The 51,954-nt window shown below is 57.6% G+C and carries 47 protein-coding genes and 1 tRNA gene; 22 read left to right on the forward strand and 26 right to left on the reverse strand.

The window, feature by feature from the left end:
* The 3 genes from VGP75_RS03895 to VGP75_RS03905 form a co-directional block, all read left to right on the forward strand.
* Positions 1-548: helix-hairpin-helix domain-containing protein (locus VGP75_RS03895; protein WP_327542409.1), on the forward strand; the 548-nt coding region annotated here is incomplete at its 5' end.
* Complete coding sequence (recG, locus tag VGP75_RS03900) at positions 545-2,635, forward strand: ATP-dependent DNA helicase RecG (protein WP_327542410.1); 2,091 nt, start codon at positions 545-547, stop codon at positions 2,633-2,635. The genes VGP75_RS03895 and recG, both read left to right, overlap by 4 nt.
* 103 nt (positions 2,636-2,738) lie before the next feature.
* Positions 2,739-2,861: a hypothetical protein gene (locus VGP75_RS03905; protein ID WP_278247265.1), complete on the forward strand. Its 123-nt coding sequence runs from the start codon at positions 2,739-2,741 to the stop codon at positions 2,859-2,861.
* 180 nt (positions 2,862-3,041) lie between these two features.
* Here VGP75_RS03905 and VGP75_RS03910 read toward each other — a convergent pair whose 3' ends face one another.
* The gene (locus VGP75_RS03910) at positions 3,042-3,488 is read right to left on the reverse strand and encodes an iron-sulfur cluster assembly scaffold protein (protein ID WP_327542411.1); all 447 of its coding nucleotides are present in this window, start codon (positions 3,486-3,488) and stop codon (positions 3,042-3,044) included.
* A 66-nt stretch (positions 3,489-3,554) separates the two neighbouring features.
* Here VGP75_RS03910 and hisI point away from each other — a divergent pair, with 66 nt between their 5' ends.
* Positions 3,555-3,899, forward strand: coding sequence for a phosphoribosyl-AMP cyclohydrolase (gene hisI / locus VGP75_RS03915; protein ID WP_327542412.1), 345 nt, complete (start codon positions 3,555-3,557; stop codon positions 3,897-3,899).
* On the opposite strand, the gene gluQRS is transcribed toward hisI, so the two are convergent.
* From gluQRS to gyrA, 3 genes are all read right to left on the reverse strand, one after another.
* Positions 3,896-4,726 carry a tRNA glutamyl-Q(34) synthetase GluQRS gene (gene gluQRS, locus VGP75_RS03920; protein ID WP_327542413.1) on the reverse strand — a complete coding sequence of 277 codons (831 nt, stop codon included), beginning with the start codon at positions 4,724-4,726 and terminating at the stop codon, positions 3,896-3,898. The genes hisI and gluQRS overlap by 4 nt on opposite strands.
* A gap of 1 nt (position 4,727) precedes the next feature.
* Entirely contained in the window at positions 4,728-6,086 is a 1,359-nt protein-coding gene (gene trmFO, locus VGP75_RS03925) for a methylenetetrahydrofolate--tRNA-(uracil(54)-C(5))-methyltransferase (FADH(2)-oxidizing) TrmFO (RefSeq protein WP_327542414.1), read from the reverse strand.
* A gap of 64 nt (positions 6,087-6,150) precedes the next feature.
* Positions 6,151-8,895: a DNA gyrase subunit A gene (gene gyrA / locus VGP75_RS03930; protein ID WP_327542415.1), complete on the reverse strand. Its 2,745-nt coding sequence runs from the start codon at positions 8,893-8,895 to the stop codon at positions 6,151-6,153.
* A 195-nt stretch (positions 8,896-9,090) separates the two neighbouring features.
* Here gyrA and VGP75_RS03935 point away from each other — a divergent pair, with 195 nt between their 5' ends.
* Positions 9,091-9,357, forward strand: a complete 267-nt coding sequence (locus VGP75_RS03935; protein ID WP_327542416.1) for an usg protein — start codon at positions 9,091-9,093, stop codon at positions 9,355-9,357.
* A gap of 208 nt (positions 9,358-9,565) precedes the next feature.
* Here VGP75_RS03935 and ocd read toward each other — a convergent pair whose 3' ends face one another.
* Positions 9,566-10,612 carry an ornithine cyclodeaminase gene (gene ocd / locus VGP75_RS03940; RefSeq protein ID WP_327542417.1) on the reverse strand — a complete coding sequence of 349 codons (1,047 nt, stop codon included), beginning with the start codon at positions 10,610-10,612 and terminating at the stop codon, positions 9,566-9,568.
* A complete protein-coding gene (gene rocF / locus VGP75_RS03945) occupies positions 10,609-11,538 on the reverse strand; it encodes an arginase (protein WP_327542418.1) in 930 nt (309 codons plus the stop codon). The genes ocd and rocF overlap by 4 nt, the downstream gene beginning before the upstream one ends.
* Before the next feature lie 86 nt (positions 11,539-11,624).
* On the opposite strand from rocF, the gene VGP75_RS03950 reads away from it, so the two are divergent.
* A complete protein-coding gene (locus VGP75_RS03950) occupies positions 11,625-12,044 on the forward strand; it encodes an Lrp/AsnC family transcriptional regulator (RefSeq protein ID WP_327542419.1) in 420 nt (139 codons plus the stop codon).
* Here the strand turns inward: VGP75_RS03950 and VGP75_RS03955 are convergent.
* Entirely contained in the window at positions 12,001-12,492 is a 492-nt protein-coding gene (locus VGP75_RS03955) for a disulfide bond formation protein B (protein WP_327542420.1), read from the reverse strand. The genes VGP75_RS03950 and VGP75_RS03955 overlap by 44 nt on opposite strands.
* Positions 12,489-13,067 carry a YqaA family protein gene (locus VGP75_RS03960; protein ID WP_327542421.1) on the reverse strand — a complete coding sequence of 193 codons (579 nt, stop codon included), beginning with the start codon at positions 13,065-13,067 and terminating at the stop codon, positions 12,489-12,491. Before VGP75_RS03960 ends, VGP75_RS03955 begins: the two co-directional genes overlap by 4 nt.
* Before the next feature lie 249 nt (positions 13,068-13,316).
* Here VGP75_RS03960 and VGP75_RS03965 point away from each other — a divergent pair.
* Together VGP75_RS03965 and VGP75_RS03970 are read left to right on the forward strand one after the other, a co-directional pair.
* A tRNA-Leu gene (locus tag VGP75_RS03965) sits at positions 13,317-13,402 on the forward strand.
* A gap of 392 nt (positions 13,403-13,794) precedes the next feature.
* On the forward strand, positions 13,795-14,481 hold the full coding sequence (locus VGP75_RS03970; protein ID WP_327542422.1) for a Hint domain-containing protein: 687 nt from the start codon (positions 13,795-13,797) through the stop codon (positions 14,479-14,481).
* On the opposite strand, the gene VGP75_RS03975 is transcribed toward VGP75_RS03970, so the two are convergent.
* Positions 14,471-15,067: a nucleotidyltransferase family protein gene (locus tag VGP75_RS03975; protein ID WP_327542423.1), complete on the reverse strand. Its 597-nt coding sequence runs from the start codon at positions 15,065-15,067 to the stop codon at positions 14,471-14,473. The genes VGP75_RS03970 and VGP75_RS03975 overlap by 11 nt on opposite strands.
* 147 nt (positions 15,068-15,214) lie before the next feature.
* Between VGP75_RS03975 and VGP75_RS03980 the strand changes: the two genes are divergently transcribed.
* Positions 15,215-17,626, forward strand: a complete 2,412-nt coding sequence (locus tag VGP75_RS03980; protein WP_327542424.1) for a GcvT family protein — start codon at positions 15,215-15,217, stop codon at positions 17,624-17,626.
* Here the strand turns inward: VGP75_RS03980 and VGP75_RS03985 are convergent.
* Together VGP75_RS03985 and hemB are read right to left on the reverse strand one after the other, a co-directional pair.
* On the reverse strand, positions 17,623-18,180 hold the full coding sequence (locus tag VGP75_RS03985) for a lipid-binding SYLF domain-containing protein (RefSeq protein ID WP_327542425.1): 558 nt from the start codon (positions 18,178-18,180) through the stop codon (positions 17,623-17,625). The genes VGP75_RS03980 and VGP75_RS03985 overlap by 4 nt on opposite strands.
* 158 nt (positions 18,181-18,338) lie before the next feature.
* Positions 18,339-19,337, reverse strand: coding sequence for a porphobilinogen synthase (gene hemB / locus VGP75_RS03990; RefSeq protein ID WP_327542426.1), 999 nt, complete (start codon positions 19,335-19,337; stop codon positions 18,339-18,341).
* A 124-nt stretch (positions 19,338-19,461) separates the two neighbouring features.
* On the opposite strand from hemB, the gene VGP75_RS03995 reads away from it, so the two are divergent.
* Both VGP75_RS03995 and mfd read left to right on the forward strand, forming a co-directional pair.
* Positions 19,462-19,986, forward strand: a complete 525-nt coding sequence (locus VGP75_RS03995; protein WP_327542427.1) for a hypothetical protein — start codon at positions 19,462-19,464, stop codon at positions 19,984-19,986.
* Positions 19,987-20,024: 38 nt separating this feature from the next.
* Positions 20,025-23,477, forward strand: coding sequence for a transcription-repair coupling factor (gene mfd / locus VGP75_RS04000; RefSeq protein ID WP_327542428.1), 3,453 nt, complete (start codon positions 20,025-20,027; stop codon positions 23,475-23,477).
* A gap of 47 nt (positions 23,478-23,524) precedes the next feature.
* On the opposite strand, the gene VGP75_RS04005 is transcribed toward mfd, so the two are convergent.
* Genes VGP75_RS04005 through VGP75_RS04015 form a run of 3 tightly spaced genes read right to left on the reverse strand, consistent with a single transcriptional unit; the run spans position 23,525 to position 26,863 of the window.
* Complete coding sequence (locus VGP75_RS04005) at positions 23,525-24,739, reverse strand: multidrug effflux MFS transporter (RefSeq protein WP_327542429.1); 1,215 nt, start codon at positions 24,737-24,739, stop codon at positions 23,525-23,527.
* On the reverse strand, positions 24,736-25,380 hold the full coding sequence (locus tag VGP75_RS04010; protein ID WP_327542430.1) for a DsbA family oxidoreductase: 645 nt from the start codon (positions 25,378-25,380) through the stop codon (positions 24,736-24,738). The genes VGP75_RS04005 and VGP75_RS04010 overlap by 4 nt, the downstream gene beginning before the upstream one ends.
* Positions 25,367-26,863, reverse strand: a complete 1,497-nt coding sequence (locus VGP75_RS04015) for a class I adenylate-forming enzyme family protein (protein ID WP_414727766.1) — start codon at positions 26,861-26,863, stop codon at positions 25,367-25,369. The genes VGP75_RS04010 and VGP75_RS04015 overlap by 14 nt, the downstream gene beginning before the upstream one ends.
* Positions 26,864-26,928: 65 nt before the next feature.
* On the opposite strand from VGP75_RS04015, the gene VGP75_RS04020 reads away from it, so the two are divergent.
* Positions 26,929-27,552, forward strand: a complete 624-nt coding sequence (locus VGP75_RS04020; protein ID WP_327542432.1) for a helix-turn-helix domain-containing protein — start codon at positions 26,929-26,931, stop codon at positions 27,550-27,552.
* 85 nt (positions 27,553-27,637) lie between these two features.
* On the opposite strand, the gene VGP75_RS04025 is transcribed toward VGP75_RS04020, so the two are convergent.
* On the reverse strand, positions 27,638-29,452 hold the full coding sequence (locus VGP75_RS04025; protein WP_414727767.1) for an extracellular solute-binding protein: 1,815 nt from the start codon (positions 29,450-29,452) through the stop codon (positions 27,638-27,640).
* 271 nt (positions 29,453-29,723) lie between these two features.
* On the opposite strand from VGP75_RS04025, the gene VGP75_RS04030 reads away from it, so the two are divergent.
* Both VGP75_RS04030 and VGP75_RS04035 read left to right on the forward strand, forming a co-directional pair.
* Positions 29,724-30,497 carry a 3-hydroxybutyrate dehydrogenase gene (locus tag VGP75_RS04030; protein ID WP_327542433.1) on the forward strand — a complete coding sequence of 258 codons (774 nt, stop codon included), beginning with the start codon at positions 29,724-29,726 and terminating at the stop codon, positions 30,495-30,497.
* A complete protein-coding gene (locus VGP75_RS04035) occupies positions 30,494-31,525 on the forward strand; it encodes a patatin-like phospholipase family protein (RefSeq protein WP_327542434.1) in 1,032 nt (343 codons plus the stop codon). Before VGP75_RS04030 ends, VGP75_RS04035 begins: the two co-directional genes overlap by 4 nt.
* Here VGP75_RS04035 and VGP75_RS04040 read toward each other — a convergent pair.
* From VGP75_RS04040 to VGP75_RS04060, 5 genes are all read right to left on the reverse strand, one after another.
* The gene (locus tag VGP75_RS04040) at positions 31,518-32,120 is read right to left on the reverse strand and encodes a LysE/ArgO family amino acid transporter (RefSeq protein WP_327542435.1); all 603 of its coding nucleotides are present in this window, start codon (positions 32,118-32,120) and stop codon (positions 31,518-31,520) included. The two genes, VGP75_RS04035 and VGP75_RS04040, sit on opposite strands and share 8 nt — an antisense overlap.
* 3 nt (positions 32,121-32,123) lie before the next feature.
* Positions 32,124-32,849 (reverse strand): DUF502 domain-containing protein, encoded by a 726-nt coding sequence (locus VGP75_RS04045; protein WP_327542436.1) that lies wholly within the window; start codon positions 32,847-32,849, stop codon positions 32,124-32,126.
* 80 nt (positions 32,850-32,929) lie between these two features.
* Positions 32,930-33,835 carry a pseudouridine-5'-phosphate glycosidase gene (locus VGP75_RS04050; protein ID WP_327542437.1) on the reverse strand — a complete coding sequence of 302 codons (906 nt, stop codon included), beginning with the start codon at positions 33,833-33,835 and terminating at the stop codon, positions 32,930-32,932.
* Positions 33,832-34,725 (reverse strand): PfkB family carbohydrate kinase, encoded by an 894-nt coding sequence (locus tag VGP75_RS04055; RefSeq protein ID WP_327542438.1) that lies wholly within the window; start codon positions 34,723-34,725, stop codon positions 33,832-33,834. The genes VGP75_RS04050 and VGP75_RS04055 overlap by 4 nt, the downstream gene beginning before the upstream one ends.
* A gap of 38 nt (positions 34,726-34,763) precedes the next feature.
* Entirely contained in the window at positions 34,764-35,564 is an 801-nt protein-coding gene (locus VGP75_RS04060; RefSeq protein ID WP_327542439.1) for a DUF4198 domain-containing protein, read from the reverse strand.
* Between the two features lie 103 nt (positions 35,565-35,667).
* Between VGP75_RS04060 and VGP75_RS04065 the strand changes: the two genes are divergently transcribed.
* The 3 genes from VGP75_RS04065 (at position 35,668) to tsf (ending at position 38,907) form a co-directional block, all read left to right on the forward strand.
* Positions 35,668-36,975: a HupE/UreJ family protein gene (locus tag VGP75_RS04065; protein WP_327542440.1), complete on the forward strand. Its 1,308-nt coding sequence runs from the start codon at positions 35,668-35,670 to the stop codon at positions 36,973-36,975.
* Positions 36,976-37,177: 202 nt separating this feature from the next.
* Entirely contained in the window at positions 37,178-37,960 is a 783-nt protein-coding gene (gene rpsB / locus VGP75_RS04070; protein WP_327542441.1) for a 30S ribosomal protein S2, read from the forward strand.
* A gap of 74 nt (positions 37,961-38,034) precedes the next feature.
* Positions 38,035-38,907, forward strand: coding sequence for a translation elongation factor Ts (gene tsf, locus VGP75_RS04075; protein WP_327542442.1), 873 nt, complete (start codon positions 38,035-38,037; stop codon positions 38,905-38,907).
* Positions 38,908-39,290: 383 nt separating this feature from the next.
* On the opposite strand, the gene VGP75_RS04080 is transcribed toward tsf, so the two are convergent.
* Positions 39,291-40,055, reverse strand: a complete 765-nt coding sequence (locus VGP75_RS04080) for a helix-turn-helix transcriptional regulator (protein WP_327542443.1) — start codon at positions 40,053-40,055, stop codon at positions 39,291-39,293.
* Positions 40,052-40,498: a type II 3-dehydroquinate dehydratase gene (gene aroQ, locus VGP75_RS04085; RefSeq protein WP_327542444.1), complete on the reverse strand. Its 447-nt coding sequence runs from the start codon at positions 40,496-40,498 to the stop codon at positions 40,052-40,054. Before aroQ ends, VGP75_RS04080 begins: the two co-directional genes overlap by 4 nt.
* A gap of 226 nt (positions 40,499-40,724) precedes the next feature.
* On the opposite strand from aroQ, the gene VGP75_RS04090 reads away from it, so the two are divergent.
* Both VGP75_RS04090 and VGP75_RS04095 read left to right on the forward strand, forming a co-directional pair.
* Positions 40,725-41,492, forward strand: a complete 768-nt coding sequence (locus tag VGP75_RS04090; protein WP_327542445.1) for an FkbM family methyltransferase — start codon at positions 40,725-40,727, stop codon at positions 41,490-41,492.
* Positions 41,493-41,600: 108 nt separating this feature from the next.
* Positions 41,601-43,247, forward strand: coding sequence for a glycosyltransferase family protein (locus VGP75_RS04095; RefSeq protein ID WP_327542446.1), 1,647 nt, complete (start codon positions 41,601-41,603; stop codon positions 43,245-43,247).
* A 69-nt stretch (positions 43,248-43,316) separates the two neighbouring features.
* Here VGP75_RS04095 and VGP75_RS04100 read toward each other — a convergent pair whose 3' ends face one another.
* The 3 genes from VGP75_RS04100 to VGP75_RS04110 form a co-directional block, all read right to left on the reverse strand.
* Entirely contained in the window at positions 43,317-44,312 is a 996-nt protein-coding gene (locus VGP75_RS04100; protein ID WP_327542447.1) for a glycosyltransferase family 2 protein, read from the reverse strand.
* A 66-nt stretch (positions 44,313-44,378) separates the two neighbouring features.
* The gene (locus tag VGP75_RS04105) at positions 44,379-45,413 is read right to left on the reverse strand and encodes a glycosyltransferase family 2 protein (RefSeq protein ID WP_327542448.1); all 1,035 of its coding nucleotides are present in this window, start codon (positions 45,411-45,413) and stop codon (positions 44,379-44,381) included.
* Positions 45,410-47,296 (reverse strand): glycosyltransferase family protein, encoded by a 1,887-nt coding sequence (locus VGP75_RS04110; protein WP_327542449.1) that lies wholly within the window; start codon positions 47,294-47,296, stop codon positions 45,410-45,412. The genes VGP75_RS04105 and VGP75_RS04110 overlap by 4 nt, the downstream gene beginning before the upstream one ends.
* Before the next feature lie 154 nt (positions 47,297-47,450).
* Between VGP75_RS04110 and VGP75_RS04115 the strand changes: the two genes are divergently transcribed.
* The 3 genes from VGP75_RS04115 (at position 47,451) to VGP75_RS04125 (ending at position 51,454) form a co-directional block, all read left to right on the forward strand.
* Complete coding sequence (locus VGP75_RS04115; protein WP_327542450.1) at positions 47,451-49,400, forward strand: tetratricopeptide repeat protein; 1,950 nt, start codon at positions 47,451-47,453, stop codon at positions 49,398-49,400.
* 135 nt (positions 49,401-49,535) lie between these two features.
* Entirely contained in the window at positions 49,536-50,522 is a 987-nt protein-coding gene (locus tag VGP75_RS04120) for a hypothetical protein (protein WP_327542451.1), read from the forward strand.
* On the forward strand, positions 50,522-51,454 hold the full coding sequence (locus VGP75_RS04125; RefSeq protein WP_327542452.1) for a hypothetical protein: 933 nt from the start codon (positions 50,522-50,524) through the stop codon (positions 51,452-51,454). The genes VGP75_RS04120 and VGP75_RS04125 overlap by 1 nt, the downstream gene beginning before the upstream one ends.
* 106 nt (positions 51,455-51,560) lie before the next feature.
* Here VGP75_RS04125 and VGP75_RS04130 read toward each other — a convergent pair.
* Positions 51,561-51,954, reverse strand: a 394-nt coding sequence (locus VGP75_RS04130) for a class II fructose-bisphosphate aldolase (RefSeq protein WP_327542453.1), incomplete at its 5' end; no start/stop codon positions are given.

Here is a 51,954-nt window from a genome sequence, read left to right on the forward strand (position 1 = left end):
TTGATGCCATTGACGAGAAACGCGAAATTCCGCTCGCGCGCGTGATCTTCTCGCTCGGGATCCGCCATGTGGGCGAAAACAGCGCGGCCCTTTTGGCCAACCACTACGCGTCTTGGGATGCGTTCGAGCAGGCCATGACCACTGCGGAAATCGGCGCGGGCGCTGCCTGGGAAGACCTGATCGGGATCGACGGCGTGGGCACTGTGATGGCCACATCGCTGGTGACGACCATGCAACAAGAGGCCGAGCGCGCATCAATTGACCGCCTGATCGCAGAGCTTTCCGTGCAGGATGCCGAAGCGCGGGCCACCGACAGCCCTGTTGCGGGCAAGACTGTGGTCTTCACAGGCACGCTCGAACGCATGACGCGGGCCGAGGCAAAAGCACGCGCCGAAAGCCTTGGCGCCAAAGTTTCGGGGTCGGTCAGCGCGAAAACAGACATCCTGATCGCGGGCCCTGGTGCGGGTTCAAAGGCCAAGAAAGCGGCCGATCTTGGGGTTGAGACGATGGACGAAGACGCCTGGCTTGCCCTGATCGGCGACGCATGAGCGGGCGGCCCGAAATCCTTTTTCCGCTTTTTGCAGAGCTGACGAAGCTTGACGGGATCGGCCCGAAATCGGCGCAAATCCTTGAGGCTGTGGGCATCGCCAAGCCGCTTGATATCCTGATGACATTGCCCGCCTCAGGCGTGGACCGCCACAGACGGGCCAGCATCCGTGAGGTTGTGCCGCCCGCTGTCGCCACTGTCGAGGTGACGGTGGGTGAGCACCATCCGCCGCGCACGCGCGGGCGGCCTTACCGTGTGCATGTTGAAGATGCGGAAACCTCGTTTCAACTGGTCTTTTTCCATGCGCGCGGTGACTATCTGCAGCGGCTGTTGCCGACGGGCCAAAGGCGGGTCGTGTCCGGCAAGGTCGAGATTTTTGACAACATCGCGCAGATCGTCCATCCCGATCACGTGCTGCCCGTGGCCGAGGCGGCCGATATTCCGGCATTCGAACCGGTCTATCCGCTGCACGCCGGTATTACGCAAAAAGCGATGTGGAAGGCGACACGGTCGGCGCTTTCCTTGCTGCCGGACCTGCCGGAATGGATTGATCCGGCTTTGAAGGCGCGTGAGAGCTGGCCGGATTGGGCGGCGGCGATGCGGGCCGCACATAGCCCGCAATCGACGTCCGACCTGTCGCCCCATGCGCTGGCGCGGGAACGACTGGCCTATGATGAGCTTTTCGCGCACCAGTTGACGCTGGCTTTGGCGCGGGCGGCCACACGGCGGGCCAAAGGGCGCGCGTCGCAGGCAACAGGCGTGCTGAGCACAAAGGTTCTTGAGGCTTTGCCGTACAAACCAACCGGTGCACAAAGCCATGCCATTGCTGAAATCGTCGCAGATCTGGCCACGCCTTTGCGGATGAACCGGCTTCTTCAGGGCGACGTCGGGTCGGGCAAGACGCTCGTTGCGCTGATGGCATTGCTGGCTGTGGTCGAAGCAGGCGGGCAGGGCGTGATGATGGCGCCGACCGAGATTCTGGCACGCCAGCATCTGGACGGGTTGCGGCCTTTGGCGGAATCTGCCGGTGTAACTTTGGATATCCTGACAGGGCGCGACAAGGGTGCCGTCCGTGCGGCCAAGCTTGACGCCCTCGCAAAGGGAGAGATCGACATCCTTGTCGGGACCCACGCGGTGTTTCAAAAAGATATCGCCTTCAATGACTTGCGCCTTGCCGTGATTGATGAACAGCACCGTTTCGGGGTGGCCCAGCGGATGCAGTTGGGCGCAAAGGGGCAGGCGGTTGATGTGCTGGTGATGACGGCCACGCCCATTCCGCGTTCGCTCGCGCTCGCGCAATATGGGGATATGGATGTGTCTGTGCTTGATGAAAAACCGCCCGGGCGGTCGCCTGTGCAGACGGCGCTGGTATCGGTTGCGCGGATGGACGAGGTGGTGGAAAAGCTCCGGCATGCGGTGGCGCAAGGGCGGCAAGCCTATTGGGTGTGTCCCTTGGTCGAAGAGAGCGAAGTCGTTGACATGACCGCCGCCGAAGAGCGGTTCAAGCGATTGCGCGCGGCATTGGGCGAGGGGGTTGTGGGGCTGGTTCATGGCCAGATGCCACCATCGGAAAAAGACGCGGCTATGGCACGGTTTGTGGCAGGCGACACCAAGGTGCTTGTCGCAACTACAGTGATCGAGGTGGGCGTCAACGTGCCCAACGCCTCGATCATGATGATTGAACATGCAGACCGCTTTGGTCTTGCGCAATTGCACCAACTGCGGGGCAGGGTCGGGCGGGGGTCTGCGGCATCGACCTGTTTGTTGCTCTATCAGGCGCCATTAAGCGAAAGCGGGCGACGCCGGCTTGAGATATTGCGCGAAACCGAAGACGGTTTCCGGATTTCTGAAGAAGATCTGGCTATGCGCGGTGCAGGCGATGTGATTGGTACCGCCCAGTCGGGCATTCCACGGTTCAGGATTGCCGATCTTGAACGGCAGGCAGGCCAGATGGCAGTGGCCCAAACCGACGCACGCAAACTGCTCAATGACGACCCGAAACTGGAAACACCCCGCGGCAAGGCCGCCAGAACGCTCCTTTGGCTGATGGAGCAGGACAAAGCGATCCGTTTAATATCAGTGGGTTAACCTCATTAATCACAAAATGTTCTCAAATGTTCTATAAAAGTTCTTTACAGGTGGTTAATGATGTGAGAACAAAGTAGCAACAGAACATGAGGAGAACACACCAATGGCTGAAGAGATCAAATCCGTTATTGCACGCTCCCGCGACACGATTGTTGCAGATGCTTTGGGTGTTGCCGCCCTCATGGTCATGTTGATTGTTGGATTGGCCTTGCCCGGGCTGATCTGACCTGCCGAGACGTGCGCGACCCGGTCTGTCACATTGCCCTGTCCCAAGAATGCAATGCTGGATGACCTGCCTGTCTGATATCCAAAGCGGGGGTTTTGCCTCTCCCCATGGAATACTGGACCGAGTTGTGTACGTTTTCAAACCTGCCGCCGCCATCTGCCCGGATGTGCGGCGGTTTTTTTATGCGCTGGCCTGTTGGCTGTGCAGGGCGTCCAGAGTGGCATCAAAGGCCAACATGATCGACGCGTGACGGTTCTTATAGTCCTTAGCGGGTTGGAGAACCTCAAGATCGCCAAAGGGGGCAGCAGGTACGGGGCCATCTGATTTGAGCATCTCATAAAGCGCATCACGACCAGCTTGTACCTGATCGAGGGTGAGGCCCACGATATGCGCGCCAACCACAGCTGCCGCGGCCTGACCCAAAGCGCAGGCTTTCACATCCTGCCCGTAGTCCGTAATCACACCATCGGTCAGTTCCAGATCCACGGTCACTGTTGAGCCGCACAAAGGGGCCCGCTTTTTCGCGGTCGCTGTCGGATGGTCCAGACGCGTGGTGCGCGGCATATCCGCCGCCAGCGCCAGAATACGCCCCGAGTAGAGTTTGATCAGATCGTTTTCCGCCGACATCGCGTTGCCCTTTTTCTTACACCCCATTAGATAGTGCGGGCCGCCCCGCTTGCAAAGGTTTTTGATATGCCCTTCGATCCCGCAACCCTGCTTTATAACGACGCAGGCCTGATCCCTGCGATTGCGCAAGATGCTGCAACAGGTGAGGTGCTGATGATGGCATGGATGAACGCCGATGCCGTGGCGCAGACGCTTGAGACAGGGCGCGTCACCTATTGGTCGCGTTCACGTCAGGAATTCTGGATAAAGGGCGCGACCAGTGGAAACACGCAAGAACTGGTGGACTTCCGCGTAGATTGTGACCGTGATTGCCTCTTGGTGCGGGTGAACCAGACGGGGCCGGCCTGTCACACAGGCGCGCGCAGTTGCTTTTTCACTGTTGTACGTGACGGCGAAGAGGTCACCGACTAATCCCGCCAGCCGATCATGTTCTTGATATCTGCGGGCGTAGCACCTTCGGCACGGTAACGGGCCAGCGCCTTCGAATGATCAATCTTTGCCAGCCGCTTGCCAGCCGCGTCCGTAATCAGCGCGTGGTGATGATAGACGGGTGTCGGATAGCCCAAAAGCGCCTGCATCAGCACATGCAGCGGCGTCAGATCATAAAGGTCCATCCCGCGCACCACATGCGTAATCCCTTGCAGTGCATCATCGACGACGCAGGCAAGGTGGTAGGCCGGATCGCCCGTGTCCTTGCGCCGCAGGATCTGGTCACCGATGGTATTGATCAGGGTATCTTTGGTGATCTTGATCAACGCGGGCGCGTCGGTCCCGATTTCAAGATACTGCAGCGGGCCATCAACCCGCTCTAAAACCTTGCCAATATCCAACCGCAGCCCATCGCTTGCCTGTGCATCACCCACTGTGCGGTGGCGACAGGTGCCAGGATAAACCAACCCGTCGGCCCCCGGCACGGCACCCGCATCTGCAATCTGGCGGCGTGTGCAACTGCACGGATAGATCAGACCCGCTTTGCCAAGCCGGTCCAGAACGGCGTTGTAATCCGCGTAGTGGTCGGACTGCCGACGCACCGGTGTCGGCCATGACAGCCCGAGCCATGCCAGATCTTCGTATATGCCCGCCTCATGTGCGGGACGCACGCGCGTGCTGTCGGTATCTTCGATCCGCAGTAAGGCGGTGCCACCCATGTCACGCGCAACCTGCCAGACTGTCAGCGCCGAATAGGCGTGTCCAAGATGCAAAGGACCGGTGGGTGAGGGGGCAAACCGCGTCAGCACGCTATTCGGCGGCGTCCAGCATCGTCTGGCCCAGCCATGCCTGCCAGTCGATCTTGGCGCGGTCGGTATAGGCTTTGTAGCGCTCTTTGCGGCCACGGCGGCCGCTTTTGACGCCATCCAACGGTGGGAACAGCCCGAAATTGACGTTCATCGGCTGAAACGTCTTTGCCTCGGCCCCGCCGGTGATATGCGTGACAAGCGCACCCATTGCGGTGGTGTTTGGCACCGGCGCAAGGCTGCGTCCCGTCATTTCGGCAACTGCCATACGCCCCGCCAAAAGGCCCATGGCAGCACTTTCGACATAGCCTTCGACGCCAGTGATTTGCCCTGCAAAGCGGATATTGGGTCGGCTGCGCAGGCGCATTTGATCGTCAAGCAAGGTAGGCGAGTTGATGAATGTGTTGCGGTGGATCCCGCCCAGCCGCGCAAATTCCGCATCTTCAAGGCCGGGAATCATTTTGAAAACAGCTTTTTGCGCGCCGTACTTCATCTTGGTCTGAAAACCGACGATATTGTAAAGCGTGCCCAAGGCATTATCGCGGCGCAATTGTACCACCGCATAGGGCTTGTTTTGCGGATCATGGGCGTTGGTCAGGCCGACGGGTTTCATCGGCCCAAAGCGCAGGGTTTCGCGCCCGCGTTCGGCCATCACCTCGATCGGCAGGCAGCCGTCAAAGTAGCCAGCGGTCTCGCCTTCCTTGAATTCGGTCTTTTCGGCGTCCAAGAGCGCATCAACAAACGCCTCATACTGCGCCTTCGTCATCGGGCAATTCAGGTATGCGGTCTGCTCCGCCTCGGTTTCGCCTTTGTCATAGCGCGACTGCATCCATGCCACATCCATGTTGATGCTCTCGTGATAGACAATCGGTGCAATCGCATCGAAGAAGGCAAGCGCCTCGGCGCTGGTTTCGGCCTGAATCGCTTCGGCCAAAGCGCCCGACGTCAGGGGACCTGTCGCGACGATCCAGTTCCCACTTTCAGGGAGTGCCTTAATCTCTTCATAAGACACAGAAATATTTGGATGGGCCTTGAGCGCCGCTGTCACGCTTTCGGCGAAAGGATCGCGGTCCACCGCCAGCGCGCCGCCCGCAGGCAGGCGGTGTTTATGGGCGGTGTGCATGATCAGCCCGTCAGCCTGCATCATTTCCCAGTGAAGCAGGCCTACAGCATTCTGTTCATGGTCATCCGACCGGAACGAATTGGAACACACCATTTCGCCAAGGTTGCCTGTACGATGCGCAAAGGTTGCGACCTTGGGGCGCATTTCGTGAATGACAACTTTCAGGCCCGCGTTCGCCGCCTGCCAGGCTGCCTCTGATCCGGCCATGCCGCCGCCGATGATATTGAGTGTTTTATCCATATGCGTGATCTAATCCGCAGCCCCGCAAAAGAAAAGGCCCGCGACAATCTGCGGGCCTTTTGGTTTATTCTGTCATGGGCGTTTCGTCCTCTTCACCCTGATCGGCAATCCAGGCGACGCTGACCACCGTTTCGCCCTTTCCGGTGTCGAACACCTTGACGCCACCAGCCCCACGCGAGCGGAAGGAAATCCCTTCAACCGGCACGCGGATCGACTGGCCCGTAGATGTGACCAGCATGATCTGGTCGGACATTTCAACAGGGAAGGACGTGACCAAAGGCCCGCCGCGCATCGCCTTGTCCATCGCGGCAACACCCATGCCGCCGCGCCCGCGCACAGGGTAGTCATGGCTTGAAGACAGCTTGCCCGATCCTTTGGCCGTGATCGTCAGGATCAGGTTTTCGGCTGCAGACATTTCCGCATAGCGTTCGGGGCTGATCGCACCGGCCACGGCCTCTTCCTCGTCATCGACTTCGGCATCATCGGCCAGACCCGCCATCGCGCGGCGCATCTTCAGATAGGCCGCGCGCTCTTCCGCCTCGGCTTTGAAGTGACGGATGATAGACATGGACACGACTTTGTCGTCGCCTTGCAGACGGATGCCGCGCACACCCACCGAACTGCGCGAGTTGAAGACGCGCACGTCGGTTGCGGGGAAACGGATGGCGCGTCCGCTATCGGTGATCAGCATCACATCATCTTCATTAGATGCAATGCGTGCGTTGATGAGCGTCGTGTCTGCATGCTCATCTTCAAATTTCATCGCAATCTTGCCGTTGCGCATGACATTGGTGAAATCCGACAGCTTGTTGCGGCGCACAGTGCCCGCAGAGGTCGCAAAGACCACTTGCAGGTCGTCCCATTCTTCCTCGGGGCGGTCCACAGGCATGATTGCGGCAATGGAAACACCGGGCGGAATTGGCAGGATATTGACGATCGCCTTGCCCTTGGCGGTGCGGCTGCCAAGCGGCAAACGCCATGTTTTCAGCTTGTAGACCATGCCATCGGTCGTGAAGAACAAAAGCTGAGTGTGCGTATTGGCCACGAAGAGGGTGGTGACCACATCCTCTTCTTTGGTTGCCATGGACGACAGACCCTTACCGCCACGTCGTTGCGCACGGAAATCGGCCAAGGCGGTGCGTTTGATATAGCCGCCCGAGGTCACAGTGACGACCATGTCCTCTTTCTCGATCAGGTCTTCGTCTTCCATGTCGCCTGACCAGTCGACGATTTCGGTGCGGCGCGGCACGGCGAACAGATCGCGCACCTCGGTAAGCTCATCACGGATGATCTGCATGATCCGTTCGCGTGAGCCCAGAATTTCAAGGTATTCACGGATCTTGCCAGCCAGTTCCTGCAGCTCGTCGGTGACTTCTTTCACACCGATTTGTGTCAGGCGTTGCAGACGCAACTCAAGGATTGCGCGCGCTTGCGCTTCGGACAGATTATAGGTGCCATCCTCGTTTGCGGGATGGGTCGGATCATCAATCAGCTTGATATATTCAAGGATCGCTTCCGCAGGCCAACGGCGTGTCATCAGCTTTTCGCGCGCTGTCGCGGCATCGGCGGACGAGCGAATGGTCGCCACAACCTCATCAATATTGGTAACGGCAACGGCCAGACCGCAAAGCAGGTGCGAGCGTTCACGCGCCTTGCGCAATTCAAACGCCGTCCGGCGCGCGACCACTTCTTCGCGGAAATCCACAAAAGCGGTCAAAAAGGCACGCAGGGTCAGTTGCTCAGGCTTGCCGCCATTCAGCGCAAGCATGTTGCAGCCAAAGTAGGTTTGCATCGGTGTAAAGCGGAAGAGCTGGTTCAGGACGACCTCGGCGGTGGCATCACGCTTGAGTTCGACCACCACGCGCACGCCATTGCGGTCGGATTCGTCCTGCACATGGGCAATGCCTTCGATCTTCTTGTCGCGCGCAGCCTCGGCGATCCGGTCAATCATTGAGGCTTTGTTCACTTGATAGGGAATCTCATTGATCACAATGGCATAGCGGTCTTTGCGAATTTCCTCGACCACGGTTTTGGCACGGACAATTACAGACCCGCGGCCTTCCAGATAGGCCTTGCGCGCACCCGCACGGCCCAGAATGATCCCGCCGGTGGGGAAATCGGGGGCAGGGATGTAGTCGATCAACTCCTCTGACGTCATGTCAGGGTTGTCGATCAGCGCGAGCGTCGCGTCGATGACTTCACCCAGGTTATGCGGCGGAATATTCGTGGCCATCCCCACGGCAATACCGCCCGCGCCATTGACCAGCATATTGGGATAGCGGGCAGGCAGAACCGTCGGCTCACGGTCCTTGCCATCATAGTTGTCCTGAAAATCAACGGTGTCCTTGTCAATATCGGCCAGCAGATAAACCGCCGGCTGGTCCATCCGCACCTCGGTATAGCGATAGGCCGCCGCGCGGTCGCCATCCATGGAGCCAAAGTTGCCCTGACCATCCAAAAGCACCAGCGACATCGAGAAATCCTGCGCCATCCGCACCAGCGCGTCATAGATCGCACTGTCACCGTGGGGGTGGTATTTACCCATTGTCTCGGCCACAGGGCGCGAAGATTTCCGGTAAGGTTTGTCCGGTGTGTTGCCCGTGCCGTGCATCGCATAGAGGATACGGCGGTGCACCGGTTTCAGACCATCGCGCAAATCCGGGATCGCGCGCGACACGATGACGCTCATGGCGTAATCCAGATAGCTGGTCTTCAGCTCATGCTCGATCGTGACAGAAGGCCCCTCATACGCAGGACGCATGGGCGGGTTTTCTTCATCGTTTTCAGGTGTTTCTGGGGTATCGTTCACGTGATCCGCCTGTTGGTTTTTGGACTGCTACATCTGGTTGCAGCCACTCTATCAGACACTTGATATGGGGTGCAATGATGGATGCAATCAGGCGTTAGCAGCCACGGACACATGCTGCTAATATATTGTTTTTGTTGACATAAATTTATCCGGTGGAATCATGGACTTGAGGTTCACCTGAGCAGAGGAAAAAACATGTCATCCGAAACCGAATTGATGCTGAAAGGCTACGGGCTGACCACAGCCGAGATGTTCTATCACATGCCGGATTACCCGCATGTTCTGAACACCTTTGTATGGCAGGACTATGATCTGGCACCCGACCACAACAAGCTTTTGAATTTCATCAGCTTTTGGCGCGAAGAGCTGGAAGGTCCGCTGCATTCCGTGCGGTTTGTCCACCGCAAGATGATCAGCCCGGGTGAATGGCGCCATGTGACGGGCGAATTTACCTATCACTAAGCGTTAGAATTGTCCCGGCGTCGGTTGTGGAACAAGCGGAATATCACGGGCAGGCGTACTGCAGGCCGCGAGTGTGAGAAGGCCAATGAGTGCGGTCAGGGCAAGGGTGCGTTTGTGCATGAAGAAATACCTTTTTCGTTCTTTGCCTACCCTTAATCGCAGCTAATTCTTTCGAAAAGATAGATAATGCGTCTTTACAGAAAACCGCCTATCCCGCGCGTTTGATCATCCCGAAAAGATCACGCGGATCATCAGGATCCGCGATCAGGTCCAGATCAAGATAGAAAGGCGTATCCTGGATCTTGCGGTGGACGTAGCGCAGTGCGCTGAAATCCTCGATGGCAAAGCCGACACCGTCAAAAAGCGTCACTTCACCGGCTGATTTGCGCCCAGTCTGCGCGCCGGTGATCACTTGCCAAAGCTCGGTTACAGGGTGATCTTCCGGCATCTGCTGGATTTCACCTTCAATCCGCGTTTGCGGCGGGTATTCCACGAAAATAGAAGACCGCGCGACGATATCGCGGTGCAATTCCGTCTTGCCGGGGCAATCGCCGCCAATGGCATTAATATGCACGCCAGCCCCCACCATATTATCGGTGAGGATCGTTTGCATGTCCTTGTCGGCGGTGGCGACAGTGATCACATCGGCACCTTCAATCGCCTCTTCCGGCGTTGCGCAGGGGGTAATGTGAAAACCCAGTCCAGCAAGGTTTTTCATACATTTTTCGGTTGCGGCACTGTCGATGTCGTATAGGCGGATATTGTCGATCCCGCAGACGGCCTTGATTGCGAGGCACTGGAATTCCGACTGCGCGCCATTGCCGATCATCGCCATGGTCTTGGCGTCTTTGGATGCAAGGTGCTTTGTTGCCACGGCCGACATAGCACCAGTGCGCAGCGCGGTCAGGATCGTCATTTCGGAAAACAGCACCGGATAACCGCTATAGACGTCCGAGAGAACACCAAAGGCGGTGACCGTTTGTAGACCTTCTTTCATGTTCTTGGGGTGGCCGTTGACATATTTGAAGCCGTAGAATTCACCATCAGACGTTGGCATCAACTCGATGACACCAACATCCGAATGGCTGCCCACACGGGGCGTTTTGTCAAACAACTCCCAACGGGCGAAATCCGATTCGATCTCACTTGCGAGATCGGCAAGAAATGCCTCGATCCCGATGTGATGCACGAGGCGCATCATGTTATCGACGCTGACGAAGGGCACCATGGCCCGCTGCGATGCTTTCAAGCTCATTTTTTGTCTCGTGTTGGGCGGTCAAAGACGCGACGGCCAAGAAGCGATGCGGTCAGATCGACCATCAGGTTTGCGGTGGTGCCGCGGTCATCAAGGAAGGGGTTCAACTCGACAAGGTCGAGCGATGTGACGAGTTCACTGTCCGAGAGAATTTCCATCACCAGATGCCCTTCGCGCACGGTCGCACCGCCTGGCACGGTGGTACCGACGGCAGGGGCAACGGAAGGATCAAGGAAATCGACGTCCAGCGATACGTGCAGCATCCCATCCACGGCCGCGACACGCTCAAGAAAGGCTTTCAGCGGGGTGCTGATTCCTTCCTCGTCAATCCGGCGCATATCGACCAGTTCGACATCACCGCCCGCCAGTACCGCATGTTCCGCCTCATCGACAGAACGCAGGCCGATCATGCAAATGTTTTGCGTTTCGACCTTGGCGGGCAAGGGCGGGAAGGCGTCAAATCCATCACGACCTGTCACGTAACCCACGGGTGTGCCGTGCAAATTGCCGCTGTCGGTGGTGTCGGGCGTATGAATATCACTGTGGGCATCCAACCAAAGCGCAAAGAAGGGACGTCCCATCTTTTGCGCATGGGCGGCCATGCCTGCGACGGTGCCCGCGGCCAAAGCGTGATCGCCCCCCAAGAAGATCGGCATCCCGCGGGGGGCTGCCTCTTGTGCGGCGGCCATCAGGGTCTGCGCCCAACCGACGTTTTCCGCCAGCTTATGCACGAGCGGGTTTTTCGGCGCGGCGACGGTGACGTCGGCAGGTGCCAAATTGCCCATATCCTCAACCGTATGGCCAAGTTTTCTGATCGCCTCTGCGATGCCGGCCGTGCGGTAAGCGTCGGGGCCCATCAGGCAACCTTGGCGGCGTTTGCCACAGTCCACAGGGGCCCCAATCAATATGCAGTGTTTTTTTGTCATGGTCAGAGTTTTGCTCAAAACAGGGGATGGGTTAAGCCAACAAATTGTGCAAAATGGTCATGGATTAGACAATTTGGATGGTTGCAATGGACGAATTGGACGCTCACCTGATCGCGGCCTTGAAACGCAATGGGCGCGCGTCGCTGTCCGAGCTTGCCGATCAGCTTGGCGTCACCCGCAGCACGGTGCGCGTGCGTCTTGACCGGCTAGTCCAAGGGGGCGAGATCGCGGGGTTTACGGTGCTGACGCGGTCAGACGTGCGGCCTGATCCCGTGCGCGGTCTGATGATGTTGGAAATCGCAGGGCGCGGGGCTGAAAAGGTGATGAAGCAACTGCAACGGATGCCCGAGGTGCAGGCGGTCCATTCCACGAACGGCACATGGGATCTGATCGCCGAGATCGGGACCGATACGCTGGAAAAATTCGATCAGGCCCTGTTTGCGATCCGGCGTCTGGATGGCGTTACGCGCTCCGAGACGAATCTTTTGCTGTCGACGCGGCGCTAAGACGGAATGCAATGATCCAACCGATCACCAGAACAAGCGACAAAATCGCGTTCCAGCTGGCCATGGAGAGCGAAAAGAGCTCCCAGCTGACCTCATCGCACATTACAACGCGCGGGCCTGTAATGGTCAGAAGGTCCGCGCCGGTCAGCCCCTCCAAACCGCGCCCGCCAGAGCAGCTGCTCGGGCCTTCCCACCAGTCCCGTTCCACGCCGGTGTGAAAGACGCCAATGGCTGCGGTCGTTGCGGCGGCAATGGCGCCAAGCAAAGGCAGTACACGGCCCGGAAACCGCAATGCCAGTACACCGATCAGGATTGCGGCCGCATGGGGCCAGCGTTGCCACAGACACATCGCGCAGGGCGGATAGCCCAAGGCCTGAAACAGAAAAGCACCTGCCAACAACGCAGCAGATCCACCTGCAGACAACAAGATCATCAGGTTTCTGGTCATAACAGCCCGATCATAGCGAATCCCCCGATGAGGAGCACGCAAAATACGATGAACACCAATCCGAGCCGACGTTCGATAAAGTCGCGGATGGGTGCGCCGAATTTCCACAAAAGTGCTGCGACAAGGAAGAACCTCAGCGCGCGCGCAAAAATGGAAGACACGATGAAGACCGACAAGGGCAGGCCGGTGACGCCCGAGGCGATGGTGATCACCTTGAATGGCAGGAAGGTCACACCCGCTACCACCACAGCCCATGCGCCATATTCATTAAACACCGCCGACATCTCGGCAAAACTGGCGTCCTTGCCATAAAGCTCGAGGATCGGCTGGCCGATCGTCTCCATCAGCACAGCGCCGATGTAGTAGCCGAACAAACCACCGGCAACAGAAGCGGCGGTGGCAATAGCGGCAATCAGAAAGGCCCGCGAAGGCCGCGCAATGATCATGGGGATCATCAGCACATCGGGCGGGATGGGGAAAAACGAGGATTCAATAAAGGACACGAACGCCAGCACCCACAGGGCGTAGGGCGATCTCGCGCTTGAAATGGTCCAGTTATAAAGCCTGCGTAACATCGTCTGCCCGGTGATTTTCTGCCTTAGGCCATGAAGTGTCTCGCTCGTCAAGCTTGTGTTGACATGGTGGCATCTGGACGGTTTCCAAAACCACCACGAGCAGGGGGCTGATTGTCGGCGCCATGCCGCAGATAAGAAAGCGACCCGAGAACACTGGCAACCTTGTGGATTGCGACACATTTTCAAGGGAGCAATTGGCGCAAATCGCGATTGACGCGCCCTGGCTTGCATATTAGGAGAAGCGCTGTTGCCGATGTGGCGGAATGGTAGACGCAGGGGATTCAAAATCCCCCGATAGCAATATCGTGAGAGTTCGAGTCTCTCCATCGGCACCACTGGTCCTACTTGCATGACCAGTGCGCATACTTCTACCAGTGGTTGTGACTTTCTACAGGAAAGACACAACATGAGCATAATTTAGCCAAATTTGTCATGTTTTAGCGGCAGGGGTCTTTCCTTTAACGGCGTATCTATGTCTTTCTGCTCAGATTGTATTTTAGCTGTCGGGATACCCATCAAAGTGAGACTGTGGCGCGCGTAAAATAGACAAACGGCACGGGAGAAAAATCGGATTGTCGGCCTCGTGTCGAAGGGTCCGTAACGGCCTGTTGGTGGGCTTGGTTTAAGAGTTGAATTTGCGCGGGCCCGACGTGGGGTTTCGCAGAAATGTTGAGAAGAGTGGTCAGATGCCTGCGGATATTGAGGCTGGTTTGAAATGACGAGAGATATGCAAAACGCGCTGTCAACCGACATTGACGGCGACAACACGGATGCAGGGGCAGGCCCCGATTTCGTCAACAACTTTCCCGAAATTGAGCGCGTGGTGCCTTGCTTTACCCCGGGGACGATGATCGCGACCCCAAGGGGTGAGGTCGCAGTTGAGAGGCTGAAGGCAGGCGACCGTATTCTGACCCGTGATAATGGGATTCAAACCATCAACTGGGTCGGTCAAAAGCGGCTCGATTTTATGGAGCTGAAGAAAGCACCGCAACTTCGCCCGATCCTCATCGCTGCCGGCGCGCTTGGTGACGGGATGCCGGAACGGGATATGATGGTGTCGCCGACGCATCGGATGCTGATCACGTCGCACAAGGCCGAGCTCTATTTTGGCCAGTCAGAGATTCTGGTACCCGCCAAGTATATGCTGGCTATAGATGGGGTCTCGGTCTCGGATCAGCCCTATGTCACCTATATCCACATGATGTGCGACAACCACGAGATTGTGCTGGCAGACGGGGCATGGAGCGAGAGCTTCCAGCCCGGTGACCATACACTCAAGGGCTTTGACGAGGATCAGCGCGAAGAACTCTTTACGCTGTTCCCCGAGCTGGCAACCGAAGAGGGGCTTGCCGCCTATCGCGCAGCACGGCGGACATTGGGCAAGCGTGAAGCGGCGCTTTTGTTCACGTCCTAGTCAATCGCCAGGCGTCCCAGTCTTCTGGCGTATCAAGATCGAACCGCGCGCGTGCATCCGGCAGTGCGACCAGATGCGTATTGCTGGCGTAGCGTTGAACGAGTGTATCCGCGCCTTTGTCACCTGCAAGATCAGCAAAAGCGGGCCTGAGGGACGCATCGAATAGAATAGGATGCCCCGGTTTTCCGTCAGCGGTCGTGCCCCGCCAGATCAAGGCATCAGGGGCTGAATCGCGCGCATCCAGAACCGCAACAAGATCTGCGGTCTCAAGTGCCACCAGATCGCCCAGCATGACCAGAAAGGCTGGTGCATCAGGCAATTGCGCCACGCCACTGCGCAGACTGGCCGAGAGTCCTTCGTCAGCATCAGCACTGATCAAGGGTGTTGCTTTGCTTTCGTCAATGATCGCCCGTCGGGCCATGGCATCGGGGGGTACGGCCACAAAAACCTGCTGACCCGTGCCCTTTGCCATCTCGATCTGGCGACGCAGCAAGGGCACGCCGCCGACATCTTCCAACAGCTTGTCACGCCCGCGCATCCGGCGGGACTGGCCAGCCGCAAGGATCAGGATCGGGATCATGGCCATCTCGGGCACTCCTCATTGCGGCATCATAAAGATCGCGCTGAAAAACCGCTGACGGTTCGGAAAACGACAAAAGGTGTCGGTGCGCGGCTATCGCTTGTCCCTACCATTGCAGACGGTGGTCATGTCATCAAACGAAAGGTTTCGCCGATGCGCACCCATGCCCAAGCCGTTGTCATCGGAGGCGGTGTGATCGGTTGTTCCATTCTTTACCATCTCGCCAAGCTGGGCTGGACTGATGTGGTGCTCTTGGAACGCGACGAGCTGACATCCGGTTCCACATGGCATGCGGCGGCGAATATCCACGGGTTGCATGACAGCACCAATATCAGCCGGATCCAGCATTATACGATGAACCTTTATAATGCGCTGGAAGAGGAAACAGGCCAGTCCTGCGGCGTGTTCCAGCCCGGATCGCTCTATCTGGCGCAAACCGAAGCGCGCGAACACCAATTGCGATTGCAGGCTGCGAAGGCCAGATTTTACGGGATGAATTTTCACGAAGTTGACCGCGCCGAGGCCGAACGCCTGCACCCGCTGGTCGATTTTGATGGCATTCGCTGCATCATGTTCGAACCTGATGGCGGCAATGTCGACCCTTCGGGTGTGACCAACGCTTATGCCATCGGCGCGCGCCAGCGGGGTGCCGAAATTCATCGCTTTACGCCGGTGACGGCGACTGTGCCGCAACCGGATGGCACATGGATCGTTGAGACGCCTAAAGGCAACATCCACACCGAATGGGTCATCAACGCAGCGGGGCTTTGGGGGCGCGAAGTCGCCCAACTGGCAGGCATCACCTTGCCGCTTTTGCCGACCGAGCATCAGTATTTTGTCACCGAAACGATCCCCCAGATTGCCGCGCTGGACCGGCGCTTGCCTTCGGTCGCGGACCGTGACGGAGAATATTATCTGCGTCAGGAAGGGCAGGGCCTTTTGGTCGGGGCCTATGAAAAAGACGTGCGCTTCTGGGCTGAAGATGGCACACCGCAGGGCTTTGGCCATGAGTTATTTGCCGATGATCTGGAACGGATCGAAGACAATATGATGCGCGCCATCGCCCGCGTACCGGCTGTGGGCGAGGCGGGTATCAAGCGCGTCATTAACGGGCCGATGATCTGGTCACCTGACAGCAATGTCCTTTACGGTCCGCATCCTGATTTGCGCAACTACTTCTGCTGCAACGGCATTATCCCGGGATTTAGCCAATCGGGTGGCATGGGCCTGATGGCCGCGCAGTGGATGATCAACGGCGAAAGCGACTATGACATGTTCGCGTGGGATGTGGCGCGTTTCGGGCCTTGGGCGGATGCGAAATTCACCAAGGCCCGCGTGGGCGACCAATACGCCAAACGTTTCGCGATCCACTTTCCCAATGAGGAACGCAGTGCAGGACGGCCTGTGCGAACACGCCCTGCCTATGACATGCAAAAGGCCATGGGCGGGGTCTTTGGGCTCAACTATGGGTGGGAACATCCGCTGTGGTTCGCGGATAGGCCTGATGTCGCCGAAACCAATGGTTTCACCCGTCAAAACTGGTTCGCACCTGTGGGCCGTGAGGCGCGGATGCTGCGCCAAACCGCCGGGATCATTGATATATCGAACTTCGCCAAATACTTTGTCAAAGGCCCCGGCGCGGCGGATTGGTTGAACGCCGTTTTTGCCAATCATATGCCCAAAGCGGTCGGACGGTCGTGCCTGACGCCGCTTATTGGCGTGAAAGGCGGTATTGCAGGGGATTTCACGGTCACGCGGCTCGCCGATGATGCATTCATGATCATCGGTGGCGGGGCGGCAGAGCGCTATCACCAGCGGTTCTGGAACGCGGTGCCGCTGCCTGCCGGGACAACATTCGAAAGCCGCACCGATAATATGTGCGGTTTCAATGTGGCGGGGCCACAATCACGCGCTTTGCTGGCCAAACTGACCGACGCGGACCTCAGCAACGACGCATTCCCTTTTTTGCGTTCGCAACAGATCACGGTCGCTGGCGTCGATGTCGTCGCGTTGCGGGTGTCCTTTACCGGCGATCTGGGCTGGGAACTGCATTGTGCGCAAGCGGATCAGTTGCAGCTCTATGAGGCGCTGCTCGCGGCAGGGCGTGATCTGGGCGCAGGGCCGGTGGGATCGCGGGCACTGATGTCGCTCCGGATCGAGAAAGGCTATGGCAGTTGGGGCCGTGAATATTCGCCGGAATACTGGCCGCAAGAGGTAGGGCTGGAACGGTTGATCAAGCTTGAAAAAGATTTTCGCAATAAAAGCAGTTATTTGAAGATCAAAGACAATGCGCCGCGCGAACTTTTGCAGGTCATCGAGGTGACTGACGTGACTGATGCCGACGCGTCCGGTGGTGAGCCGATCTTTTTGCCAGACGGGACACCCGTCGGGCGTGTCACATCGGGAACCTACGGCTATAGCGTGGAGAAATCACTCGCCTTGGGGTATCTCAAAAACGTGCCGGCAGGCACCGTTGTTGACGTCATGATCCTTGGCAGGCCGCACCGCGGTGTGGTTCTGGCGGAGCCACCGTTTGACCCCGCCGGAAAGCGGTTGCGCGCTTAAGGAATGATGCGCGTATATTTAGTGCCTTCCAGTGTCGCACCGACGCGCAGACCTGTTTGCGCAAAGACCACGGCAATAACAGGGGCCAGTGACGTGGTCGTCTCTGCGCGGATCATCTCGCTCTGGTCGCGGAACGCATATTCCATGTCCGCACCTGCGGCCCAACCGGGGCCTTGGCGGAATTCCATCAGCGCCTCTGATGTCATGAAAAACAGCACGTGGCTGAACTGTTGTGCGCCAATCTGGAAACCCGCACTGCCGGATGTGGCCGAATAATAATCAACCGTCGACCCGCCTACGCGCAAAGCGCCACGTCCGAATGAACCACCCAGACCGAGGCCCACTTCGGTCACCAATGGCATCACCAAAAGCCCCGAAGCCCGCGATGCAAGTTCGCGCGTGCCGGGATACTGCTGGAACATCCCGTTCAGCGTGCTGTCCACGCGTGCATCAATCGTGGCACCACCGGGACTGCCGATGCCGTTGCTGCATGCTGCCAGAGTTGACGCTGCCAATGTCCCCAACGCAAAGCTGCGCCTTGTCAAATTGCTCATGATATATCCGCCTATTGCCTGTGATGGAGCCGTTTTTCGGCCCTTATAGCCATGTTTATAGGGCAGGACCACGGCGGTGTCACCCTTCAAGGTGCCACGCGTGCCAAAGTTCGCCATTGAACCGGTGCGGGAAAGAGCGGGCGCGGGGACGAATATAGTTAACCGTTCAGGACTTTTGCCGCCGCAGGTGCAAAATAAGTCAAGATCCCGTCACATCCGGCACGTTTGAAGGCAAGCAGGCTTTCCATCATGACCTTTTCACCGTCAAGCCATCCGTTCTGGGCCGCGGCCTGCAACATCGCGTATTCGCCGCTGACCTGATAGGCATAGGTCGGCACGCCGAAACTGTCCTTCACACGGCGGCAGATATCCAAGTAAGGCATGCCCGGCTTGACCATGACCATATCGGCCCCTTCGGCCAGATCACGGGCCACAAGGCGCAAGGCCTCGTCACTGTTGCCGGGGTCCATCTGATAGGTTTTCTTGTCACCCGTGAGCGCAGAAGACGCGCCCACCGCATCACGGAAAGGGCCATAAAAGGCCGAGGCATATTTGGCGGTATAGCTCAGGATCGTCACATTGTGGTGCCCTTCGGATTCTAAAGCCGTACGGATCGCAGCGATCCGTCCGTCCATCATATCTGACGGCCCAAGAATATCCGCACCTGACGCGGCCTGCGCCAGCGCCATTTTGACCAGAGCCTCAACAGTGCGGTCATTCACGATCTCGCCGTTCTCGACGAAACCGTCGTGGCCGTTGATGTTGTAGGGATCAAGCGCGATATCGGTCATAACCGCGATATCGGGGGCCGCATCCTTGATCGCGCGGATTGCCTGATTGGTCAGGTTATCGGGGTCCCATGCCATGGCACAGTCCTCGGTCCGCGCCGCCATGCCTGTATAGGGGAAAATACAAATCGCTGGAATGCCAAGGGCTTGCGCCTCTTTTGCGGCCAGTGCGACGCGGTCCACCGTGCGCCGCACTACACCAGGCATTGACGCAACCGGCGTTTCTTCATCCTTGCCATCCATTACGAATACGGGCCAGATCAGATCATCCACCGTCAGCGTGTTCTGGCGGGACAAGGCGCGCAATGCAGGGCTCTGGCGCATCCGGCGCAGACGTGTGGCAGGAAAAGGTGCAACGATCGGTTTCATAGTCTGTGGCCTCAAATGACGTGAATTTCTTGGTGCCACGGATTTTGCGCCATCACAAGGCTGGGCAAGTGCTGTCTCGGGCGCTAGGTTCCGCCAGATACGCAAAGACAGATGGATAAGACGCTTGGAATCGACGATTGCGCTGCTCCGGTTACTTGATTTTCAAACATTTGACAGCCTTTGGTACTGGATGGCCGTGATGGTCACTTTTGCCGTGGCCAGCAATTGGTTACTTGGCGTGCCCTTCGATGTGCTTTTTCGTGCGCGCAAACTGGACGCCCCGCATCTGGCCGATCTGGAAGCGCTTGTAGACGTGAACGTCCGGCGGATCGTCGAGATCAACGCATATCTTGGTGTCGCCATTACGATCATGGTCGCCTTCAGCCTGAGTGTTCTTGTGGTCCTGAGCATCTTCTACCGTGTAGAACTCGCGCAGGGGCTTTTGGCACTGGCCGCACCGCTGACGTTGATCATGGTGATGAACATGCGTCTGGCACATCAGTTGAACGCGGTACCGCTGCATGGGCGTGACTTGGTGCAAAGGCTGTTTCGCGTGCGGCTCTGGACACAGGTGGTCAGTATGATCGCGCTTTTCTTTACGGCGATGTACGGCATGTATGCGGTAATTTCCGCGCAGTATTCCTTCTAAGCAGTTGACACTGCAGGCGCGCGGGGTAGGTCAGCGGAATGTCTGATCCCAATCATATTACAGTCAGTGGCGCACCCGAAGGGTATGACGCCCAGTTGATCCTTGCCGAACTTGGCAAGGGTGCTCCCGTTCTGCACGTCGCGCGCGATGACAAGCGGCTTGCCGCCATGCAGGCCGCTTTGGCGTTCTTCGCGCCCGATATGCCTGTTTTCGTCTTTCCTGCATGGGATTGTCTGCCATACGACCGGGTCTCGCCCAACACCGATATTTCTGCGGCACGCATGGCAACGCTGGCGGCCCTTGTGCATGGGATGCCGCAGCAGTTCATCATCCTGACAACCCTTTCGGCGGCCATGCAGCGGGTACCGGCGCGCAGCCTGCTGCGCGAGGCGGCGTTCAAGGCCACTGTCGGCAACCGTATGGACGAAGAGGCGCTGCGCCATTTCCTTGTGCGCATGGGGTTCACCCAAAGCCCCACGGTCATGGAGCCGGGGGATTACGCCATTCGCGGCGGGATCATCGACATTTATCCACCCGGTCAATCGGGGCCTGTGCGCCTTGATCTCTTTGGCGATGTGCTTGACGGCGCACGCCGTTTTGATCCGGCGACACAGCGCACCACGGAAAAGCTGAACGAAGTTGAACTCGCGCCCGTATCCGAAGTCATCCTCGAGGAGGCCGCGATCACCCGTTTTCGCCAGAACTACCGGCTTGAATTCGGGGCCGCCGGTACGGACGACCCGCTTTACGAGGCGGTTTCGGCAGGGCGCAAACACGCAGGCGTGGAACATTGGCTGGGCTTCTTTCAGGACGATCTGGAAACGCTGTTCGATTACCTGCCCAAGGCAACCGTTACACTGGATGACCAGATGACCCCGATGCGTCTGGCCCGCTGGGACAGTATCGCCGACCAATACGGCACACGGATGCACGCGCTGAGCCAAAAGGGGCGCATGGATAGCGTCTATAAACCCGCACCACCGCAACTGCTCTACCTTGATGAGGTCGCGTGGGACAAGGCAGTGACCAACCGCCGCGTGATGCAGTTTTCACCGCTGAAGCAGGCCACGGGGCTTGGCGTGATTGATGCAGGCGGGCGGATCGGGCGGAACTTTTTGCCAGAGCGTCAGCAGGAACAGATCAGCCTTTTCAGTGCCTTGGCGGTCCATATTAAGGCGAAATTGAACGACGGTCCTGTCGTGATCGCGTCATATTCCGAGGGCGCGCGCGAGCGACTGGAAGGGCTGATCGAGGACGAAGGGATCGGTGAAACGATCACGGTCTCCGATTTCAGCCGTGTCGGGAAACGTGGTGTGCATCTGGCGGTCTGGCCGCTGGATCACGGGTTTGAAACACCGGACCTGACCGTGATCTCCGAGCAGGATGTGCTGGGCGACCGGCTGATCCGGCAGACCAAGCGCAAACGCCGCGCCGAGAATTTTCTGTCTGAGGCAAATAGCCTATCCCCCGGTGATCTTGTGGTGCATGTCGATCACGGCGTTGGGCGTTATATGGGCATGGAAGTGGTCACAGCTTTGGGTGCGGCCCACGAATGTCTTTTGTTGGAATATGCCGAGGACTCAAAGCTTTACCTGCCGGTTGAGAATATTGAACTGCTCTCGAAATACGGCCACGAGACAGGGCTCTTGGACAAACTTGGCGGTGGGGCATGGCAGGCCAAGAAGGCCAAGCTGAAGGAACGCATCCGCCAGATTGCCGAACGTTTGATCCGTGTGGCGGCAGAGCGTGAATTGCGCACCGCACCCGCGTTGGACCCGCCCGACGGCTTATGGGATCAATTCCTTGCGCGCTTTCCCTATGTGGAAACCGACGATCAACTGGCCGCGATTGCCGATGTGCTCGATGACCTCGGGTCGGGCAAACCGATGGACCGCCTGATCTGTGGCGATGTGGGCTTTGGCAAGACCGAGGTCGCGATCCGTGCCGCCTTTGTTGCCGCACTGTCAGGCGTTCAGGTGGCGATCATTGCGCCCACGACGCTGCTGGCGCGCCAGCACTACCAGAGTTTCGCCGAACGTTTCCGCGGGTTCCCTGTGAACGTGCGGCCTTTGTCGCGCTTTGTGTCGGCAAAGGACGCAAATCTGACCCGCGAAGGTCTGGCGGACGGGACTGTCGATATCGTGGTCGGGACCCATGCGCTTCTGGCCAAGGGCGTGAAGTTCAAGAACCTTGCCTTGCTTGTCATTGATGAAGAACAGAAATTCGGGGTGCAGCACAAAGAGCGCCTGAAACAATTGCGCACTGATGTGCATGTGCTGACGCTGACTGCGACACCCATTCCGCGGACCCTGCAACTGTCGCTCTCTGGCGTGCGTGATCTGTCGATTATCGGCACACCGCCGATCGACCGGCTGGCGATCCGGACCTATGTCAGCGAATTCGACACCATCACCGTGCGCGAGGCGCTGCTGCGCGAACACTATCGCGGCGGGCAGTCTTTTATCGTAGTGCCACGCATCACCGATATGGACGAGATGGAAGAGTTCCTCAAACGCGAGGTGCCTGAAGTCACCTATGTATCCGCCACGGGGCAGATGGCGGCTGGTGAACTCGATGACCGGATGAATGCGTTTTATGACGGCAAATATGACGTGCTGCTGGCCACAACCATTGTGGAAAGTGGTCTGGATATTCCGACTGCCAACACAATGATCGTCTGGCGCGCGGATATGTTCGGTCTCAGCCAGCTTTACCAGATCCGGGGTCGTGTCGGGCGGTCCAAGACCCGCGCCTATGCGTACCTCACAACCAAACCGCGCCAGAAACTGACCGATACCGCACAGAAACGCCTGCGCGTGTTGGGGTCCATTGATAGCTTGGGGGCGGGCTTTACGCTAGCATCACAGGATCTGGATATTCGCGGTGCGGGCAACCTTTTGGGTGAAGAACAGTCGGGCCAGATGCGCGAAGTTGGTTACGAGCTTTATCAGCAAATGCTCGAAGACCAGATCGCCGCAATCCGGTCGGGCGAGGCGGAAGGCATGATCGACGATGGCCAATGGGCACCGCAGATCAATCTGGGTGTGCCTGTGCTGATCCCCGAAGATTATGTCCCCGATCTGGACGTGCGTCTGGGGCTTTACCGGCGCCTGTCAGAGCTTGCCACCAAGGTCGAGCTGGAAGGGTTTGCTGCGGAACTGATCGACCGTTTCGGCAAGCTGCCGCGTGAGGTGAACACGCTGATGCTGGTCGTGCGGATCAAGGCGATGTGCAAACGCGCAGGCATTGCCAAGCTGGATGCAGGGCCCAAGGGGGCCACGATCCAGTTCCACAATGACAAGTTTGCCTCGCCCAAAGGTCTGGTTGATTTCGTTCACGCACAAAACGGCACGGCAAAGATCAAGGACAACAAGATCGTTGTGCGCCGCGATTGGGACAAGGAACGCGACAAGATCCAGGGCGCGTTCAATATTGCCCGCGATCTGGCGCAAAAGCTGGCGGATGAGAAGAAAACCAAGGCCAGCGCCTAAGAGATTCTATGCCTCCGGCGGGGATATTTACGGGCCAGTAATAGACCCTAGGTTTCGCCGGGGCGTTTGATTTGCGTGGTCAGCCACAGCGCAATTGAGGCCAGCACCAGTGATCCGATCGCGGCGGGCAGGGGTGTGCCGTCAAACATCAGGGCGATTGGCACGGCAATCACGACCCCGCCCACCGTGGCAACTGATGTCAGCACCGACGCGGCAAGCCCCGCCATATGTCCCATTTCTTCCATGCCGAGCGCGTTGAGGTTTCCGATACTCAGGCCCGCCTGAAAGAAGTTCGACAGCACCCACAAAACATAGACAGGAAAGGCGATGTGATCGGGTGTCCCTGCCACAAGCACAGCAATCAGCAGAACCGTCATCAAAATTTGCGCTGTGTACATCGCCTTGATGATCGCCCGCATTCCCAGCCTGATAACAAGGCGCGCGTTCAAGAAGCCCGATGAGGCGGCCACCACAGCGATGCCGCCGAACCACAGGTGAAAATTATCGCCTTGCCCGTAGGTTAGATCAAAGATCGGCTGGGTCGAGGACAAGATGCTGTAAAGCATCGCGAATGTGAGCGTCTGGATCAGGATCGAGAGGCGCGCAGTCGGGTGCGTAAACATCTCGATCAGGGCGCGCCAGAGTGCGCGGCCGCTGAGCGGGCGGCGGTGTTCATGGCTGAGGGTTTCCGGTTGGCGGATCAGCAACCAGGTTGTCGTGATGAAGGAAAACAGGATGCAGGCCACAAAGATCGCATGCCAGTCGAAGGCTGCAACAATGAAATGACCCATTGTGGGTGCGATGGCAGGGACCAGCGTGAAGATGATCATCACGAATGACAGGATACGGGCCATTTGCGGGCCTGCGTAAAGATCGCGGATCAGCGCCATGGCCACTACCCGTGGACCAGCGGCACCTAGCCCTTGCAGCACACGGGCGGCCAGCATCACTTCAAGCGTCTGGGCCTGCCATGCGGCGGCACTGCCGAGCATATAGATGATCGTGCCGCCGACCATGACTGGTTTGCGCCCAAAGGCATCGGACAGCGGTCCGGTAAAGAAAGTGCCCACGCCCAACCCCAGAATAAAACTGGTGATGATCAGCTGCACGCGGTTGAAGTCATCCGGCGATAACGACGCCGCCATTTCCGGCAGCGCAGGCAGCATCGCATCAATCGAGAACGCGACTGTCGCCGATACCATCGCCATCAGCGCGATAAACTCGCCTTGCGGCAGCGCGCGGGCTTTGGCTGGCTGGCTCATTCGTCGGCAGCGATCTTTTCCATGATGTCCTTGATGACACCCACCCACATTTCGGGTGGCTGTGCACCGGGAACCGCATGTTGGTGGGCGACAATGAATGTCGGTACCGAGTTTACGCCCATTTCGCGGCTGTTCTTGTCACGGGCGCGGATGTCGGCGGTATCGGCATCAGAGCTGAGCAATTTTGTGACCATCGCGGCGTCCATTTCGGCGGTGTCGGCAATATCGGCCAGCACTTCATGATCGCTGATATCGCGACCATCGACGAAATACGCCTTGAACAGAAGGTCCACGACAAAGGACTGGCGCTGTTCGATGCCCGCCCAATGGATCAGCCGGTGGGCGTCGATCGTGTTCGGTGTGCGTTGGATGGCTTCAAAGTTGATATGCGCGCCGGATTTTTCGGCATGTGCAACGACGGGCGCATAGGCTTTGACAGCGCCTTCCTTGCCGCCGAATTTGCCTTCCAGATAGGCGCGGCGATCCATGCCTTCTGACGGCATGTCGGGGTTGAGCTGGAACGGGTGCCATTCGATTGTGAAGGGATGGTCCGGGAATTCGACAAGCGCCTTATCCAAGTTCGTTTTGCCGATATAGCACCACGGGCAGATCGGATCGGATATGATATCAAGCTTGACCATAGGTGGTCTCCCATTCGTCGCGCAGCACGCGGCGCAAAAGTTTGTTGTTGGCCCCGCGGGGAAGTCTGTCTCGGGCGATCAACAGGCGGGGCATCTTGTAAGTCGCCAGACGCGTCGCTGCAAAATCGCGGAGTTCCTTTTCCTCTATCACGTCTGTTGCCACGTAAAACCCCGCAATGACATGAACCCCTGTGCGCAATTGCACAGCACAGGCTGCGGCTTCGGTGATCAGCGGATGCGCTGTCAGCGCCTCTTCCACCTCAATCGGGCTGACGCGGTGGCCGCCTGCGTTCATCATATCATCCGCGCGGCCTGCATAGGTGATGGCACCACTTTCGTCCATCGTGGCCAGATCGCCCGTCAGGAACCAGTCGCCCTGAAAGCGTGCGGCGGTGTCATCTGGGCGGTCAAGATACCCAAGCATCAGGCCGGGGTCATCCTTGTGGACCGCGATTGTGCCGATTGTGCCACGCGGGACCGGCCCATCAGGGCCAATGAGTGCAACGGTGCGTCCTTGTTGGACAAAGCCCGACGTGTGATCCGGTGCCGGATTGGCAGGTGAGGATGAAATGAAGGTCGAGCATTCGGACATGCCGAACGCCTCATAGACCGGCTTGCCCGTTGCTTCGCGCCATGCGTCTCTGACGGGTTGCGCCATTTTTTCGCCAGCGGAGAGGCCGTGGCGCAAATATGGCAGCGCCGGTATGGCCGCGCGCAAGAGCCTGCGGTAGACGCCCGGCGCTGCTGCGAAAATCGTGGCCTTGTGGGCCTGCATAAGCGCAGGCAATTGGGCGGGTGTGATATCCTGTGCAGGGATCAGTGCCGTCGCCCCGATCGCCCAAGGATCCAGCAATCCGGTGCCCAATGTATAGGTCCAGTTGAAAGCGCCCGCGTGCAGCATACGGTCATCCTCGCGCAGCCCGTACCAGCCGTCCCACATCATTTGGCGCGCCCAGATCGCGCGGTGTGCGTGCACCACAGGGGTTGGCCTCCCGCTCGTGCCTGAGGTGTAGATGATATATGCGGGGCGGTCCGGGTCGCCCGTCACGATCTCGGCAGCGGGAAGGTCCCGGAAGGCACGCAAACGGTCCATGTCCGCATTGTTGATACTCCGCAATGTCAAGACAGGGCGGATCGTTTCAACGACCTCTTGGTATTCCAAATCACTGAGCGCGCTCGAGAGTGACACAGGCACAATTCCCGCAGCGATCGCGCCGAGAAAAGCAATCGGAAATTCGGGCGTGTTCCCGAGTTGCAGAATGATCTTTTCGTCAGGACGGACGTGCTGCAAAAGGCCCGTTGCGGTGCCAAGGATCGCCTGTTTCAGGGACCGGTAGTCAAACCGCTCACCACTGCCTGTTGCATCCATGATGCACAGCGCGGTCTTGTCGCCCAGACGATCCGCATGGGCCAGCACATGGGCGGCCATGTTGAACTGCTGCGGAGCGGGGGGAGACCTATCTGATTGCACTAGCGACAGCATGTCTCACCGCTACCCACACCTCGGTGCTGTTGCAAGATGCATGCGGTCTGCTTAATAGAAAGCGCATGACAGACAACGGGCCCAAAGATATGATCCGCGTCGCGCGGGAAAGCGGCGAAGCAAGCGTCGCGCAACCGCTTGATCTCGGCGCGCGTGTGCGTGAATTGCGCAAAGCCCGCGACTGGACGCTGGAACAAGCCGCGCAGCAGGCGGGGCTTGCACGCTCGACCCTTTCCAAGATTGAAAACGGCCAGATGTCACCCACCTATGACGCGCTGAAAAAACTGGCCGTGGGGCTGGAAATTTCGGTGCCTCAGCTGTTCACGCCGCCCTCCAAAGGGCAGGTCAACGGGCGTATGGCGGTCACACGCAACGGCGAGGAAACCGCCAAAGTGACGACCACATATGAACACGCGATGCTGGCCGAGGCGCTGACCACCAAAAAGATGCTGCCCTACCGTGCCCGCATCCGCGCGCGCAAGATCGAGGATTTTGACGGCTGGGTGCGCCATGACGGCGAAGAGTTTCTCTATGTGCTCACCGGCCACATCCGGCTTTACACCGAGTTTTATGAGCCCATTGAGTTAAAACGCGGCGACAGCGCCTATTACGATGCGGCCATGGGGCACAATGTGGTGTCGATCAGTGCCGAGGATGCAACGATTCTCTGGGTCACATCCCTCGGCTAGCGCCGTTATTATTGGCCCGGAAATATCCCCGCCGGAGGCCTGAAAGTCGCGCGCAGCGCGCAGGTCTCCGGCAGTGATCCCGTTGCTATTCTTCGTACCACCAGACATCGGGCTGCCAGCCGGGCCAGTCGCCAAAGATGGGGAGTTCTTCGGGGAAACGCAGTTCTTTGGCATGGGCAAGTCGGCTGATGTTCCACTGATAGATCGGGATCACATAGCGGCCAGCGGTCAGAGTCCGGTCGAGTGCTTTGACGGCTGCCACAAAGTCATCCTGACTTTCCGAGGTCAGCAAACGGCCGATCAGCGCATCCACCGCAGGGGATTTGACGCCCATCAGGTTGCTGCCACCGGGTGTGTCGGCGGCCTCGGAGCCGTAGTAAACATATTGTTCGTTGCCGGGCGACAGCGACACACCGCGCCGATAGTAGGTCATGTCAAAGTCAAAGGCATCGGTGCGTTCGGCAAATTGTGCGCTATCCACCACGGCAACAGTGGGCGTGACCCCGATCCGTGCGAGCGATTCCGTATACATGTCGATGATCGCCTGATTTTCCGAACCACCCTGCGGGAGCAGGATTTCAAAGGTAAAAGGCGTGCCTGCGGCATTGGCCATCACGCCGTTCTGCACCGTCCAGCCCGCGGCCTCCATCTGCGCAAGGGCCGCAGCGGTGCCTGCACGGTTACGCTCGGATCCATCGCTGACGGGCAGGGCGTAGCCCTCAAGCGTGCCGGGCGTCAGTTCGGCAGCGAATGGTGCCAGAAATTCCGCAACGCGCCCTTCGGCGGGGCCATGCGACATGCCCAAGGGCGAGTTCGACCAATAGGAGGTGATGCGCGGCTGGGCCGATCCTGTCATCGCCTCGTTGATGAATTCAAAATTGAAGGCATGGATCATCGCATCGCGCACACGCCAATCGGCAAACTGGTCGCGGCGGGTGTTCATGACAAACCCTGTCATCCCCGAGGGGCGTTCGTGCGGCAGGATTGACAGCACCACATCACCGTCCTGCACGGCAGGAAAATTGTACTGGCTTTCCCAGCGGGCGACGTTGAATTCGCGGTTGGAATTCACCTCGCCTACCTTGAAAGCCTCGAATGCAGCGGTTTCATCGCCGAAGAATTCAAGGCGCACCTCATCAATGTTGTTGGTGCCCACGCGGAACGGCACATCCGCACCCCAGTAATCGGGATTTCGGCGCAGCGAGACGAAACGCCCCGGATCATAATCGGCAATCACATAGGGGGCCGACGTGATCGGCACGACCTCGGTTGTGCTTTCGGCAAAGTCCACGCCGTCCCACTGCGCCTTCTTCAGGATCGGGCGCAAGCCTGCCAGCAAGGCCAGTTCGCGGTCCTCGGTATTGAAGGTGAAGCGGACGGAACGATCGCCGGTCTGGTCCATGCTCTCGACTTTGGCCCAGAACCCCAGATAGCGGGGATGGCCCACTGTGCCCAAGGTTTCATAAGACCACATGACGTCTTCGATGGTCACGGGGCTGCCGTCCGAAAATTCCGCGCCTTCGCGCAGGGTGAATTCGACCCATTCACGGTTCGGTCCGGTCTCGACCGATTCGGCCAGAACACCGTAAAGCGAGAAGGGTTCGTCCAAAGACCGGCCCATAAAACTCTCGCCCAAGAAGAACCGCAACTGCCATGGAGTCGAGCCTTTGCGGATAAACGGGTTGAGGCTGTCAAAGCTGCCGACCTCTGCGGTAACGATCTGCCCGCCTTTGGGCGCGTCGGGGTTGGCGTAGGGGAGGGACACAAAATCCGGTGGTAGGGCAGGATCACCATACATAGCTATGCCATGGCGGGGTTCGGCAAAGCCTGATTGCCCTGCCAGTCCCAGCGCCAATGCGATGGCGGTGCTGCGGATCGCTCTGCGCGAAAGTCGTCTCATTTTGGTGTGCTCCCTGCGGCCTTATTTGCTCTTATCACCGGATCGTAGAGAGGGTTACCAACCTTTTCAAACTTTTAGCTTGGAGGCGGGCAAGGGATTGCTTATAAAGAGTGCACTGCTCGATAGGTTTCTTGCCTGTATGAAACCTGCCTCAATAACTTTACGCCCGCCTTGTGCGGGCGTTTTTTTTATGGCTCACGTAACCGTATCGTGGCTTTCGCAGTTGCAGCATATAAGGTGAGTCGCAACGCAGCAGAATCGGAGCCAAACTATGTCCCTGTCAGGAAAAACCGCCGTTATTACCGGATCGAACTCAGGCATCGGCCTTGGAATCGCGCGCGAATTGGCCAAGGCGGGGGCGAATGTTGTCTTGAACTCGTTCACTGACACGGAAGAAGATCACGCTCTTGCTGCTGAAATCGCGGATGTGACGGGTGTTGAGGCCAAATATGTGCAGGCTGATATGTCCAAAGGCGAGGATTGCCGCCGTCTGATCGTGGCGGCCGGCGGATGCGATATTCTGGTCAACAATGCTGGTATCCAGCACGTCGCACCGGTGCAGGATTTTCCCACCGCCAGATGGGATGCAATTATCGCGATCAACCTGACATCTGCGTTCCACACGACCGCCGCCGCCGTAACGGGGATGCGCGAACGCGGCTATGGCCGGATCATCAACATCGCCTCGGCGCATGGTCTGACGGCATCACCCTATAAATCCGCCTATGTCGCCGCAAAACACGGCATCGTCGGGTTTACCAAGACGATTGGTCTGGAAACGGCGCGCGATCCGATCACCTGCAACGCGATCTGCCCGGGCTATGTGCTTACCCCTTTGGTAGAAGCGCAAATCCCCGACACGATGAAGGAATACAACATGTCCCGCGAGGATGTGATCAAGAACGTCATGCTGGAACGTCAGCCTTCCAAGGAATTTGCGACAACTGAACAATTGGGCGGCACAGCGGTTTTCTTGTGCTCGGATGCAGCAGCGCAGATCACCGGCACTACCATCAGCGTTGATGGTGGCTGGACAGCCCTGTGATGCGGATCAATCTGGCACTACAGGGGGGTGGGGCGCATGGCGCTTTTACCTGGGGCGTCCTCTGCCGGTTGTTGCAAGACGAAGACATTGAAATCGCGGCTATTTCCGGCACATCTGCGGGTGCGTTGAATGCCGCAGCGCTCAAATCCGGCTGGGTCGCAAATGGCCGTGCTGGCGCGCTCGAGAACCTTGATTGGCTTTGGGAGCAGATCGGCGCGGTCACTGATCCGCAGTTTGCCCCGTGGATCGGGGCGGCGTCGCCCACAGCCGAATTTTGGGCCAAGGCACTCAAGTATTCGCCTGCCTATACTGCTTTTGACATGACCACGCGGATGTTTTCGCCTTATGTCTATGGCCCTGCGATGCAAAACCCCTTGGCCAAGATTGTGAAGAAATTCCACTACGATGCGGTCTGCGCCAGTGATGGCCCTGCTTTGCACATTTGCGCCACCAATGTGCGTTCGGGCAAGATCCGAGTGTTCACCGGTGACGAAATCATGCCCGAGGTGATCATGGCCTCAGCCTGTCTGCCCAGCCTGTTTCAGGCGGTTGAATTCAAGGATCCGCGGACTGGCACCGTTGAGGCATTCTGGGATGGTGGCTATACAGGCAACCCCGCACTTTTTCCGTTGTTTGCCAATAATTTGCCGGACGATATTCTCATCGTGAATATCAATCCTCTGTATCGGGAAGAGCTGCCGATGGACAGCCAGTCGATTGAAAACCGCGTGAACGAGATCAGTTTCAACAGTTCTTTGTTGCGCGAATTGCGCGCGATTGATTTTGTGAAACGCCTGCTTGCGGATGGGTCCATAAAGCGCGGGACAATGAAGGACGTTTTGGTGCATATGATCGCGGATGACGCGCTAATGAACGGGCTGAATGTCGCCACCAAAACCATCCCGACACCAATTATCCTTGGGCGCCTGAAAGACGCAGGCGAGGCGGCGGCGGACGCATTCCTTGCGGAGCACAAGAAAGACATCGGCAAACGCAGTTCGGTCAATCTGACTGAGATGTTCAACTAAGCAGTTTGACCGCCAGCGCCCACATCACGAGACCGATAAGGATATCAAGTATCCGCCATGCCCGTGCCGATTGCATGACGGGGGCCAACAGGCGCGCGCCGTAGCCCAGCGAAAAGAAGAACACAAAACTTGCGGTCACAGCACCGATGCCAAAGGCCAGCTTCAATGTGGGTTCAATGAACTGCGTCGAAATCGCCCCGATCAGGCCAAGCGTGTCCAGATAAACATGGGGGTTCAACCATGTCAGTGCCGCCCCTGTTGCCAAAGTCGGCAAAAGCGCCGCACTTTGACCGGCCAATTGCATCCCGTATGTGCCTTTCCACGCCTCCCAGAAGCGCAAAGCGCCATAAACCAGCAGGAACGCCGCGCCGCCCATGGCCATAATCTGCGGAAACATCGGGTAGAGGGTGACCAGATAACCAAAGCCCAAGACGCCTGCGGTAATCAGTATCGCATCTGAGGCTGCGCAAAGCAGGCAAAGCCAGAAGACATGCGTCCGTGCCAAACCTTGCCGCAAGACAAAGGCGTTCTGCGCCCCGATCGCGAGGATCAACGCAAATGCCGTCGCAAAGCCTGTCAGTGTTGCGGGGATCATCCGTTATGCTGCGGGATTGGTGACAGGGACTGCGGTCTTGTCGTTGGGATAGACAAGTCCGGCAGAAATCACGAGCTTGGCGGCATCCTCGACCGACATCTCCAGTTCCTTGATATCGCGCCGTGGCAGGAACAGCAGAAACCCCGATGTCGGGTTCGGCGTGGTTGGCAGAAAGACAGTGACGAAAGGCTCGCCGTCGTTCAGTTTGGTATCAATCTCGCCTTTGGCATTGATCGAGATAAAGGCAATCGCCCAGATGCCCTTGCGCGGATATTCCACCAGACACGCCCTATCGAAGGAGGTTTCACGCTGGGAAAACACCGTTTCTGCAATCTGTTTGACCGCATTGTAGATCGAACGCACAACTGGCATCCGATCAACAAACCGTTCCCCGATGCCCAGAAAAGAGCGCCCGATCAGACCCTTGCCAATCCAACCGACAAGAATGGTGAAGATCAGAAAGATCACCACGCCGACGCCGCGGACGTTTACCTCGATCTGGTCGTCGCCTTCCAGACCCAACAGACCATTCAAAAGCGCGGTCGGCTGATAGGCTTGCGGTATAAAGGGCCAGACCCAACTATCGACCCAGCCGACAGCCGTCCAGATCAACCAGATGGTCATCCCGATCGGAGCCACAATGATCAGACCCGCCAGAAAATTACTGCGCAATCTGGCAATGATGCCCGGCTTGTGGCGCCGCTTATCGTCTGAATGTGGGTCGTTCATTTTGATGGTCTCGAACTCTCTCACGGCACACTTATGTGTTGCGCGGCCTTGCAGCAAGCAGTCATCGGACCGTGCTGGCGCTATTTTGTCATTGCGATGGCAATTTGTGCAGCTAACCGCGCATTGTTCCGCACAAGGGCAATATTTGCAGTCAACGAACGCCCTTCGGTCAATTCAAAGATACGTCCAAGCAAGAAGGGTGTCACGGCTTTTGCGGTGATCCCCTGTGCCTCGGCCTCTTGCAGGGCCTGCGCGATGATGGGGTGCAGCACCTCTGCGGGAATTTCATCTGCCTTCGGGATCGGATTGGCCACCAACTGTCCGCCCTGCAGGCCCATTGCGGTGCGGGTTTGCTGGGCCTTGGCGATATCTTCGGGGGTATCCATGCGTAAGGGTGCAGGCAGGTCAGAGCTGGCAGACCAGAAAGCGGGCAGGCGGTCCTGCCCGTAGGCAATCACCGGCACGCCCAACGTTTCCAGCACTTCAAAGGTTTTCGGCAGGTCAAGAATGGCCTTCGCGCCCGCGCCGACAACCGTGACAGGGGTTTGAGCCAATTCGTGGAGATCAGCCGAGATATCAAAGCTATGCTCCGCCCCGCGATGCACGCCGCCAATCCCGCCTGTCGCAAAGACATGGATACCTGCCAGATGCGCCGCAATCATGGTCGCTGCAACGGTTGTCGCACCTGTCCCACCCGATGCGATGCAGGCCGCCATGTCGGCACGCGACAGTTTGGCGACATTCTGCGCCTGACCCAATGCCTCAAGCGTCTCAGGTTCCAGCCCCACGTGCAGCTTGCCGTCCAGCACGGCGATTGTTGCCGGTACCGCACCGGCGGCGCGCACGTCGTCTTCAACTAGCCGTGCGGTTTCCACATTTTGCGGGAAGGGCATACCATGGGTAATGATGGTGCTTTCCAAAGCCACGATCGCCGCACCGGATGCACGGGCTGCGGCGACTTCGGCACTGTAGTGGATCGGGATCATAGCGGCGTTTCTCCAGAAACATAGGTGGCGGCGGCGTTCAAGGCACGGGTGAGGGAGGCTGCACGGTCCATGCCTTGTGCCTCTGACGCGATATGCGCGGCCATAAAGGTGTCACCTGCGCCGGTCACCCGTGTGACCATCACAGCAGGCGGAGTTTGCGTGATGATATCGCCTGCGGTCCCTTCGGATGCCGATCTGTCCCCGTCGGTCACCAGAACACGGTGCGCGCCGCGTTTGATCAAGGCGCCGGCAGCCTCGGCGGATGTCGCGAAGGTGGTCTGACAAAGCAGTCCGGCCTCTTCGAGGTTCACGTAAAGCGTGGCAGAGGGATGACCGACAAGCGCCAAAAGCCGCTCGGCCTTGCCGGGGGAGGCGGGGGCGACGCGTAAATCAGAGGCTGCAAAAAGCGGTGAGATTGCAATGACCTGCAACAACTCCTCGGTCAGGTTACCATCTAGGGCCACAATCCCCACGAAAGGGGTTTCAACCGTCCCCAAGCGGCCATCGGCCATTGGTCGCAGGATTTTTTCGCCAGCAGCTTCGAGCGAATGCGCGTCGGCAATGGCCGCGACCAGCCCATTAGCCCCCTCGATTGCCATATAGACATCCGTGGGCAGGTCATCCGAGCGGTACACATAGTCGCAAATCATACCCATGCGGATCGCTTCGCCCATGAGTTCTTCGCCCTCCGCATCGCGGCCAACGGTGGTCAGCAGGGCAGGCGTCATGCCAAAGCGGCGCAGGGTCATCGCGATATTCATGGCGACACCGCCGGGCAGGCGGGTGATCCGGCCAGGCACATCAGAGCCCACGCGCATGTGGCTTGCGGCGCGCCCGATCACGTCCCACAGGACGGACCCGATGCACAAAATGTCAGGTGTCTTGGTCATGCGCGTCTTCTGACCGAGAGCCGCGGCAAGGGCAAGTCCTAGTCGGGCACAGCAAACGTCAGATTGGCCCAGAGCGTTTCCCAGACAGCGCCAAATTGTTCCACCAGCCGGTCGCTTGGTTCACGCAGGACCACCGCGTCAACCATGTAGCTGTAACCCGCGCGCACGGGGAAAGTCGCAATACCGTTCTCATCGGTCCGGTAGAGCGTAATCGCAACCTGTGAATCCGCGGCCTTTTCAAAGACCTCTACCTGGGCGTTGGCGCGCACATCGTTGCGGTAATGGACCTGCACCTGAAAACCGTCACTCAAATCATCGGTGTAAGGGTTGGTCAGGGCCACGATCTCGGTCTCCAGCCCCACACGGCGATCCGCGCCTGCGCTGTTGCCGACACCCATCAGGGACTTGGCATGACGGGAATAGACTTCTGTGAAATTCTCGAGTGGCAGGCCGCGCGCCTCATGTTGGGCCAGTACATCGCCAAAGTCCTTGTGATCCACGAAGTTCTGGAACTTTTCCCAAGTCTCGTAATCCACCGTCGCGTTATTGGCCTGATAGGCCGCGATGTTCAGCCCCTCTACCACAGGATCCTGCTGCAAAGCTGGGGTGTCCCCAGGGCGGCCCGTCACACGTGCCGAGGCGTCGGCGGCAAAAAGCACAAAATTCACAAAGCTTTGCGGAAGATAGGCCAGTTTGACGCCGGCAAACTCTTCCCCATTGACAATATTTGCCTCAAGACTACCGTCGGCCTCCACCTGATAGTTGGTTGGTTCAATCCAGAACTCGTGGGCGACTGCAGGTGCTGCGAACATGATGAAAGCGAAGGCAAGAATGCGCATGGATATATCCCCTTTTTCGCGCTTGAGGGTGGCCTTTCTGCGGTTGTTGTCAAGCGCTGTCCTCATTTGGCTCACAACACTGTCAACTGCGCAGGCCCATGAGGTGATACCCGCGATCGCAGATATGCGCGCTGTCGATGGTGAGTTGCGTTTCGAGATCCGCGCCAACATCGAAAGCTTCATTGCCGGTGTAAACCTGTCCGAAACAGAGGATATAAACGAAAGCGACGGTGCGGACATCTATGACACGCTGCGCGCGCTTCCGCCAGCAGAGCTTGCCGCGCAATTCGAGGCGTTCTGGCCGCAGATGGCGCAAGGGATCACCCTGACAGCAGACGGCATGCCGTTGGTCCCCACCTTCAGGTCTGTCGCGGTCGACCCCATCGGCAATGTCGAGCTCGTGCGCTTTTCCGTCTTTGAATTCAGTGCTCGGCTGCCCGAAGGCGCCGAAACCGTCCAGATGGGGTGGGCGCCCGAGTTTGGTGTACTTGTCTTGCGCCAGATGGATGTGCCTCTGCCTTACGATGGTTATCTGGCCGGTGGTGCGCTTTCGGATCAGATCTCGCTTGCGGGTGGCGGGCAGACATCATGGTGGGTCACTTTTGCGAACTATGTTCCTGTCGGGTTTGACCACATCGTGCCCAAGGGTCTTGATCATATCCTCTTTGTGTTAGGCCTCTTCTTTCTTGCGGCGCGGTTCCGTCCGCTCTTGGTGCAAGTGTCGCTTTTTACGCTAGCCCATACCATCACACTGGCGGCGGCGGCCCTTGGCTATACCGGCTTTGTTGACGACTTCACCCAAGGTGCCTTCGGCATTGCCTTCATTGATATCGTCGAGCCGCTGATTGCACTGTCCATCGCCTATGTCGCAATTGAGAACATATTCACCAAGGGCATCAGCCCCTGGCGGCCTTTCGTGATCTTCATCTTCGGTCTTTTGCACGGGCTTGGTTTTGCATCGGTGCTGGCCGAATTCGGTCTGCCGGAAGAAACCTTTGTTGCGGCCTTGATCGGCTTTAATGTCGGCGTCGAAGTAGGGCAGCTTGTCGTGATCGCGGCGATGTTCTTTTTCGTCTGGCAGGCGCTGCGCATTGATCGCGGTGCTAATGAAATCACACGGGGGCTGGCGCTCTACGGCTTCCTTGCCGTAATCGGCGTCGTGCTGATCGCGTTCGACAGTGCGCAAATCCCGGCGGTGCTGGCGTCTCCGCTTCTGCTCCTCGATACACCCGCGTTGCTTTTTGCTGTCACCTTCGTTGCGACGGCAGTGCTTTGCAGTCTCTCGATTGTGCTGCGTGACCGGATCGACGCCTACCGCCTTTTCGTCGCTGTTCCGGCCTCGGTCGTGATCGCCGCGATTGGCCTTTACTGGTTCATCGCGCGGTCATACGGCACGCTCACGGGCATATAGTGCGGGTCTGCATATCATCTTGCCCTTAAAAACTCCCGCCGGAGGCATCCTGAGGCTTGCGCAAGGCGTCCACCCCCGCTATAGCGCGCTCACTTAATCCCGCAGGCGGGGGCGGGTCCGATGGGGAGACATCCCAAAGGATCCACCGGTTGGCATAACGCTGATCCCCCGCTGAGGCTTGAAACCGGAAAAGGAAAACGACATGGCTCTTCCCGAGTTCTCCATGCGTCAGCTGCTTGAAGCAGGCGTACACTTTGGTCACCAGACCGCCCGCTGGAACCCCAAGATGGATCAATACATCTACGGTTCGCGCAACGGCATCCACATCATGGACCTGACACAGACTGTTCCAATGCTGGACCAGGCGCTGCAAGTCATTCGTGACACTGTCGCCAAAGGTGGCCGCGTTCTGTTCGTCGGCACCAAGCGTCAGGCCGCCAAGCCGATCATGGAAGCCGCAGAGAAATCCGCGCAATTCTACATGAACCACCGCTGGTTGGGTGGCACGCTGACAAACTGGCAGACAGTTTCGCAGTCCATCAACCGTCTGAAAGCAATCGACGAAGCATCCGCAAACGGTTTTGCCGGCCTGACCAAGAAAGAGCGTCTTGGCATGGAGCGCGAGCAGGGCAAACTGCAGGCGTCTTTGGGCGGTATCCGCGAAATGGGCGGCGTGCCTGACCTTCTTTTCGTCATTGACGTCAACAAAGAAGATCTGGCCATCGCAGAAGCCAACAAGCTGGGCATCCCTGTTGTTGCCATCGTTGACACCAACTGTTCGCCTGCTGGCGTTGACTATGTCATCCCCGGCAATGACGACGCAGCACGTGCAATCGCGCTTTACACCGATCTGGCTGCCCGTGCGGCACTTGACGGTATGACCGCGCAGATGGGCGCCGCAGGTGTTGATATGGGCGAGCTGGAAGAGCTGGTTGAGGAAGTGGTTGCTGAAGAAGCTGCCGCCGAAGCCGCGACAGCCGAGTAAGCGTCATAAAATTGTAGGGCAGGGGCACTATGTCCCGCCCGACCACCCTGAAATACCTCCAAAGGAGAAGTAACATGGCAATCACCGCTGCAATGGTGAAAGACCTGCGCGACAGCACAGGCGCAGGCATGATGGACGCCAAGAAGGCGCTGACCGAAACTGATGGCGACATGGAAGCAGCAGTCGATTGGCTGCGCACCAAGGGCCTGGCAAAAGCCGCCAAAAAATCCGGCCGTACCGCCGCAGAGGGCCTCGTGGCTGTTGCTGTGTCCGGTGGCAAGGGTGTGGCTGTTGAGGTCAACTCCGAGACCGACTTTGTCGCGAAAAACGCCGACTTCCAGAAAATGGTTGCTGGCATTGCGGATGTGGCTCTGGGCACCTCAGATATCGACGGCCTGAAAGCGGCTGACATGGGCGGCAAAACCGTCGAGCAGACAGTGACAGACGCCGTTGCTGTGATCGGTGAGAACATGTCCGTGCGTCGTATGGCAGCGCTTGAAGGTGGCTCGGTGGTCAACTACGTCCACAATGCAGCCGCACCCGGCATGGGCAGCATCGGCGTTCTGGTCGCGATGTCCGGTGAAAACGAAGCCTTTGGTCGTCAGGTTGCGATGCACATCGCCGCTGCGAACCCTGCGTCTTTGTCCGAAGCTGATCTTGATCCGGCAGTCGTCGAGAAAGAAAAGCAGGTCCAGATGGACATTGCCCGTGAAAGCGGCAAGCCTGAAGCGGTGATCGAAAAGATGATCGTAGGCCGGATGCAAAAGTACATGGCCGAGGTCACATTGCTGAACCAGCAGTTCGTCGTGAACCCCGATCTGACCGTTGGTCAGGCTGCCAAAGAGGCCGGTGTGGAGATCACAGGTTACATCCGTCTAGCAGTCGGCGAGGGCATCGAGAAGGCCGAGGAAGATTTCGCAGCCGAAGTTGCAAAACTGAACGGCTAATAGAACCCTTGTAAAACAAACACGGCCCGCGATCACCAACGCGGGCCGTTTCCCGTTTCAGGGAGAAAAACGCGACACCACACTCGGAAGAAAGCAGGTGCCGCAACGATAACACTCAGTTCAGTTTCGGGACGAAGCACCGAGGTTTATCGCTAAAGCGCTGACGTAAACAGGCAAACCTGCCACGCCAGCATCCGGTTACCCGGAACAAGAAAGCAGAGCCTTGTAATCACAAGGGAATACCTCCTCATGTTCCCAGGCCTAAGGCCACCACTCACGGAACATCTGCACAGTGCCAGCTTACGTGGGGTCACGAAAGTAAGGTAAACCTGACTTCACAAAAATTTTATATAACGGTTACAGACAAGATCCAGCACGCGGGTTCACGCGATCTCGGAGTCCATCAGAAACATCTGGTTGTAAAATGCAGCCTTCAAAACAGCCTGCGCAGTCGTTTCCACGCAAAGGGTTTCCCGCGCGAGGCGCAGATGCTTTTCAACGGTCGCCGGTGTCAATTCCAGTAGCTCTGCAATATCTTGTGTGGTCTTGCCATCGCCCACCCATTGCAACACCTCACGCTGTCGCTTGGTCAGGTTGCGTTCGCCCGAGTAGGGGAGTGTCAGCAGTTTGAGGTGCATGACGTTGTTCATCACGACAATCTCGTCGCCATGCTCGGCCCAAACCTGTTCCACTGCCTCCTGGTTCATGCCCGGCTTGGCTGTCAGGGCAATGGCACCTTTGATCCGTTCAGACACGGACCGGAAACTGATCGTATAGCCGGCGGTCACCTTCATGGACTTGTTGAATTCAACGACACGCAATTCACTCGGGGTGAGGTGATCAACACGCTCCATATCCAGCATCCAGCGCCAGCTACAGGCACCACTATTTTCCAATGCCCACCGCAACATAGGGGCATGGGCATAAAGCCCCTCGTGAATGAATACATCCATGTATTCTTCGCTCTGGGTTGAAAGCAGCACCCAGTCTTGTGGATCCCCCAGACTATTTGAAGTCCGGTAGCGGGTGAACCCATACATCAACCTGTCGAAACCGTAGGTGGCCATCTGGCGCGTGTGAATATCCCATAATTCCTCGACCGAATGGGCATTCGTCAGCTTTGCGAGCTGCGCCACCAGTGCCGTCATTGGACCCGCCCGATATAGGTGAGAAGCGCATCCATTGCCAAAGGATAGCCTGCCGCGCCAAAACCGCAAATCTGCCCCACCGCGACTGGTGCGATGTAGGATTTTTGGCGGAATGCCTCGCGGGCGTGGATGTTTGACAGATGAAGTTCGACCACAGGCAACATGATGCTTGAAATCGCATCCATCAACGCGACAGAGGTATGCGTATATGCACCCGCATTCAGGATCACACCCGCATGCACGCCACGCGCCCCATGCAATATATCAATCATCTCGCCTTCATGGTTGGATTGCGAAAAAACTATCTCAACCCCCAGCGCCTTGGCCTTTTCATGGCAAAGCGCTTCGATATCGGCAAGCGTCGTTGGTCCGTAAACCTCGGGCTGGCGGGTGCCGAGCAGGTTCAGGTTAGGACCGTTCAGGATCAGGATAGAATGTGTCATCCGGTTTCTTTAACAGCTTTAACTATCTGGCCCAAAGGATTTTTCGCCAATTGTTTTTGGAGTTTCCGCGAAGGCCAGAATATGCCATTCACAGTGGCGGTGAGGCCCCAGATCAAAGTTCCAGTATCACTGTGCTGAAAAGGAAGTCGATGTTATCTGCAATTGTTGATCCGGTTAGCGGGCGGCCCTTTTTTATTGCAAATTTTTCGTGCGCAAGTGATCTGTCATGACCGAGCGCACAGCATTGCCCGAGGCCACCCTCATAGATGACTTTCTGCGGCCCTACACAACGGACACACCGTTGATCCGTGTCGGTGATTTTGGTGACGGCGGGTATCTTGTGCCTGACGATTTTCGCGGCATTGCCGCCTGCTATTCGCCGGGCGTGTCACAACAGGCCAGCTTTGAGATGGATGTTGCGAAACGTGGCATACCGTCGTTCATGGCGGATGCCTCGGTTGAAAACCCGCCGCTACAGGTGCCCGGTGCGCAGTTCGTTCGGAAATTTCTGGGTGACAAGGACGCGGGGGAGTTTATGACGCTTGCGTCTTGGGTTGCCGCGACCGACCCCGACCCGAAAGCTGATCTGCTTTTGCAGATGGATATAGAGGGCGCAGAATACGAGACATTAGGGGCCGCCCCTCGTGATCTGTTGCGCCGCTTTCGTATAATCGTGATCGAGTTGCACCATCTGCCATCAATCCTGACCAAACCCAAATTTTTGAACCGTGCACTTTCAATGATCAATAAACTGCACGAAGATTTCGTAACTGTGCATCTCCACCCCAACAACGTATCGGGAACCGTGGAGATTGAAGGCGAAATGATCCCGCGCGTCGTGGAAGCTACGCTGCTGCGGCGTGATCGCGCACAGGGGCTACGGCCGGTGCAATCCTTGCCACATCCTTTGGATGTCCGGCACAATTTGCGCAAACCCGCTTTGACCCTGCCGGACAGGTGGATGGGTGGCGCGCAACACCGGCGTGAAGTTTAGGATTTGATGTGGACCGGACCCTTAAGTGCCCCTAGTTGACCATGGCTATCAATTATGAGGCCTGCAAAAATAGCGTTCAACACAAAATCGAAAGCGGATAGACGAAGAATGCAGAGGAATTTGGAGAACGGCTTTTTCTTGGCGGACGGGCTGCATTACCTGAGCTTTATTGCGTTGTTGCATAAGGTTATTGATCCGGACTGGTATCTTGAAATCGGCACGCAAACAGGGGCCAGCCTGAAACTCAGCGCGGCCAAATCCATTTCCGTCGATCCTGACTACCGGCTAAGTCATGAGGTGATGCAGAATAAACCTGCGCTACATGCCTTTCAGGAAACCAGTGACGCATTCTTCAAAGCCGGCCGCATGCAAAACATTGGGGCACAAATTGATCTCGCGTTCCTCGATGGCATGCATCTTTTCGAGTATCTGCTGCGTGACTTCATCGGGACTGAAAAGTGCTGCGCGAACAATGGCCTGATCATGCTGCACGACTGCCTGCCTTGGAATGTGGCGATGGCGCAGCGTGACCGTGGATCGGCCGAAACAGCAGCCTGGACGGGTGACGTATGGAAGATTGTGCCTGTCTTGAAGAAATATCGCCCTGATCTGGAAATAGACGTCCTGGACGCAGCACCGACGGGACTGGTGATCGTCAGCAATCTTGACCCGCACAATACAGTGTTGGAAGAGAACTACGAAGCGATCTTGCAAGACTACCTGAATATGACCTTGCAAGAGTATGGCATCGAACGCTATTTTTCATCGCTCGACATTCAAAGCGCTGCTGACAGCAAATGGATTTGTGCATTCCCCTACGAGCTTGGCGAGGGGTGGCGGGCCAATCCCGATATATCAATCAAGATCGCGGCGCCCACGCGCGAAAAGATGGTGAAGTGGGGCGACTATCACTTTGCGCGAAGCCTTGCGCGTGCGTTTTGTCGTCTGGGGTATAAGGCGTCGATCTGTCCTGAAGAAGACTGGTATACGCATCGCAGCGCTGGCGGGATTGATTTGGTGCTGCGCGGGCGCGCCAATTTTCACCGCCAAGCTGGGCGTTTGTGCTTGATGTGGGCTATCTCAAAAACGATGCGTGCAGTAAATTACAAGAATGCAGATCATGTTTTCTGGGCATCAAAGCAACTGTTTGAGAAGGCAAAGCAAGACCACCCCAACGGGAAATTTTCCCTTCTGCCACAGGCCTTTGATCATGATCTCATGCAGTTGGGGCAATCCACAACCCGACAAGGATTGGCCTTTGTCGGGCGCGCGCGTGCAGGCTTTGAACGTTCAAGCGTTGTTCATGCCGCACAGACAAATGAAGATTTGCGGATTTGGGGGCCCGGATGGAAGGCGGGCAAGTACGCGCCATTTGTCGTTGCCGAAGGTGTGTCCAATGATGAACTTGCGGAAATTTACCAGTCAGCAGAGATCGTCCTGAATGATCACACCGCGACCATGAAAGAGAACGGTTTTCTTTCGAACAGGGTTTTTGATACTCTGGCTTGCGGGGCGATCCCTCTGTCGGAAGATGTGGGTTGGCTGCCTGAGGACATTGCGGATTTCGTCTATCTCTACCGCGATCAGCAGAGCTTTGCCGCGGGTGTGGCCTGTGCGCGTGCTGAACCAAGGTCGAAGCGCCAAGAACGTGACGCGCTGGCGCGGGGTTTGGCCGATACACATTCCTTCGCGGCGCGTGCCGTCGAAATCCTCAATGTTGCGCAAGCTTTAAGCGGTGATGCCGCGTCCACATGACAGGTGAGGACGGGTTCTGACATTTAGCGCAAAACTCCCGCAAATGTCTGTTCATCTGCGGCGGCGGGTCTATTGCCCACTCTCGCCCGCCGCGGCCGCTGCATGCGGCAGCAGCGCCGCCATCAGGTCATTGAAATCCGGTCGCGTCTGCAATTCCTTGATCAAGGTTCGGTGGTTTTCACAACAGGCATCATGTAAAGCGCGCAGCTCGCTATCCGCCAGCAGCTCTTTATAGATTGCAGCTTTGCGCGAGCGGATGGCGTCGATCGTGCGATCCTCGATCCGGTTGTGGTTCATCTTTTGCCAATATTCGAGCCCTAGCGCCTCGCCCCCATGATGCGCGCGCCCGCGTGCCTTTTTCACCAGATAGGACTCGCAGGATTTCAGGGCATAGTGGTTGAGCTGCACAAGATCATAGCCAAGCGAATCCGGACCTGACCGCCAACTGCCCTGCATGTACCGGTCGGGCATGGGCAGGCCTGATCCGTTGTACCATTGTGTTTCCGAAAATTGTTCTACTGTGGGGCGTTTGGGGCGATGCACACCGATGTGTCCCCAAAGGTGACGCTGGAACATGGTCTTGAGACCCCAGGCCTGCGGTGGTCGCGGCGTCTGATCCGCAGCGGCGCTGCGGAATTGATCAGTGAGGAATTTGTCTTTGTAGCTGACCACGCCCGCATTACCGAAAAGCCGCCATGTCATCGACAGCGTGCGCGCTTCAGGGACTGCACGGGTCAGTGCCTGAAGTGTGTGATCGCCCGTCTTGATGTTGATATATTCGTCAGCATCAATCGGGATCACCCAATCCTCGGGGCCTGCAAGGTCCATCTTCATAAAACGCCGGTAGGCACGGCGTTGGGGCGCGGGTTTGCCGCCGAAGGTATTGTCGAAATGGCGCACCTTGCCCATCGCATCAAGGCGGTCAAGCAGCGCATCAGAGCCGTCAGAACAATCATTTGAAAAAACAGCAATTTCATCGACACCTATCGCCAGATTATGCGCGACCCATTCAACGATAAATGGCCCTTCATTCTTCATCGGGGTCGCGATGACAAAGCGTGTCATATCTATGTCCTTATCCAAAACTGCCTGATCGGCCTTGTGAAACGCGTCTTTCAGTCTGGCTTGCGGTCAGTAATCTTTCTGTTCAACGGCAGCCGTGGTTTCAATCCGGTTCTCATAAAGCCAGTCATAGAAAGCATCCCATCCCTCACGTGCCTTCAGTTCGGCAATTTTCGCGCGGTGCCATGCGCAGGCCTGATCATGCAGCGCCCCCAAGACCGGATCAGCCTTCAGCGCCGCCAGCAAAGGCCGCGCGCGGTCCGCATGTGGGGCCATCGTGTGATCCTCAGCACGGTTCACGTTCATATCCGACCAGTAGTGTTCTGTCTGTTCGCGGGCAATGTGGTTTGTGCGGCCTCGATCACGCTTGACCAGAAAACTGTCCAGTGAGCGCACGGAATAATGGTTCAGCCGCGCGTATTCATGGCTGAATCCCTCCCACGCGCGCCACCCGATCTGGTCCATAGGTCTGTGGTTCCCGCCACAATCGGACCACCGCACCTCGGCCTCACGCCCCTCGGGAACGTTCTTGGGCCGGTGCGGATTGAACCGCCGGAACAACCCGTTGTTGCGAAACAGCGTCTTAAAGCCGGTGGCGCGTCCGTTGGCGGGGTCATCCTCGATATCCGCGAGCGTGAATTGCTCCATCACAGGGCGGTCCTCATAGGGACCGATGCCGCCACAGCCGAACAGTTTCCAGACAAATGACACCGCATCGCAATTCCCGATCTTTGCCATCAACTGATCAAGTGTCGTCAGCCCCTCACGCAGATTGATGAATTCATCCACATCAAGGCACATCAACCAGTCTGCATCCATCACCCAAGGGTGGGCGGTGGCGCGCCGCAGCGCCTTGTGCTGTGGGGGTGATCCGTCCGAGACGTCATTGGGCCGGTGACTGCAATAGCCCAGTTCTTCCAGCCGTTGCAGCATCAGATCCGTGCCATCTTCGCAATCATTGGTGAAGACCACGAAACCGGTAAACCCGATCGCCAGATTATGGGCAATCCATTCAAGCAGGAACGGCCCCTCGTTTTTCATCGTGGACATGATGACATGGCTGCCGCCAAGGGCAGGGGGTGGCAGGGCAGCAGTATTCGTCATTCTGCGCCTTCTCTTTTGAGTTTGCGAAAGGCAGGCGTGACGCGTGCCGCGAGTTGGTCGTGCCCGCGCGCTTGCAGGTTTGCGATCAACGCCTTGCGATACCACGGCAAAGCGCGGCGCGCGCGGATCATGTCGTAAAAGACCGCAGGTGTCAGCGTATCGTCAAAGGCGTGCTGCATCAGCGGTTTCAACAAACCTGCGCGGCGCAAAAACACAGGCGAATAATGTCCTGAGCACCATGTCTTGAGAAGGATCAGCTTGTCGCTTTCAAGCCGTTCGACATGCCGCCGGTCAGGGGTGAAGAACGGGTCATAGATCACATATGCCTTTTGCACATCGTCGATTTCAAAGGCACAGTCGCTGTGGGGCAGGGACCAGTCCCGCGCCCGCCCCATGGCAAAGCGTTCCTCCCAAGGCACCAAGGCTTCTTCCAGCGTGGTTTGCGGATTGAAGCTGATCACCGTTGCACCGGGCGACAATGACGCAAAGGCAAGTGCTGCAAAGCCGCCCATGGACGTACCTGTCAGGATCACTTTGTCGAAACCCGCAAAGAACCCGTCCGAGGACAGTCTTTGCAGATAGGCAATCAGTTGTGGATCACGGAACCAGTCCTTGCGGCGTGCCATGACGGACAGGTGCGAAAATCCGTTGTCATGGACGAATTTATAGGCCCATGGCTCGCGTTCGGCTGACATGTCATTGACGCTGGACAGATTGTCGAATGTTACGACAAGACGGGCGGGATCGCGTTCAACGAATGACACCGCGTGGTTTTTCAGGCGGGTGTAGAACCCCTGATTGTCACCGCTAGTATGAATTTCGGCAAACCAGCGGGGCAGCTTTGCTCCGGCTTCGGGTCGTGGATCATCGTCTGCGATACTGGTCTCATCGGTTGCGATAACCGGCTTGGACGGCTCCATTGTCTTGGCTGGGGCCTCACCATTCAGTGCCGCGATGACGGCCTCGAAATCAGGCGATGTGTCGCGCAGGTTTTCGCGGGTGGCGGTTTCCTCGGCGCATAGTGCAGCCTGTGCAGCAGCCACGTCAGGCAGGGCCATCAGTGCGGAAACTTCCGCGCTTGTTGCATCTGGGCGCATGTCCACTGTCCAGCGGGCGCCGGTGGTCGTGGCCAAGGCTTCCAGCCGTGCTGTGTGAACCGCGACACTGGGGTGTTGCTTGGCGGGCAGGGCTTGCTGGTGGACGAGATAGGTCTCAACCGATGGTGCGGGAATTTTCAGAACTGATGCTTTGCTGCCGGCACGGGCGGGACCGGTCGCGCCGGCAAGGCTTTGGGGGGCAGGGATCACAGCGCCGTCACCGTCGACCCAAACCAAGTCTGCGTCACCTTGAACCGGTCCGACAGGCCGTTCCGGTGTGCGTGATGCAAACAGGCCAAGACGCGTCACACTGCGCTGTGTCCCCGCACCCGCAAGCGATATCGCGTGTTGCAAAAGCCCACCCGGAATATGGGGCCGTTTCGGCGCAATCCCTGCGATCTGGAGGGGCGCGCAGAGCACATCAGCATCACCACAGGACTGCATGAGCGCAGGCAGGCTCTGTGACGGATCACTGATGCAGAAATACTCATCCGGTGCAAGGTAGAGCCCGTAACCGGCTGTCTCTGCCGCCTCCATACGGGCCGCACGAATAGCCGAATTGTGAACCTCTTCCTTGATGTCGGAATCAACGGCCACAGGAACAATGTCGATCACGCCTGCCGCGGCAAGCGCATCCAGCAGAGGTTCGTTTCCATCCTGTCTGCGATCTACGTAAATCACGGTCTGGGTCACACCGAGCGTGCGGTGATAAGCAAGCCATTCCACGAAGGCTGACGTGGGTTTCCACACAAAGGCGCTGAGCAACAGTCGTGGACCTACCCTCATGATATTGCGCCTCCTTCTTCCACTGCCCGGCGGTGGGAGTGCTTGTGAATATCGGCGCGAATGTATAGGCTTTGCGGTGGTTAGAAAAGGTTGATTTACGATGCCGCGGACAGGCCAAAGTCGGGGTTTCTTTATTGGCCTGAGGCGGGATCAATTGGGCGCGCGCCTGTTGATGATGCTCAACAGTATGCGCCTTGCGGACGACTATAAGACCGATTTTCGCATTAACTGGTTTCCGCGCGGTGCTGCGGCCCCCAAGCTGGACACGCCGCATGATCTGTTCGATCCTACGTTTATCGACCGGCATTTTATCGCGAATGATGATTTTGAAGAACTGTCCGCAATCACGAAGCCGATTGACAGCTTCCGGCGCGATCCCGATCCCGGCAGACTGAACGCCCATCTCGCGGGCGGCGGCCATGTCCTGCTTGATGAAGGGTTCGAGATCGAAAGACTGCCCTTTGAGCAGGGCGAAGACCATCAGGACCGGTTTCGCGCCTTTATTGCGCGCATCGGGTTCAACGACACCGTCAAAGCCCATATGTCCGCGATCGAAAACGCCATGGCCGCATTGCCGGGGCCGGTGTTTGCCTTCCACATCAGACGCGGCGATATCCTGAACGAAGCGCCATGGAAGCACAAGGAATGGCCCTCCAAGATTGAGCCTGACGAGCTTTATTCAGCCTATCTGACAAAGAATCCTGGTGCTGCCGCATTGGTTTTTTCCGATCAGGCAGAGAGCATTGCAGGGTTGATGGCCGCACATCCGCAACTGCGCAGCATGGCCGATCTGGTGGACCTGTCACATTGCAAACCGGTGCAACGTGATTTTCTTGAACTCTATACGATGTCGCTTGCGTCGCAGATTATCGCCCCCCCTGTCAGCGCCTTCAGTCGTGCGGCGGCCCGCCTGAGCGGCCAAGAGCGCAAGTGCTTTCACGACGTGATGGATATCCCGGAAAGGGACGTCGCCTATGACAGCACGATTGCACGGTTCCACAAAGGCGTTTCCGCCTTCATCACCCCCAGCGAGGCGGCGCATATCTATGTGAAAGTGGCCCGCAGGTTACAGGTGGCGGGGCGTGAAGAAGAAGCATGGGAATATGCGGACAAGATCCTGAAGGCGGGTGCTGACAATGCATTTCTGCCCCTGCTACAGGCGGCCAACTGCATTTACCTCAGCAAATGGGAAGAGGCGCTCGCCCATGTGCAGACCGCCATTGAGGACCCCAACCAGTGGCAGGAAAACTATGTGTCAGCACTTGCCATCCGCGCGCATATTCTCGGCGCGCTGGGCAAGGCCGTGCAGGCGCGCAATTCTTTCCTGAAGGGCTTTTGGCAAAAACCGTCCTTGCCGGATGTGACTGTGATCGGCACTTTCATGATCCGCCGGCAGCGCTTGCGCCCCGGTGACGCGCTGCCCTTTGACCGTGAGACTGTGATGGCGCTCCAGCTTGGGTATCAGCTTCACAACATTGTCTTGCAGCAAAACAAGATCATTCGTGCGCGTGCGCTGGACCTGTCATCTATCGCGGTCGAATGGCCGTGGTTTGCGATTGATGGCAAAACGCAGAAAATGCTGAAGGCCAAACACGCGCTCAAAGCAATGCGCGCAAAGCTTATGGAAGGCGATCACGCTGTGCCGGGGGCAGGGCCCTTTAGTTTTTGTGCCCTGCTTGACGCGCGGATGGGCAAATTGGACCGCGCGCTGGAACGGAACACGCAGGCGATGGAACACGCACCCGAGGATCAGCTCGTGCGCAAACGGCAGGCGGAAATCCTGTTTCTCAAGGGGGATTATGACGGCGCGCTGGCCCAGATGAAGGAATGTGTTGCACTGGGGCCGGACCATGCGTTCTGGCATTTCCTGACAGGCGTGATCCATGAAGGGGCAGGGGACACCGCCAGCGCCGGCCTGTCATTTGAGCGGGCCTGCGCCATGGATGAGACGACTGCGGAGCTTCATGCCTATGTCGCCGAGTTTCACCGCAAGAACGGGCACGAAATTCCAGCAATCGCCGCCCTTGATTGCGCAGCACGCATTGCGCCCAATCAAAAGCGGTATCAGAACCGCCGTGCGCGTATCTTGAAGAAATCGCAGTGAATGCCATGGTTTAGCAGGGCAACCAACTCTACATCGGGACAGGCCTAGTCTTCATCGCATGATGTTGATAAACCCTCCGGCATTCCGGATATCTGGATCTGCATAGATTTTATTGATCGCGTTAAAGGACGGTTCATGCTTTGGATCCATATCGGGATGCCCAAGACAGGCTCAACAGCCTTGCAAGGCTATCTGCATAGCAATGCTGCTTTTCTGGCAAAGCATAATATCCGCTATATGGCGACTGGCCGCGACCGAGGCACTGGCCGGGTACGCCTGATCTGCCAGAACGCGATGGCGATCGCGATGTCGCGCGGCTGGTCCGATTCTCCAACGACCGAAGCTTTTGTCAAAGAATATCAAGAACATGCAGCGCAACACTGTATCCTCTCGAGCGAGATGTTTTTCGGGCGCGATCTTTCACCACTCTACGACCGCTATCTGGCAGCGATCCCGACACCGGTCAAATTTGTCGTCTACATCAGGCGTTTCGATGATTTTATCGAGGCCGACTATAAGCAGCGTGCAAAAAACGGGATGCGCACGCGCGGCGTCGACGCTTTTGTTGCAAACCGTTTGACGCAAATCGAAAGCGATCCTGACTACATGAATTTTTCCGCCATTCTTGACCGCATCCGCGCGCAGGTGCCGACGGCTGAGATTGTCCCGCGTTTGTATCTGCGCGAGGAAATGGCGGGCAATGATGTGATCTCTGACTTTTTGTCATTGATGGATGTACCTGTGCATGAGGTGGTCTTGCCAGAGGGGGCCGCGAACAAATCATTGTCCCGTGTCGCAAGCGAGGCTTTGGGTCACTTTGACGGAGGCGCGGGTTTTGACAAAAAAGCCCGTCGGCGACTTGGGCGGGTGCTTCAACAAAGCGGTGATCCACGGCTTTTTGGACAGGGCGACGTGCTAACACCGGACGAGCGCAAACTGATCAACAACACGCTCGAAACCCGGAACGCCGTATTCCGCGCCGCATACTTTCCTGATCGAGAGCGTCTTTTCACGCCGAGGACAGGCACCGCGCATGGTGTTCAGCGTGGCGACCCAAGCGAAAAGCAAGACTATGAATATGCTGTCAAAAAACTGCATGAACTTGCCGAAAAGCATGGCTGATGGTCGGGGATGCGGCAGCACATGCAAGGTGGTACGACGATGCCCAAACCCGTCAGGCAAAGCCGAAATCGGAGCCGTTGATGAAGCTTTATGACGTTGCCAGTCTTTGGGTCGGTCCGGAGTTGACCTGGATGGAGCAGATGTGCCTTCTGTCTTTCGTAGAGAACGGACATCGCACCATTCTTTACGTCTATGATGATGTAAAATCGGTGCCTGACGGTGTCGAAGTGCGCGACGCCAACGAAATCATGCCCTCGGATAAGATCATCTATCACGTCAATACCGGAAGCCCGGCGTTCCATTCCGATGTGTTCCGGCTCAGACTACTGGCGCAGACGGATTACCTTTGGATTGATACCGATGCCTACTGCTGGAAACCGTTTGTCCGGCCGGACCACGGTTACTTTTACGGTTGGGGTACCGATCGTCAGCGCAAACTCTATTCCGGTGTCCTTGGGATGCCCAAAGAGTCCCAGACCTTGCAGGCCATGCTTTCGCTCACAAAAGATGAATATCCTGTACCGCCATGGCTACCGCAGCGACAGCAAAATAGACTGCAACGCCTGAAAGACGCGGGCGAGGGCGTGCATATGTCGGTCATGCGTTGGGGCATTTGCGGACCGGATGCCTTGCACCATTTTGCCCACGAAACCGGTGAAGTCGCTCATGCCTTTGAGGGTGACGTCCTTTATCCCGTTCCATTTGCGTCCACGCGGTCATTCCATCGTCCGCGTCTGAAACAGGATGTCTACAACTACATTACCGAACAGACGCTCTCGGTTCATTTTTACGGCCGACGGTTCCGGAATATCTTTGCGCTCAGTCAGGGAATTCCACACGAAGGCTCATTTGCTGACGAGCTGTGCAAAAAGCACGGATTGGATCCGGCGCTGACGGGCCATCTGTTTGTGAGAAAGTCCAAAAATAGCTAGACGGCACATCATCGCCACATCTTACGCTATTTCAGCTATGCATAATATTACATAATACTGATTATGCGATTATATCGTGAAGCTGAAATCAAGCAATATCAACGACCTACCGCTTGAGGTTACGCAAGACTGTGCGTGCAGCCGCCATCACCGGATCATGGGTTTCTTTCAGGATCGCGATCCGGTCAAAACGATCAGGATCCTTGTTCACCGCTTCACGCAGCGCTGCCCCGAAGGCCATGCGCAATTCTGTCCCAATGTTGAATTTGCAGATATTTGTGGTCCGCGCCAAATGCCTGCGCTGTTCAACCGGCACGCCTGATCCGCCATGGATCACCAAAGGCACCTGTGTGGCCGCTTGAATGGCTGCTATCCGTGCTTCATCGAGGCCAGCGTCAGTTTCCTGCTGGAGATGCACATTCCCGACCGAAATCGCCATCGCGTCGATGCCGGTCTCTGCTGCAAAAATCGCTGCCTCGCTGGGGTCTGTTCCCGCTGAA

This window comes from Yoonia sp. (genome assembly GCF_036007805.1).
Classification (GTDB): domain Bacteria; phylum Pseudomonadota; class Alphaproteobacteria; order Rhodobacterales; family Rhodobacteraceae; genus Yoonia.

What these genes read in the sequence shown, in the direction of transcription:
- recG (WP_327542410.1), top strand. Translation starts at nt 545, where the DNA reads ATGAGCGGGCGGCCCGAAATCCTTTTTCCGCTTTTTGCAGAGCTGACG.
- VGP75_RS03905 (WP_278247265.1), top strand. Translation starts at nt 2,739, where the DNA reads ATGGCTGAAGAGATCAAATCCGTTATTGCACGCTCCCGCGACACGATT.
- VGP75_RS03910 (WP_327542411.1), bottom strand. Translation starts at nt 3,488, where the DNA reads ATGTCGGCGGAAAACGATCTGATCAAACTCTACTCGGGGCGTATTCTG.
- hisI (WP_327542412.1), top strand. Translation starts at nt 3,555, where the DNA reads ATGCCCTTCGATCCCGCAACCCTGCTTTATAACGACGCAGGCCTGATC.
- trmFO (WP_327542414.1), bottom strand. Translation starts at nt 6,086, where the DNA reads ATGGATAAAACACTCAATATCATCGGCGGCGGCATGGCCGGATCAGAG.
- VGP75_RS03935 (WP_327542416.1), top strand. Translation starts at nt 9,091, where the DNA reads ATGTCATCCGAAACCGAATTGATGCTGAAAGGCTACGGGCTGACCACA.
- ocd (WP_327542417.1), bottom strand. Translation starts at nt 10,612, where the DNA reads ATGAGCTTGAAAGCATCGCAGCGGGCCATGGTGCCCTTCGTCAGCGTC.
- rocF (WP_327542418.1), bottom strand. Translation starts at nt 11,538, where the DNA reads ATGACAAAAAAACACTGCATATTGATTGGGGCCCCTGTGGACTGTGGC.
- VGP75_RS03950 (WP_327542419.1), top strand. Translation starts at nt 11,625, where the DNA reads ATGGACGAATTGGACGCTCACCTGATCGCGGCCTTGAAACGCAATGGG.
- VGP75_RS03955 (WP_327542420.1), bottom strand. Translation starts at nt 12,492, where the DNA reads ATGACCAGAAACCTGATGATCTTGTTGTCTGCAGGTGGATCTGCTGCG.
- VGP75_RS03960 (WP_327542421.1), bottom strand. Translation starts at nt 13,067, where the DNA reads ATGTTACGCAGGCTTTATAACTGGACCATTTCAAGCGCGAGATCGCCC.
- VGP75_RS03970 (WP_327542422.1), top strand. Translation starts at nt 13,795, where the DNA reads ATGCAAAACGCGCTGTCAACCGACATTGACGGCGACAACACGGATGCA.
- VGP75_RS03975 (WP_327542423.1), bottom strand. Translation starts at nt 15,067, where the DNA reads ATGGCCATGATCCCGATCCTGATCCTTGCGGCTGGCCAGTCCCGCCGG.
- VGP75_RS03980 (WP_327542424.1), top strand. Translation starts at nt 15,215, where the DNA reads ATGCGCACCCATGCCCAAGCCGTTGTCATCGGAGGCGGTGTGATCGGT.
- VGP75_RS03985 (WP_327542425.1), bottom strand. Translation starts at nt 18,180, where the DNA reads ATGAGCAATTTGACAAGGCGCAGCTTTGCGTTGGGGACATTGGCAGCG.
- hemB (WP_327542426.1), bottom strand. Translation starts at nt 19,337, where the DNA reads ATGAAACCGATCGTTGCACCTTTTCCTGCCACACGTCTGCGCCGGATG.
- mfd (WP_327542428.1), top strand. Translation starts at nt 20,025, where the DNA reads ATGTCTGATCCCAATCATATTACAGTCAGTGGCGCACCCGAAGGGTAT.
- VGP75_RS04005 (WP_327542429.1), bottom strand. Translation starts at nt 24,739, where the DNA reads ATGAGCCAGCCAGCCAAAGCCCGCGCGCTGCCGCAAGGCGAGTTTATC.
- VGP75_RS04010 (WP_327542430.1), bottom strand. Translation starts at nt 25,380, where the DNA reads ATGGTCAAGCTTGATATCATATCCGATCCGATCTGCCCGTGGTGCTAT.
- VGP75_RS04015 (WP_414727766.1), bottom strand. Translation starts at nt 26,863, where the DNA reads ATGCTGTCGCTAGTGCAATCAGATAGGTCTCCCCCCGCTCCGCAGCAG.
- VGP75_RS04020 (WP_327542432.1), top strand. Translation starts at nt 26,929, where the DNA reads ATGACAGACAACGGGCCCAAAGATATGATCCGCGTCGCGCGGGAAAGC.
- VGP75_RS04025 (WP_414727767.1), bottom strand. Translation starts at nt 29,452, where the DNA reads ATGAGACGACTTTCGCGCAGAGCGATCCGCAGCACCGCCATCGCATTG.
- VGP75_RS04030 (WP_327542433.1), top strand. Translation starts at nt 29,724, where the DNA reads ATGTCCCTGTCAGGAAAAACCGCCGTTATTACCGGATCGAACTCAGGC.
- VGP75_RS04040 (WP_327542435.1), bottom strand. Translation starts at nt 32,120, where the DNA reads ATGATCCCCGCAACACTGACAGGCTTTGCGACGGCATTTGCGTTGATC.
- VGP75_RS04045 (WP_327542436.1), bottom strand. Translation starts at nt 32,849, where the DNA reads ATGAACGACCCACATTCAGACGATAAGCGGCGCCACAAGCCGGGCATC.
- VGP75_RS04050 (WP_327542437.1), bottom strand. Translation starts at nt 33,835, where the DNA reads ATGATCCCGATCCACTACAGTGCCGAAGTCGCCGCAGCCCGTGCATCC.
- VGP75_RS04055 (WP_327542438.1), bottom strand. Translation starts at nt 34,725, where the DNA reads ATGACCAAGACACCTGACATTTTGTGCATCGGGTCCGTCCTGTGGGAC.
- VGP75_RS04060 (WP_327542439.1), bottom strand. Translation starts at nt 35,564, where the DNA reads ATGCGCATTCTTGCCTTCGCTTTCATCATGTTCGCAGCACCTGCAGTC.
- rpsB (WP_327542441.1), top strand. Translation starts at nt 37,178, where the DNA reads ATGGCTCTTCCCGAGTTCTCCATGCGTCAGCTGCTTGAAGCAGGCGTA.
- tsf (WP_327542442.1), top strand. Translation starts at nt 38,035, where the DNA reads ATGGCAATCACCGCTGCAATGGTGAAAGACCTGCGCGACAGCACAGGC.
- VGP75_RS04080 (WP_327542443.1), bottom strand. Translation starts at nt 40,055, where the DNA reads ATGACGGCACTGGTGGCGCAGCTCGCAAAGCTGACGAATGCCCATTCG.
- aroQ (WP_327542444.1), bottom strand. Translation starts at nt 40,498, where the DNA reads ATGACACATTCTATCCTGATCCTGAACGGTCCTAACCTGAACCTGCTC.
- VGP75_RS04090 (WP_327542445.1), top strand. Translation starts at nt 40,725, where the DNA reads ATGACCGAGCGCACAGCATTGCCCGAGGCCACCCTCATAGATGACTTT.
- VGP75_RS04095 (WP_327542446.1), top strand. Translation starts at nt 41,601, where the DNA reads ATGCAGAGGAATTTGGAGAACGGCTTTTTCTTGGCGGACGGGCTGCAT.
- VGP75_RS04100 (WP_327542447.1), bottom strand. Translation starts at nt 44,312, where the DNA reads ATGACACGCTTTGTCATCGCGACCCCGATGAAGAATGAAGGGCCATTT.
- VGP75_RS04105 (WP_327542448.1), bottom strand. Translation starts at nt 45,413, where the DNA reads ATGACGAATACTGCTGCCCTGCCACCCCCTGCCCTTGGCGGCAGCCAT.
- VGP75_RS04110 (WP_327542449.1), bottom strand. Translation starts at nt 47,296, where the DNA reads ATGAGGGTAGGTCCACGACTGTTGCTCAGCGCCTTTGTGTGGAAACCC.
- VGP75_RS04120 (WP_327542451.1), top strand. Translation starts at nt 49,536, where the DNA reads ATGCTTTGGATCCATATCGGGATGCCCAAGACAGGCTCAACAGCCTTG.
- VGP75_RS04125 (WP_327542452.1), top strand. Translation starts at nt 50,522, where the DNA reads ATGGTCGGGGATGCGGCAGCACATGCAAGGTGGTACGACGATGCCCAA.